Source organism: Micromonospora sp. NPDC004704, from assembly GCF_053601675.1.
Map to the genome: position 1 here is coordinate 169,014 of NZ_JBSGCD010000003.1, position 57,095 is coordinate 226,108.

The following is a 57,095-nucleotide window of genomic DNA, read 5'->3' on the forward strand; positions in this document are numbered from 1 at the left end:
GGCCACATCCAGGTCGACTCGCACGGTCCGATGTGTTCATGTGGCAACGTCGGCTGCCTGGAAGCGCTGTTCAGCGGCGCAGCCATGGCAAAGGACGCCACGGTCGCGGCTCGCAGTGGCGCATCACCGGTGCTGGCCGAGCGGCTCGCGGCGAGCGGTGCGGTCACCGCCCTGGACGTCGCCGAGGGCGCCGTCGAGGGGGACGTGACCTGCATCCGGCTCATTCGTGACGGCGGGCGCCGGGTGGGCGGAGTTCTCGCCGGCCTGGTCAGCTTCGCCAATCCATCGATGATTGTCATCGGAGGGGGGCTGGCCCAGTTGGGTCACATCCTGCTCGCGGAAATTCGCAGCGTGGTCTACCGGCGGTCGTTGCCGCTGGCCACCGGCAACCTGCCGGTGGTGCTTTCCGAACTCGGCCCACGGGCCGGGGTCACCGGCGCCGCGGTACTCGCCAGCGACGTCGCCTTCGGGGAGGCATTGTGAGCGAGCAAGTCAGCACCGAACAGACAGATTCCGCACAACCCAATATCGTCCTGCGGCTCACCGACGTGGTGAAGACCTTCCCCGGCGTACGCGCGCTCGACGGCGTACAGCTCGAGGTACGGGCCGGCGAGGTGCACTGCCTGCTGGGCCAGAACGGCGCCGGCAAGTCCACCCTGATCAAGATCCTGTCCGGCGCGCACCAGCCCGACTCCGGGCAGGTCGAGTGGCTCGGCGAAGAGGTCAACTTCGCCAACCCACAGGCCGCGATGAAGGCCGGGATCGCCACCATCTACCAGGAACTCGACCTGGTCGACGACCTGTCGGTGGCGGAGAACGCCTTCCTCGGCCACGAGCCGCGTACCCTCGGCTTCGTCCGTCGGGCCAGGATGGAACGTCAGGCCAACGAGATCCTCGGTCGGCTCGGCCACGGCGAGATCCCGTCGAGCCGGATGGTCAGGTCCCTGCCGGCCGCCGGCAAGCAGATCGTCAGCATGGCCCGCGCGCTCTCGCACGACGCCCGGCTGATCATCATGGACGAGCCGAGCGCGGTGCTGGCCCACGACGAGGTCGGCAACCTGTTCCGGATCATCCGCGAGCTGACCGCACAGGGCATCGCGGTCATCTACATCTCGCACCGGATGGACGAGCTGCGCGAGATCGGCGACCGGGTCACCGTACTCAAGGACGGCCGGACCACGGCGGCGAACCTGCCCGCCCGGACCACCCCGACCAAGGACCTGGTCAGCCGGATGACCGGCCGCAACATCGAGTACGTCTTCCCCGAGCGTCCGGCCGCGGCGACCGCCGTCACCGAGGCCACCGAACTGCTCCGGGTCGACGGGCTCTGCCGCGAGGGCGAGTTCGTCAACGTCTCGCTCAACGTCCGCGCCGGTGAGATCGTCGGCATCGCCGGGCTGGTCGGATCCGGCCGGTCGGAGCTGCTGGAGTGCATCTACGGTGCCCGCCGGGCACAGTTCGGCACCGTCACGATGAACGGGCGCAAGCTGCGTTCGGGCAGCGTGGGCGCGGCCGTCAAGGCCGGCATGGGCATGGCACCGGAGGAGCGCAAGAGCCAGGCGCTGCTGCTCGGCGAGCCGATCTACCGCAACGTCACCCTGGCCACGTTCACCCGGTACGCGAGCTTCGGCTTCACCAACGCCGGCAAGGAACGCGCCGAGGCGGAGCAGATCGCCGACTCACTGGAACTGCGCCCGCGCGACGTACGCCGGGCCGTACGCACGCTCTCCGGTGGTAACCAGCAGAAGGTGGTGGTCGGGCGCTGGCTGCTCGGCGACACCCGGCTGCTGCTGCTGGACGAGCCGACCCGGGGTGTCGACGTCGGCGCCCGCGCCGAGCTCTACCAGGTGATCCGTGCTCTCGCCGAGCGTGGGGTGGGCGTCCTGCTGGTCTCCAGCGAGGTGCCCGAGGTGCTCGGCCTGGCCGACCGTGTGCTGGTCATGCGGGAGGGGCGGGTCGTGCGCGAGGCGCCGGCCGGCGAACTTGACGAAGACACTGTGCTCGACCTCGTCATGTCGGGGTCGCTGATGGAAGGTGCGCCAGCATGAGTGACGCGACCGCGACCGCGGTGGCCGAGACCCCGCAGCACGGCGGCGCCACGCCCCCGGCCAAGGGTGGCAAGTGGCGTGGCGACCTGGGCGAGTCGATCACCCGCAACCTGGGCCTGCTGGGCGTACTGGCGCTGCTGATCATCATCGGCGCGGTCACCCAGCCCGACCTGTACGGCGACTCCTCCTGGGTGTGGAGCAACGTCCTGTCGATCCTCCAGCTCGCCTCCGTGGTCGGTGTGGTCACCGTCGGGATGACCTTCGTGATCATCGGCGGCGGCATCGACCTCTCGGCCGGTGCGATCGTGGCGCTGGCCGGGGTGTGGGCCACCACGGTCGCCACCCAGAGCTACGGCGCCGCCGGCATGATCTTCACCGCGATCATCGTCGGTACGGCCGTCGGGCTGGTGAACGGCCTGTTGATCTCGTATGGCCGGTTGGTGCCGTTCATCGCCACCCTGGCCATGCTGGTCGCCGCCCGAGGGCTCGCCGCCCAGATCTCCGGCAAGCAGACCCAGGTCTCGGCGAACACCTTCATCAACGGAATCGCCGCGAACAAGTTCCTCGGCATCCCGATCCTGGTCTACATCTTCGCCGGGGTCGTCGCCGTCGGCTGGGTGCTGCTCAACCGCACCACCTTCGGTCGCCGTACGGTCGCCGTCGGGGGTAACCCGGAGGCGGCCCGGCTCGCCGGAATCAACGTCAAGTGGCACAGCCTGCTGCTCTACGGGCTCTCCGGGCTCTGCTGCGGGATCGCCGCGATCATGCTGACCGCACAGGCCAACTCGGCCCAGGCGGCCATGGGCAACCTCTACGAACTCGACGCGATCGCCGCCGCGATCATCGGCGGCACGCTGCTGAGCGGGGGCCGGGGCACAATCATCGGCTCCGTACTCGGCGTGATCATCTTCGCCACGATCACCAACCTGTTCGCGATCAACGGCCTGCCGGTCGAGGTCCAGAACATGGTCAAGGGCGGCATCATCGTCGCCGCCGTACTGGTCCAGCAATTCCGGTTCAAGTCGGTAACCCAGCTCTTCGCGCGGAACAAGGTCACCACGACCTGAGGCACCGCAACCTCCAGGTGACGCCGCACCCAGGCGCTCGCCGGACCCAACATATCCGCACACCCCCACCATTCAAAGAAAACAGGAGGTCGTTATGACCCAGCAAGCGCGCGACCTGTCGCGCCGCCGGCTGATGTTCGGCGGGGCCGCGCTCGGCGCCGGTGCCCTGCTCACCGCCTGCACCAGTAACGAGGCTTCGGCACCCGAGGGCCAGACCAAGGTCGCCGACGCGTCGGCCGCGGCACCGGGCAAGCCGGTCACCATCGGCTTCTCCGCTCCGGCCGCCGACCACGGCTGGCTCGCCGCCATCACCACCAACGCCAAGGCGCAGGCCGGGCTCTACTCGGACGTCACCTTCAAGACGGTCGAGGCCGGTGCCGACGCACCCGCCCAGCTCGCGGCGCTCCGTACGCTGATCGCGCAGAAGCCGGACGTCATCGTCCTGCTCCCGCACGACGGCAAGGAGCTCAACGCCTTCGGCCTGGAGGCCATGAAGGCCGGCATCCCGGTGGTCAACCTCGACCGGGCGTTCCCGGACGCGCTGGCCTACCGGCTGCAGATCAAGGGCGACAACTACGGCATGGGCGTCTCCGCCGGTAAGTACATCGGCGAGGAGATGAAGAAGAAGAACATCGCCAACCCGATCATCGGTGAGATCCCGGGTATCGACTCGCTGGAGCTGACCCAGGAGCGCTCGGCCGGCTTCAAGGCCGAGCTGGCCACCTTCGGCTTCACCGTGGCCCGGCGGATCCCGGCGGAGTTCACCGCCGACACCGGCCGGGTGGCGGCGTCGCAGCTGCTCCAGGCGCTGCCGAAGATCGACGCGGTCTGGAACCACGACGACGACCAGGGCATCGGTGTGCTGGCCGCCATCACCCAGGCCAACCGCAGCGAGTTCATCATGGTCGGTGGCGCCGGCTCCAAGGCCGCCATCGACGCGATCGCCGCGGACAACAGCGTGCTGAAGGCGACCGTCACCTACAGCCCCTCGATGGCATCCTCGGCGATCACGCTGGCTCGCCTGATCGGACAGGGCAAGGGCATGTCCGACCTGGTCGAGCTGCAGGTCCCGAAGGAGATCACTCTCACTTCGGAGACCATCACCAAGGAGAACGCGAGCACTTACAGCAAGCTCGGGTTCTGATCTAAGGGGAGGCCCACCTTGTCCACTGTAGATAGCGAGCTGCGGGTCGGCATGGTCGGCTACGCGTTCATGGGCGCCGCGCACTCACAGGCGTGGCGCACCGTGAACCGCGTATTCGACCTGCCGACACGAGCCCGGATGGCCCTGATCTGCGGCCGGGACGAGTCGAAGGTGGCCACGGCCGCCGATCGGCTCGGCTGGGACGGGTACACCACCGACTGGCGTGACCTGATCAACCGGGACGATATCGACGTGGTCGACGTCTGCACCCCGGGTGACAGCCACGCCGAGATCACGATCGCGGCGTTGGCGGCGGGCAAGCACGTACTGTGCGAGAAGCCGCTGGCCAACTCCGTGGACGAGGCTCGCGCCATGGTCGCCGCCGCGGCCAAGGCACAGGCGTTGGGCGTACGGTCCATGTGCGGGTTCAACTACCGCCGGGTCCCCGCGGTCACCCTCATGCGTCAACTGGTCGAATCCGGCCGGCTGGGCGTCATCCGGCACGTACGTGCGGTCTACCTGCAGGACTGGATTGTCGACCCGCAGTTCCCGCTGGTCTGGCGGTTGCAGCGGGACAGGGCGGGTTCCGGGGCGCTGGGTGACATCGGCGCGCACATCATCGACCTGACCCAGTACGTGACCGGACAACGGATCACCGGGGTCAGTGCGATCACCGAGACGTTCGTCAAGGAGCGGCCGTTGCCGGCGGAGTCCAGCGGGTTGGCCGCCTCCACCGGTAACGGATCCGTCGCCACCGGTGAGGTGACCGTCGACGACGCCGCCGTCTTCGTGGCGCGGCTCGACGGCGGGGCCCTGGCCACGTACGAGGCGAGCCGCTTCGCGACCGGGCGCAAGAACGCGCTGCGGGTCGAGATCAACGGATCGCTCGGCTCGGTGGTGTTCGACCTCGAACGCCTCAACGAGCTGGAGTTCTACGAGGCCAGCGGCCCGACCGCCGAGCAGGGCTTCAACCGGATCCTGGTGACCGAGGGCGACCACCCGTACATGTCCGCGTGGTGGCCGCCGGGACACATCATCGGTTACGAGCACTCGTTCACGCACGAGATGCGCGACTTCCTGGAGGCGATCGCCACCGGGACCGATCCGACCCCGTCGTTCGCCGACGCCCTCCAGGTCCAGCTCGTGCTGGACGCGGTGGTGCGCTCGGCGGAGCTGGGCTCGTCGTGGACCGAGGTCGAGCCGACGCTCGTCACGGTCGCCGCCTGACCCGGCACCACCCGCATACCCAGTCACATCCACCCGTGGCGGTGCGCCAACACCCCCACCCGACGAGCTTTCCGGGCTGATCAGCGAGGGTCCGGTCGCGGTTGCGCCCCGCGGCCGGAGCAGGGTCACCCGGAGGGCGTACGCACCGCCGGAGTCCGCCAGGACCGCGGCGGCGTACGGAAGTAACGCGGTCGTCCGGTACGGCCGGACCGGGATTCCCCGGTCGTACCGGACGCCCAGTAGCCCGACCGGCCCCGACCCCCGGGGCCGCCCTACCACTACCACCACCACCTGCCCCGACCCCCGGGGCCGCACGATCCGGACGACATTCCCGATGGCTACGCCGTAGCCGCGGGTTCGGCCCGGGGCCCCCGTCCCGGACCGCATCCGATGACAACTACATCAGGGAAGGACTCCGGCTGGCGCGGCGCTTGCGAAATCGCCGCCGTACCAGCCGGCACGACGCGGGGGAGGCAAGGTCGCGACGCCGACCGACCTTGCCTGCCAGCCCCGTCCGCCCGTACCTGCCGGGTTCCGCGAACAACGCCGTTGCCGCCGACTCCGGCGCTGTTCGAGGGACGCCATCCGAGCAGGTCGGGCGGGCGGGGTGCTCTTCCACCACGCCGTTGACTTTCCAGCACGCCAGTATTGATACCGGCGCATCCGTCGAACCCCCACGGATGCCGCCGTGCAGTTCCCCGCGCGAGGAAGGAGCACAACATGCGTACGGGAATCTGGCTGGTGGGCGCACGCGGCTCGGTCGCCGTCACCAGCGTGGTCGGGGCCCTGGCCCTGCGAGCCGGGCTCGTCGAGCCGACCGGCTGCGTCACCGAACTCCCCGCACTGCGCAGCCCGGCCCTGCCGGCCTACGCCGACCTCGTCTTCGGCGGTCACGATCTCGTCCCCACCCCGGTGGTGAAAAAAGCGGAGGCCCTCGCCGCCGCCGGCGTACTGCCGGCCCGGCTGGTGACCGCGCTTCCGGACGAGCTGGCCGCGGTCGAGAACGAGATCCGTCCCGTCCCCACCGCCGAGCGACAGGCCGACGTGATCGCCGCCCTGGTCGCCGACCTGACCAACTTCAAGCACCGCAACCGGCTGGACCGGGTGGTGATGGTGAACGTCTCCGCCACCGAACCCGCCCCGGAACCGGATCCCGCGTACGCCGACCTGGCCGCGCTGGAGAACGCACTGGCCACCGGTGCCACCGTGCTGCCGAACAGCTCCGCGTACGCGTACGCGGCGTTCACCGCCGGTTGCTCCTATGTGGACTTCACCCCGTCGACCGGTGCCCGGCTGCCCGCCCTGGCGGAACTGGCCGCCCGCGAGGGGCTGCCGTACGCCGGGCACGACGGCAAGACCGGCGAGACGCTGGTCAAGTCGGTGCTCGCACCGATGTTCGCGATGCGCAACCTGCGGGTCCGTACCTGGTCCGGGGTGAACCTGCTCGGTGGCGGCGACGGCGCGAACCTGGCCGAACCGGCCGCGAACGCCGCCAAGGCAGCCAGCAAGCAGCGGGTCCTCGGCGAAACCCTCGGGTACGTGCCGCAGGGCAACACCCGGATCGAGTACGTCGACGACATCGGCGACTTCAAGACGGCCTGGGACCTGGTCACCTTCTCCGGTTTCCTCGGCACCGCGATGCGGATGGAGTTCACCTGGCACGGGTGCGACTCGGCGCTCGCCGCGCCGCTGGTGCTGGACCTGGCCCGGCTGACCGCCACCGCGCACCGGACCGGGCGCAGCGGCCCCCTCGGTGAGCTGGCGTTCTTCTTCAAGGACCCGCTCGGTGAGGGCCCGCACTCGCTGCCGGAGCAGTGGGCCACCCTCTGCGCCTTCGTCCGCCAACTCGACGCCGACGCGGCACTGTCGGACGGTCGGGACGGCGACGCTTCGCAGTCCGCCCCGGCACAGGGCTGAGGTGCGGCGACATGCCCTCACTGGGTGACTTCGCCGAACTGGTCCGGGCACCGGCCGCGCTCTCCGTACCCGGAGACGTGGTGGCCGGTGCCGCCGCCGCGGGTGCGTTGGACCGGCGGGTGCCGGGACTGGCCGGTGCCTCGGTCCTGCTCTACTGGGCCGGAATGGCGGCCAACGACTGGGCCGACCGCCATCTCGACGCGGTCGAACGCCCCGAGCGGCCGATCCCGAGCGGCCGGATCTCACCCGGCACCGCGTTCGGGGTCTCCGCCGGCCTGACCGCCGCCGGGCTCGCCCTGGCCGGTCTCACCGGTGGGCGCAGGGCGCTGGCCGTGGCGGTGCCGCTGGCCGGCGCGATCTGGGCGTACGACGTGAAGGCCAAGAACACCGCCGCCGGCCCGGCCGTGATGGCCGCCTGCCGGGGGCTGGACGTCCTGCTCGGGGCGACCGGCGGCAAGCCGCTGCGGGCCGTACCGGCGGCGGTGACGGTGGCGGCGCACACGTACACGGTGACCGAGCTGTCCCGGCGGGAGGTCAGCGGCGCCGACCGTACCCTGCCCCGGGTGACCCTGGCCGGGACCGCCGTGGTGGCCGCCGCCGCCGTGACCGGCCCCCGCCGCACGGGGTGGCGGGCGTGGATCCCGGCGGCGCTGACAGCCTGGTACGTCGGCCAGTACGGCACCGCACAGGCACGGGTCGCCGCCGACCCGGCCGCCGAACGGGTCCGTGCCGCCGTCGGGGCCGGCATCACCGGCCTGCCGGCGTTGCAGGGCGCGCTGGTCGCCCGGACCGGCGCCGGCCTGCTCGGGATGGCGGTCGCCGCCGCGGCACCGGTCGGCCGCCGACTGGCCCGGAAGCTGTCACCGACATGAGCACCGCCGCTCGGCACGGGCCGGCGGGCCCGGCGCGACGGGGGACCCGACGATGACCGGCCTGCGGTTCGGCTACGGCACCAACGGGTTCGCCAACCACCGGCTCGACGACGCCCTGCGGGTCATCGCCGACCTGGGTTACCAGGGCGTGGCGTTGACCCTGGACCACGACCACCTGGACCCGTTCGCGCCCGGCCTGGCGGCCCGGGTGGGCGCGCTCGGGAACCGGCTGGCCGAACTGGACCTGGGGTTGGTGATCGAGACCGGGGCCCGTTACCTGCTGGACCCGTGGCGCAAGCACGCCCCGACCCTGCTCGACGACGACCCGGCGCTGCGGATCGAGTTCCTGCGCCGGGCCATCTCGGTCGGTGCCGACCTCGGTGCCGAGGCGGTCTCGTTCTGGGCCGGGGTACGCCCGACCGCGCTCGACGAGACCAGCGCCTGGGACCGGCTCGTCGCCGGCTGCGCCGAGGTGGTCGACGCGGCGTTCACGGCCGGCGTCACGCTCGGGTTCGAACCGGAACCGGGCATGCTGGTGCCGGACATCGCCGCCTGGTGGCGGCTGCGGCACGCGCTCGGCGCACCGCCCGGATTCGGCATCACCCTCGACATCGGGCACTGCCGGTGCCTGGAGCCGCAACCGGTGCCGGACTGCGTCGCCGAGGTCGCCGCCCACCTGGTCAACGTCCAGATTGACGACATGCGGCGGGGCGTGCACGAACACCTGGAGTTCGGCACCGGCGAGATCGACTTCCCGCCGGTCCTGCGGGCCCTGGCCGACGCCGGCTACACCGGGCTGGTCGCGGTCGAGTTGCCCCGCGACTCGCACGCCGCACCGGCCGTGGCGGCCCGCTCGGTCGACTTCCTGCACACCGCCGCCTGGCAGGCCGAGGTGGCCGTGGAGCAGATCGGCAACACCGTCGGGCGACCGGTCGGTGTGGAAGGGGAGGCGTAATGGAACCGGACCAACTACGGGCGGCGCTCTCGGCCGTACCGGAACCGGACTGGCTGGACCAGGCGGTGCGGCGGGTCGCGACCGAACCGGAGGCGGTCGGTCGGCTCTTCGCCGCCGCCGGCCGGCGGTGCGGCCGGGCCCCGCTGCCGGACGCGCCCGGCTGGACCGCCGACGACGCGGCCCGGGTGCTGCTGCTGACCATGCTGCCGGCCGACCGGGTGGTCGGCCAGGTGGAAACCCTCTACCGGTACGGCGACGCGGCCGAGAAACGGGCCGTCCTGCGGGCCCTGCCGTGGCTGCCGATCGGGGCCGCCGCCGTCCCGCTGCTGCACGACGCGATCCGGACCAACGACACCCGGCTGGTCGCCGCCGCCCTCGGCCCGTACGCCGGGCACCTCGACGCCGCCACCTGGCGCCAGGCGGTGCTCAAGTGCGTGTTCATGGAGGTGCCGCTGGCCGTGGTGGACCGGCTAGACGAGCGCGCCGACGGGGAGCTGGAAATCATGCTCGCCGGGCTGGACGAGGAACGTCGCGCCGCCGGCCGCACCATCCCGGCCGACGCCACCGCCCTGCTCGACCGGCTCCGACCGACGACGAAAGAGGCGTGACATGCGCATCTTCGACCCGCACATCCACATGACCTCGCGGACCACGGACGACTACGAGCGGATGGCCGCCGCCGGGGTCCGCGCCCTGGTCGAGCCGGCGTTCTGGCTGGGCCAGCCGCGTACGAGCGTGGGGTCGTTCGCCGACTACTTCGACTCGCTGGTCGGCTGGGAGCCGTTCCGGGCCAGCCAGTTCGGCATCAAACACTTCGCCACCATCGCGCTGAACCCGAAGGAGGCGAACGACCCGCGCTGCCGGGAGGTCCTCGAACTGCTGCCGCGTTACCTGGACAAGGACAACGTGGTCGCGGTCGGCGAGATCGGGTACGACTCGACCACCCCGGAGGAGGACGAGGTCTTCGCCGCCCAACTCGCCCTGGCGGTCGCATACGACCTGCCGGCGCTCGTACACACCCCGCACCGGGACAAGGCGCGGGGTACGGCCCGGAGCATCGCCGTGGTGACCGAGTCCGGGATCGAACCCGGTCGGGTGGTGATCGACCACCTGAACGAGGTCACCGTCGAGCAGGTACGCGACTCCGGCTGCTGGGCCGGGTTCTCCATCTACCCGGACACCAAGATGTCCCCGCCCCGGATGGTGGAGATCCTGCGCAAGTACGGCACCGAACGGATGCTGGTCAACTCGGCCGCCGACTGGGGCCGGTCCGACCCGCTGCTGACCCGGACCACCGGCGAGGCGATGCTCGAAGCCGGGTTCAGCGACGACGACGTGGACCGGGTGCTCTGGCGCAACCCGATCGAGTTCTACGGCCAGTCCGGCCGGCTCGACCTCGCCGAACTGGAGGGTACGGCCGCCGGACCCGAACCGACCTTCGAGGGCAACTCGATCCTGCGGGGTGGTAGCTGATGCGGCTGCGACATCCGGACGGGCAGACCGTCCACCTGAGCTACTGCACCAACGTCCACCCGGCCGAGGACCTGGCCGGGGTGATCAGCCAGCTCGACACGTTCGCCGAACCGATCCGCCGCCGGCTCGACGCCGACGTACTCGGGTTGGGGCTGTGGTTGGCTGCACCGGTCGCCGCCGGGCTGGCCGCCGATCCGACACTGCGGCGCCGGCTCCGTACGGAACTCGACGCGCGGGGGCTGGAGGTGGTGACCCTCAACGGGTTCCCGTACCGGTCGTTCCAGGCCCCGGTGGTGAAACTGGGCGTCTACCACCCGGACTGGACCTCGCCGGAGCGGCTGGAGTACACCCTGGACCTGGCCCGGGTGCTGGTCGACCTGCTGCCCGACGACGCCGCCCGGGGTTCCATCTCCACCCTCCCGCTGGCCTGGCGTACGCCGTGGACCCCGGCGCAGTCCGGTGCCGCCGCCCGTACGCTCGAACAGCTCGCCGCCGGCCTGGCCTCGATCGCCTGGCAGACCGGGCGGGCGGTCCGGGTCGGTTTCGAACCCGAGCCCGGTTGCGTGGTGGAGAGCACCGCGCAGGCCGCCGCCCAGCTCGCCCGGGTGGACACCGACCGGCTCGGCATCTGCCTCGACCTGGCCCACCTCGCCTGCGCCTGGGAGGAGCCGGCCGAGGCGTTGGAGCAGCTCCGCCGGGCCGGGTTGCCGGTGGTGAAGGTGCAGGTGTCGGCCGCGTTGCAGGCGGACGACCCGGTGGCCGCTGCCGAGCAACTGGGCGGGTACGTCGAGCCCCGCTTCCTGCACCAGACCCGGGGGAGCGGCTGTGCCGGTGCGGCCGATCCGGCCGACCCCGCGTACGCCACCGACGACCTGGACCAGGCCCTGGCCGACGGGCTGCCGGGGGCGTGGCGGGTGCACTACCACGTGCCGCTGCACGCCGACCCGGAGCCGCCGCTGCGGTCGACCACCCCGGTGCTGCGCGGCGCGCTGCGGGAACTGCTCGGTGGCGACAGCGCCGGGTGTGACCACTTCGACGTGGAGACGTACACCTGGGGGGTGTTGCCGGCGGCCCGGCGGCCGAACTCGGACGCCGAACTCGTCGGCGGCATCGCGGCCGAGCTGGCGTTCGCCCGGGACGAGTTGGTCGACCTCGGCCTGACCCCCGTGCCCTCCCCGGTGACGGCATGACTCAAGGAGAGAAAATGGCACCGCTGGTCGTGATCGACGTGGTGGGGTTGACCCCGCGACTGCTCGCCCACATGCCCCGGTTGCGGGCGGTGGCCGAGACCGGGTTCGAGGCGGAACTGGGTACGGTGCTGCCGGCGGTCACCTGCTCGGCGCAGGCCACGTTCCTCACCGGTGTGCCGCCGACCGAGCACGGCATCGTCGGCAACGGGTGGTACTTCCGGGACCTGGGTGAGGTGTTCCTGTGGCGCCAGCACCACGCCCTGATGGGCGGGGAGAAGGTGTGGCAGGCGGCCCGGCAGGAGCGCCCCGACTACACGGTGGCGAACATCTGCTGGTGGTACGCGATGGGCGCGGACGTCAACTGGACCGTCACGCCCCGGCCGATCTACTACGCCGACGGGCGCAAGGAGCCGGACTGCTACACCGACCCGCCGGAGTTGCACGACGAGCTGACCTCGAAGCTCGGCGGTTTCCCGCTGTTCACGTACTGGGGGCCGGGGGCGGGGCTGCCGTCGTCGCGGTGGATCTGCCAGGCGGCGCAGCAGGTGATGGCCACCCACAACCCGGACCTGACCCTGGTCTACGTGCCGCACCTGGACTACGACCTGCAACGGTTCGGGCCGGGGTCGGCGGAGGCGGCGGCTGCCGCGGCGAAGCTGGACGGGGTGCTCGGCCCGCTGCTGGACGCGGCGAAGGCCCGTAACGCCACCATCGTGGCGCTCTCCGAGTACGGCATCACCGACGTGTCCCGGCCGGTCGACATCAACCGGCTGCTGCGCGACGAGGGGCTGCTGCACGTCTACACCCAGGACGGGATGGAGTACCTGGACCCGTGGACGTCGAAGGCGTTCGCGGTCGCCGACCACCAGATCGCCCACGTGTACGTGAAGGATCCGGCCGACGTCGGTGCGGTGGCGAAGCTCTGCGCCGCCCTGCCGGGGGTGGCCGAGGTGCTCGACGCGGAGGGCAAGGCCCGGTACGGCCTGGACCACGAGCGGGCCGGTGAGCTGGTCCTGGTGGCCGAGCCGGACGCCTGGTTCACGTACTACTACTGGCAGGACGACGCGAAGGCACCGGACTTCGCCCGGCTGGTCGAGATCCACCGCAAGCCCGGGTACGACCCGGCCGAGCTGTTCTTCGACCCGGAGGCGCCCGGTGCGGCGAAGCGGCGGGCGGGGGTGGCGCTGGCCCGCAAGAAGCTGGGCATGCGCTACATGATGAGCGTGGTCGGGCTGGACGCGGGAGCGCGTGCGGTGAAGGGTTCGCACGGCCGGCTGCCCGAGGATCCGGCCGACGCCCCGGTGCTGCTCTGCTCGGTGCCCACCGGGGCCGGCGAGAAGATCGCGGCGACCGAGGTCAAGTCGCTGTTGCTGGAGCTGGCCGGATTCGGCGAGCGGGAGCGGTCATGACCGCGACCGCGCCGCTGACCGACGCGGCGGAGTTGCGGAAGCGGTTCGACGCGCAGTTGTCGGCGTTCCTGGGGCGGCAGGACCCGGACTGGCCGGACGGGGCGCCGCGCGGTGTCTTCACCACCCTGCACCGGTTCGTGCTGGCCGGCGGCAAGCGGTTGCGGCCGATGTTCTGCTACTGGGGTTGGCGCGGTGCCGGCGGGGCGGACGACACCCCGATCGTGGTCGCGTCGGCGGCCCTGGAGCTGTTCCACGCCTTCGCCCTGATCCACGACGACATCATGGACGGCAGCGACCGGCGCCGGGGCGAGCCCTCGGTGCACCGGCTCTTCGCCGACCTGCACACCCGTTCGTCGTGGCGGGGCGACCCGGCCTCGTACGGGCGCAGCACCGCCCTGCTCTGCGGTGACCTCTGCGCCGCCTGGGCGGACCAGATGTTCCACGAGTGCGGCCTGAGCGCCGACCAGGTGCACCAGGGGTACGGCGTGTTCGCGAACATGCGTACCGAGGTGATCGCCGGGCAGTACCTGGACCTGGTCTCCGGGGTCGGGGACGGTTCGGTGGCGAGCGCCCTGACGGTGATAAGGATGAAGGGCGCCCGCTACACGGTGACCCGGCCGTTGCAGATCGGGGCGGCGCTGGCCGGTGCCGGTCCGGAGCTGCTGTCGGCGTTCGCCGCTTTCGGTGACCCGCTCGGGGACGCGTTCCAGCTCCGTGACGACGTGCTCGGGGTCTTCGGCGATCCGGCGGTCACCGGCAAGTCGGTCCTCGACGATTTGCGGGAGGGCAAGCCTACGGTGATGATGGCTTTGGCCCGGGGGAGCGCGGACCGGGAGCAGGCGCTGCGGTTGAAGGATCTGTTCGGCAACCCGGACCTGGACCCGGAGGGTGCCGCCGAGCTGCGCGGGATCATCCTCGACACCGGGACCCTGGACCGGATCGAGCAGATGATCCGGGTCCGTACGGACGCCGCGCTGGCGGCGTTGGTCGACGCTCCGGTGTCGGCGCAGGCAAAGGCGCAGCTCGCGGCGCTGGCCGCGGAGGCGACCGATCGGCGCCACTGACAGTAACTTTTTTCTAACTGAGCAAAAGTTTAGTTCCGGAACCCAGAAGCTATGGACACATCTATCTATAGAAATTAGTGTCACTCTGAACACGAAGTTGTTACGTCGATGTAACCGGCGGCGCGGTTAACCCATCGACCGGCGACCCCAGGTGCCCTGCACCGGCGGGGGCGCCACCCGGCGGGAGTGGCATCCCCTCGGGTCGGGTTCAACCGGCTACGGCTCCGGCGCGACGGCGCGCGCCCTGCCTGGCAGTCAACTGCTCAGGAGGGGAAACATCCTTATGTCCACATTGGACGCACCAAGAATCCGACCCGGGCGCTGGCAGACAGCGGGATCAGCCCTGCTACTCGTCGCCGCGACCCTCACCACGGTGGTCACCACCACCGCGGCCCCCGCCCAGGCCCACGCGATCAACGCGGCCGACTTCCAGCAGGTCACCCTGGCCCGTGGCGAGGCCGAGGTCGGCGAGCCGATGACCATCGCGGTCCTGCCCGACCGCTCGGTCCTGCACACCGCCCGCAACGGCACGCTGCGGCGTACCGACGCGAACGGGACCACCGCCGTCGTCGGCACCCTGCCCGTCTACACCCACGACGAGGAGGGGTTGCAGGGCGTCGGGGTCGACCCGGGCTTCGCCACCAACCGGTTCATCTACCTCTACTACGCCCCGCCGCTGTCCACCCCGGCCGGTGACGCCCCCGCGACCGGCACGAGCTGGACCGCCTGGCAGGGCGTGAACCGGTTGTCCCGGTTCACCGTCAACGCCAACTGGACGCTGAACATGGCCAGCCAGGTCAACGTCCTCGACGTCGCCGCCGACCGGGGCATGTGCTGCCACGTCGGTGGCGACATCGACTTCGACGCGGCCGGCAACCTCTACCTGTCCACCGGTGACGACTCCAACCCGTTCGACTCGGCCGGCTACTCGCCGATCGACGAGCGGACCAACCGCAACCCGGTGTACGACGCCCAGCGCTCCGCCGGCAACACCAACGACCTGCGTGGCAAGATCCTGCGGATTAAGGTGAACGCCAACGGGACGTACTCCATCCCGTCCGGCAACCTGTTCGCCCCCGGTACGGCGAACACCCGCCCGGAGATCTACGCGATGGGCTTCCGCAACCCGTTCCGGATGAGCGTGGACAAGACCACCGGTTACGTCTACGTCGGTGACTACGGCCCGGACGCCGGCTCGACCAACGCCAACCGGGGACCGAGCGGACAGGTCGAGTTCAACCGGGTCACCTCGCCCGGCAACTACGGCTGGCCGTACTGCACCGGTACGAACACCACCAGCGAGACGTACAACGAGTGGACCTTCCCGGACGGGCCCGGCAACGCCAAGTACAACTGCACCGGCGGCCCGACCAACAACTCGTTCCGCAACACCGGTCAGACCACCCTCCCGGCGGCCCGCCCGGCCTGGATCCGGTACGCCGGTGACGCCGGCACCCCGCCGGAGTTCGGCGGCGGCTCCGAGTCCCCGATGGGCGGCCCGGTCTACCGCTACAACGCGTCGAACCCCTCCACCACCAAGTTCCCGCAGTCCTTCGAGGGGCAGTTCTTCGCCGGTGAGCTGGGCCGGGGCTGGATCAAGCCGATCCACGTCAACACCGACGGCTCGGTCGGCACGATCGACACCTTCCCCTGGGTCGGCAAGCAGATCATGGACATGGCGTTCGGCCCCGACGGCGCGCTCTACGTCCTCGACTACGGCACCGGCTACTTCAACGGCGACGCGAACTCGGCCCTGTACCGGTTCGACTACATCGCCGGCGGCAACCGGGCCCCGACCGCGGTCGCCTCGGCCAACCGGACCTCCGGCGCGGCGCCGCTCGCGGTGACGTTCTCCTCGGCCGGCTCGTCCGACCCCGAGGGCAGCGCGCTGACGTACTCCTGGGCGTTCGGTGACGGGACCACGTCGACGGCGGCGAACCCGACCAAGACGTACACCGCCAACGGCACCTACAACGCGACCCTGACCGTACGGGACAGCGCCGGTGCCACCGGCAGTGCCAGCGTGATCATCAGCGTTGGCAACACCGCCCCGACGGTGACCATCACCGCCCCGGCCAACGGGCAACTGGTCGCCTTCGGTGACGCGGTTCCGTTCCAGATCACGGTCACCGACCCGGAGGACGGCACGGTCGCCTGCTCCCGGGTCAAGATGACGTACGTGCTGGGCCACGACACCCACGGCCACCAGATCACCTCGGCCAACGGGTGCACCGGGACCATCACCATCCCGACCGACGGTGAGCACGACGACGCGGCGAACATCTTCCCGATCTTCGACGCCGAGTACACCGACAACGGCGGGCTGACCACCCACACCCAGCACATCCTCCAGCCCAAGCACCGGCAGGCCGAGCACTTCAAGACCTCGTCCGGCGTCAACACGTTCACCAAGACCCCGGCCGAGGGTGGCCGGACCGTCGGTGACATCAACAACGGCGACTGGATCGCGTTCGAGCCGTACCGGCTCGCCAACGCCACCTCGTTCAGCGCCCGCGTCTCCTCGGCCGGCGCAGGCGGCACTCTCCAGGTGCGGGCCGGTTCCGCTACCGGCACCGTGCTCGGCTCGGCGACCGTACCGGTCACCGGCGGGTGGGAGACCTTCGTCAACGTCACCGGCACCATCAGCAACCCGCCGTCCGGCACCACCACGCTCTACCTGACCTTCGCCGGCAGCGGCACCGGGGCGCTCTACGACCTGGACGCCTTCACCTTCACCACCGGCACCGGCGGTGGTGGCGGCGGCACCGGCCCGATCAAGGGCCTGGCCGGCAAGTGCCTGGAGGTCGACGGCGGCGCCACCGCCGACGGCACCCAGGTCCAGATCAACACCTGCGCCGGTACGCCGCGCCAGACCTGGACCGTGCAGGGCCAGACCCTGCGGGCGCTGGGCAAGTGCCTGGACATCTCCGGCGCCGGCACCGCCAACGGCACCAAGATCCAGCTCTGGACCTGCAACGCCACCGGCGCGCAGAACTGGGTCCCCCAGGCCGACGGCACCCTGCGCAACCCGACCACGGCCAAGTGCCTGGACATCTTGAACGGCAGTTCGGCAGACGGTCAGAACGCCCACCTCTGGGACTGCATCACCACCGCCGCCAGCCAGAAGTGGACCCTCCCGTAACCCCACCGCCCTGATGGAGGAAAGGGCCCTTCCGATCGTTGTCCGACGGAAGGGCCCTTCCCGACTCGCCCTAGGGAGAGCACCGATGCGCAGACTCCTGCGACCCGTCCTCGGTACGGCCATGGCGGCGCTCGCCGTCCTGGCCTGTACCACGCCCGCCACCCCGGCCAGTGCCGCCGACGCCCCGTACGACGTGCTGGTCTTCTCCAAGACCGCCGGCTTCCGGCACGACTCGATCGCGGTCGGCACCCAGGCCATCCGCGAACTTGGCGCGGCGAACAACTTCACCGTCGCCGCCACCGAGGACGCCAACGCGTTCACCACCGCCAACCTTGCCCAGTACGAGGCGGTGATCTTCCTCAACACCACCGGTGACGCCCTCAACGCCGCCCAGCAGACCGCGTTCGAGTCCTACATCCGCAGCGGCAAGGGCTACGTCGGGGTGCACGCCGCCGCCGACACCGAGTACGACTGGTCGTTCTACGGCAACCTGGTCGGCGGCTACTTCGCCTCGCACCCGGCCATCCAGCAGGCCAACATCAGGGTCGAGAACCGGGCCACGGCGGCGACCGCCACCCTGCCGCAGACCTGGACCCGTACCGACGAGTGGTACAACTACCGCACCAACCCCCGGTCCACCGCGCGGGTGCTGGCCAACCTCGACGAGTCGTCGTACTCCGGCGGCGGCATGGGAGCCGACCACCCGATCTCCTGGTGCAAGACGTACGAGGGTGGCCGGTCGTTCTACACCGGCCTCGGCCACACCCAGTCGACGTACGCGGAGTCGGCGTTCCGGGCGCACCTGCTCGGCGGCATCCGGTACGCGGCCGGCACCTCCAAGGCCGACTGCCGGCCCGAGACCGGCTACACCGCCCTCTACAACGGCTCCACCACCGGCTGGTCGCAGGCCGGTCCGGGCAACTTCACCAACACCGACGCCACCCTCACCTCGGTCGGCGGGATGGGGCTGTACTGGTACAGCGCCAAGCAGTTCTCGTCGTACTCGTTGAAGCTGGACTGGCGGCTCGCCGGTGACGACAACTCCGGTGTCTTCATCGGCTTCCCGGCCTCGACCGACCCGTGGTCGGCCGTGGACAACGGGTACGAGATCCAGATCGACGCCACCGACGCGGCCGACCGGACCACCGGTGCCGTCTACACCTTCAAGTCGGCCGACATCGCCGCCCGTGACGCGGCGCTGAACCCGGCGGGGGAGTGGAACAACTACGAGCTGCTGGTCGAGGGTGAGCGGCTGCGGATCTACCTCAACGGCGTACTGATCAACGACTTCACCAACACCAACCCGGTCCGCTCGCTGGCCGGCTACATCGGCCTGCAGAACCACGGTACGGGCGACGACGCGTCGTTCCGCAACGTACGGATCAAGGAGCTGGGCGGCACCGAGCCGCCGCCCACCGGCAACACCACGGTCCAGGCGGAGGCGTTCACCTCGACCGGTGGCGTGCAGGTGGTCGGCAAGGCCGGGGCCAACGGTGGCTCGACCATCGGCTACATCGACAACGGCGACTGGGCCGCGTACAACGGGCAGAGCCTGACCGGGGTCACCTCGTTCCGGTCCCGGGTCGTCTCCGGCGGCGCGGGCGGCACCATCCAGGTCCGCACCGGCTCGACCACCGGCCCGATCCTCGGCTCGGTCGCGGTGCCGAACACGGGCGGCTGGGAGACGTACGCCGACGTCACCACCACCCTGTCGAACGTTCCCACCGGTACGCAGAACCTGTACCTGACCTTCACCGGGGGCGGTACCGGGCTGTTCGACGTGGACGACTTCACCCTGGTCCGCAGCAGTGGCGGCGGCACGGGCACCGGCCCGATCGTCGGCCTGGCGAACAAGTGCCTGGAGATCGACGGCGGCGGCACCGCCGACGGCACCCAGGCCCAGATCAACACCTGCACCGGTACGGCACGCCAGACCTGGACCGTGACCGGGCAAACGCTGCGGACGCTGGGCAAGTGCCTGGACATCTCCGGTAGCGGCACCGCGAACGGGACCAAGATCCAGCTCTGGACCTGCAACGGCACCGGGGCGCAGAACTGGGTCCGCAACGCCGCCGACAGCTCGCTGCGCAACCCGGCGTCGGGCAAGTGCCTGGACGTGTTGAACAGCAGCTCCGCCGACGGCCAGAACGTGCACCTCTGGGACTGCCTCGGCGTCGCCAGCCAGCGCTGGACCCTGCCGGCCTGAGTGACGCCGGACCGTTCCGGCCTGAATGAGTCGGGAAGGGCTCCTCGTTGTCGAGGGGCCCTTCCTTGCATCCGGGGGCGGGGCCTAGAGTGGCTCCTGGCGACCTTTGGAGACCACCGGTGAGCAGCGGGAGGCGCAACCCGCTCGCCCAGGGTGCGTACGCACGCACCGGTCCCGCCTCCACCGGTATGCCGTACGGCCGGACCGGCCCCCCTCGCGCCCGTCCACGGACACCGCCGCCGCGGTGCCCGTCGGGAATCCCAGGTATCCAACAGGGGAGAAGGACAATGGCGCGACCCATCACGCTCTTCACCGGCCAGTGGGCCGACCTTCCGTTCGAGGAGGTCTGCCGGCTCGCCTCCGAGTGGGGCTACGACGGCCTGGAGATCGCCTGCTGGGGCGATCACTTCGAGGTCGACAAGGCGCTCGCCGACGAGTCGTACATCGAGCGCAAGAAGGAGACCCTGGCCAAGCACAACCTCCAGGTCTTCACGATCTCCAACCACCTGCTCAGCCAGGCGGTCTGCGACCACCCGATCGACGAGCGGCACCAGGGCATCCTGCCGGCCAGGATCTGGGGCGACGGCGAACCCGAGGGCGTACGCCAGCGGGCCGCCGAGGAGCTCAAGGACACCGCACGGGCAGCCGCGAAGCTCGGGGTGAAGACGGTCGTCGGCTTCACCGGCTCGTCGATCTGGCACACCCTGGCCATGTTCCCGCCGGTCCCGCCGTCGATGATCGAGAAGGGGTACGAGGACTTCGCCAACCGGTTCAACCCGATCCTCGACGTCTTCGACGAGGTCGGCGTACGGTTCGCGCACGAGGTCCACCCCAGCGAGATCGCGTACGACTACTACACGACCAAGCGGACCCTGGAAGCGATCGGGCACCGGGAGGCGTTCGGGCTCAACTGGGACCCGTCGCACTTCGTCTGGCAGGAACTCGACCCGGTGAACTTCATCTTCGACTTCGCCGACCGGATCTACCACGTCGACTGCAAGGACGCCAAGGTACGCACCGGCGACGGTCGGCGGGGCCGGCTCGCGTCCCACCTGCCCTGGGCCGACATGCGCCGGGGCTGGGACTTCGTCTCCACCGGTCACGGCGACGTGCCCTGGGAGGACTGCTTCCGCGCGCTGAACGCGATCGGCTACGACGGCCCGATCTCGATCGAGTGGGAGGACGCCGGCATGGACCGGCTCGTCGGCGCCCCGGAGGCGCTCCAGTTCGTCCGCCGGCTCGCCTTCGACGCACCCGAGGCGGCCTTCGACGCCGCCTTCGCCAGCAAGGACTGACCGTACGGCCACGGACACGGCGGTGGGCCGGTCGCCTGACGGCGGCCGGCCCGTGCCGTACCCGGGGTGGTTCGGAAGAGACCCTGTCGTACGGGCCCTCCCGCTATTGGGTCAGAACGAGGCGCTGCCCGTTCCGGTCCCGGACGGCTTGATCCCGGTGGTCGGGGTCGCCCCGACACCGGTTGACGTCAACTCGGTGGTGGTGCCGTTGGTCGTCGTACCCGGGCTCAGCTTCTCGCCCAGCCGGGTGTGGCTGAGGCGGTCCTTGCCCTCGGCGTAGAGCCGATTGGCCTGGGCCTGGGCAACTCCCGCAGCTTCCTGCACCGTCGGGTGGTCGAGAACCTTACGGCCCTTGATGACCAGCTCTTCGTACTTCTCCCGGCCGGCGCGGGCGCCTAGGACGAAACCCGCTGCCAGCCCGCCGATGAACCACAGCTTTCCGCGCATGGCGGCTCCTTTCGTGCCTGACGCGCCGTTGCGCCCTCCGAGGTCCGGATGGGCAACTGCGTCGCGCTTGCGTCGTCTGTGCTCAAGTACCTACCCATCCTCCTCGAAGGTCATGCCTGTCCGCGGCAGGCACGACATTTTGCCTGCATGTCGGGGTGCACTGTTTCGCCGAGAACCCCGTAGCGCGGACCCCCGGGAAGTCCTGTACTCTTATGCCGTCGCGAGGCGCCGGGGAGATCAGAACCGGCAACAAACGATCCCCCGTAGCTCAATTGGCAGAGCAGCCGGCTGTTAACCGGCAGGTTTTTGGTTCGAGTCCAAACGGGGGAGCTTTCCCCACAATCCCGCCCGTCGGCCCTGCCGGCGGGCATCGTCGTATCCGGGGAGATGCGGCGGGGGTGAAGATGAGGGGAATCCGCAACCGGACCGTCGGCACACTGGTCGCCGTCGCGGTGGTGCTCGGCTGGCTGGCGATCACCGGGTTCGCCGCCCCGTTCAGCGGACGGCTCGACGACGTCGCCACCAACGACAACGCCGCCTTCCTGCCGGCCGACGCGGAGGCGACCCACGCCGACAGGTTGGCCACCGGCTTCATCGACCGGCAGACCACACCCGCGCTGGTCGTCTACGAACGGACCAGCGGGATCACCGACGCCGACCGGCAGCGGATCGCCGCCGACGCGGACCGGTTCGCCCAGGTACCCGGCGTGATCACCCCGCTGCCGCCACCGGTGCCCAGCGGGGACGGCCAGGCGGTCCAGCTCATCGTCCCGCTCGACTCCAGCGGCGACGGCGGCGACCGGATCCACCGGGCCGTCGACGCCATGCGGGGGATCACCGGGCCGGGCGCCGACGGACTGCTCGTCGAGGTCGCCGGACCGGCCGGACTCCTCGCCGACCTGGTCGCGGTCTTCTCCTCGATCGACGGGCCGCTCCTGCTGGTCACCCTCGTCGTGGTGCTGGTGATCCTGCTCATCGTCTACCGCAGCCCGGTGCTCTGGATCTTCCCGCTGCTGGCCGCCGGGGTGTCGTACATCGTCGCCACCCTGCTCGTCTACGTCCTCGCCGACAACGACGTGATCAAACTCAACGGGCAGGCGCAGGGCATCCTCACCGTGCTCGTCTTCGGCGCCGGCACCGACTACGCCCTGCTGCTCATCGCCCGCTACCGGGAGGAACTGCACCACCACCCCCGTACGATCGACGCCATGATCGCCGCCTGGCGCGGCGCCGGACCGGCCATCTTCGCCTCCGGGACCACGGTCATCGCCGGCCTGCTCTGCCTGCTCCTGTCCGACCTCAACTCCAACCGGGCACTCGGCCCGGTCACCGCCGTCGGCGTCGGCGTGACCCTGGTGGTCATGCTCACCTTCCTGCCGGCGATGCTGCTGCTAGGCGGCAGGTGGGCGTTCTGGCCCCGGGTCCCGCACGCCGGCACCACCGACCGCTCCGGCGGCCTGTGGCGGGCCATCGGCCGGTTCGTCGGCCGCCGCGCCCGATGGGTCTGGCCGATCACCGCCGCCGGGCTGGTCGCCCTCGCCGCCGGCCTGACCCAACTCGGCGGCACCACCCTCGGCCAGGCCGACCTGTTCACCGAACAGACCGACTCCGTCGACGGGCAGCGCATCATCGACCGGCACTTCCCCGGCGGCCTCGGCAGCCCCGCGACGATCTTCGTCGCCGCCGACACCGCCGACCGGGTCGCCGAGGTCGCCCGAGGCGTCCCCGGCGTGGCCCAGGTACAGCCCCTGACCGTCGCGCCCGGCGCCGGTGGCCAGGCCGACCCGTCCGCCGGTGCGTCGGCGCCACCCAGGGTCGTCGACGGCCGGATCCAACTCGAGGCGACCCTGACCGAGGAGGCCGACAGCCTGGCGGCGCGGGACACCGTACGGCGGTTGCGGGTCGCCGTGCACGCCGTGCCCGGTGCGGGGGCGGTGGTCGGCGGGTTCACCGCGATCAACATCGACACCAGCGACGCCGCCGACCGGGACCAGAACGTCATCATCCCCACCGTCCTCGGGGTGATCGCCGTGATCCTGGCCCTCCTGCTCCGCTCCCTGCTCGCCCCGCTGCTGCTCATCGTCACCGTGGTGCTGTCCTTCGCGGCCACCCTGGGACTCTGCGCGGTCCTGTTCACCCACGGCTTCGACTTCCCCGGCGTGGACGCCTCGTTCCCGCTGTTCGCCTTCGTCTTCCTGGTCGCCCTCGGCGTCGACTACAACATCTTCCTGATGAGCCGCGTACGCGAGGAGTCCGCCAAGTACGGCACCCGCCAAGGCGTACTGCGTGGACTCTGCGTCACCGGCGGGGTGATCACGTCGGCCGGGTTCGTACTGGCGGCGACCTTCTCGGCGCTCGCCGTACTCCCGTTGGTGATCCTGGTGGAACTCGGCCTGGCGGTCGCCCTCGGCGTCCTCATCGACACCATCGTGGTCCGCTCCCTGCTGGTCCCGGCGCTGGCCTACCACATCGGACCGGCGATCTGGTGGCCCAGCAAACTGCAACGGGTGGACCCGGGCGAGCCGCCCGAGGACCCTGACTACCATGCCCGCCATGCCCGCTGAAACCGACGTGGTGATCGTCGGAGGAGGACTCGCCGGACTCGCCGCCGCCCGCCGACTGCACCGGGCCGGCGTACCCTGGCTGCTCGTCGAGGCCGCCGACCGGCTCGGCGGCCGGGTCGCCACCGACCACGTCGACGGCTACCTGCTCGACCGGGGCTTCCAGGTGCTGAACACCGCCTACCCCCGGCTCGGTACCCTGCTGGACGTCGACACCCTGAAACTCGGGTACTTCAGCTCCGGGGTCCTCGTCCGCCGCAACGGACACCTGCACCGGCTCGCCAACCCGCTGCGCGACCCGATCGCCGCACCGCTGTCCGCGTCGGCGGACGTCGGCACCTTCACCGACCGGCTCCGGCTGGCCGCGCTCGCCACCACCTGCGCCGCCACCCCCGTGCACCGGCTGCTCGACGCCCCCGAGGTCACCACCGAACAGGCCCTGCACCGGGCCGGGCTCTCCGACCGGATCATCGAGGAACTCCTCCGGCCGTTCCTGTCCGGCGTACTCGCCGATCCGGCCCTGGAAACCTCCAGCCACATCAGCGCACTGATCGCCCGAACCTTCGTCCGGGGCAGAATCGGCGTACCGGCGGGCGGGATAAGTGACCTGCCGGCGGCGATCGCCGCACCGCTGCCCCGTACCCTGCTGCGCCTCGGCACCCCGGTCAGCGCTGTCGGACCCGGCCTGGTCCGCACCCCCGCAGGCGACATCCGCTGCCGGGCCGTCCTGGTCGCCGTCGATCCGGGTACGGCAACCGCCCTGCTGCCCGCCCTCGGCCCCGTACGCACCCGCGCCCTCACCACCTACTACCACGCCGTCGACCGGCCACCACTGGACGAGCCGATCCTGCTGCTCGACGGCGACCGGCGCGAACTTGTGGCGAACACCGTCGTGATCAGTCGCGCCGCACCCACGTACGCCCCACCCGGCCGGCACCTGGTGAGCAGTTCCGTGGCCGGGCCGAACCCGCCACCCGAGCCCCTGGTCCGGGCCGAACTCGGCCGGCTCTACGGCTGCCGGACCGACGACTGGGAACACCTGACCACGATCACCCTGCCGGCGGCCCTGCCGGCGGCCCCGCCGAACCAGGGCCGGCTGCGGCGGCCGGTCAACTTGGGCGAGGGTGTGTTCGTGGCCGGTGACCACCGGGACAGCCCGTCGATCCAGGGCGCCCTGGCCAGCGGCTGGCGGGCCGGCGCAGCGGTCGTACGCCACCTGACACCGGCGGTCTGAGCCGTCCGTACGGTGTCGGTCGGCGCTGTTATTCTCGCGGTGCCGGCCTGTTCGGGGGTCGCGACGGGTAGTTGCTTCGTACCCGTCAGCGGTCGGCGGACGCGCAGGCACGCGGGTTACCATTCCCGCACCACAAGGGGTGGTAGCTCAGCAGGTTAGAGCAGGGGACTCATAATCCCTCGGTCGCGGGTTCGAGTCCCGCCCGCCCCACGTACTCCCTTGACCTGTGCTTCTCCGGGACATACCGACCGTTGTGTGAACCGGGGTCGGACGACTGTGATGGACAAGGCTGCTCGTGATCGGCATCGCCTACCCGTGATCCCGGCTCGGGGTGTACTACCGTCATGGGCGTGGACGATCGCGAGGCTGTGCCGGGGTACGAGCCGCTCACCTTGCGGCGTCTTGGTGCTTTGATCACCGACTCGGACGAGACACGGCGGTGGCGACTCATCGCTGAGTTCCTCGAAGAGCACCGCTGGGAACCGGTCGAGACGCGGAGCGCCCTGCTGAACGAGGAGCCAGCGGCGACCGGTGATGAGCACTGGGATGTGTTCCTCGCGGCTCTGGCAGAACATCTCGCGGCCAAGGACGGGCGGGGTGCGCCGGCCTGGGTGGAGACGAGATCGCTACGGCGGCTGTGGTTTCCGTTCAATACTCGGGCAGCGCGGGTCGATGCATTGGTGCATGCGCCGGCGGCATTTCGGCGGCGTGGTGTGTATCTCGCGGCCCAAGAATTGAACGTTGCATGAGTGCCGACGACCCGCTGTTGGACCGGGCAGCGATCGAGGATGCATTGCGTCGGTTGGGCGATCGGCTGGCCCGGCGTGGCGTGGTCGCGGATCTCTACATCTTTGGCGGCGCGGCGATGGCCCTGGCATACGACGCACGCCGGGCGACCCGTGACATTGACGCAGTGTTCCAGCCACACGGCGTTGTGCTGGACGAGGCCCACGCGGTCGCCGACGAACTCGGGTTGCCGCGCTGGTGGCTCAACGAGCAAGCGAGCGCGTACGTCGCGCCCGGCGGTGATGCGACTGCACCTCGCGTTTTCGATCATCCAGGGCTGCGGGTGTCGGCCGCGTCTCCCGAGCACTTGCTGGCAATGAAAGTGCTCGCCGCGCGGCGCCGTGATGCCGAGGACATCCGGTTCCTGGTCGAGCACCTCCGGCTGACCGGTCCCGATGAGGTGCTGGCGCTGTGTGCCGAGATCTTCCCCGAAGAGGAGGTCCCGGGTCGGGCTCGTCTGGTACTCGATGACGTGTTTGGCGATCAGTGAACTTCTTATCGACCACCCCTCGGTGCCCGTGACCTGCTCGAACGCAACGGCAAAAGATCACCGGTGATGGTTGCGGTGTGGTTCGTACGGTGGTGCCTCCGGCCCACTTGTTGATCTTCGATGCGAACCCGGCCAGGCCACCCGCTTGAGGTACAATTTTCTGTACTTGCCCTGGAGGTGGTCATGCGGACCGTGAACTTTACACAGCTACGGCAGAACCTGGCCGCCGAACTCGACAGCGTGATCAACGACGCGGAGGAGGTGGTGGTGACCCGGTCGGGCCACGATCCCGTGGTGATCGTGCCGCTTGCGGAGTACGAGTCGATGAAGGAGACCGAGTACCTCCTGCGCAGCCCAAGCAACGCTGCCGCTCTGCGCCGATCGATGGCGGAGCTCGAAAAGGGCGACGCGGCGGAAAGGGATTTGATCGACCCGGCCACCGTACGGGACGTCGCATGAAGCTGGTCTTCACCGCGACGGCGTGGAGCCAGTATCTCAGCCACACAGACCGTAAGTTGGTCAAGCGCATCAATGACCTCATCGCGGACGTGATGCGCAACGGATACGAGGGCATCGGCAAGCCGGAGCCCCTTCGGGGGGAGCTGTCCGGCTTCTGGTCCCGGCGGATCGATCGCGAACACCGGCTGGTGTATCGGATCACCAAGGACGACGTCGAGATCGTCGCCTGCCGTTACCACTACGTTGACCGGTAGCGGACTGGACTGGAACCAGGAGCATCGGTCGTCTGGCCACCGAACCTTGGGACGCGAGAACTGAGGCTTCGTAGCGGCAGCGACTCACCGGCGATGGTCGTCATTTGGTTCGCATGGTGGTGCCTCCGGCCCACCGACCAGAAGCTGTTGTGACCTGCTGCTACGCGGAATGTTCGATGTCCACGACGCGCCCGGTCGGCAGTTCTCCTCGGATCCCGCCCGGTGGTTCGGCTTCGGGAGCGGATGTGACCAATCCGCTGTCCCAACCAGTCATCACAGATTGGAGCCCACCAGACCACGGGAGCGAATCTTGGACCAGAATCTGCGACTGCTGTTCGACCGCGCCTTGGCTGACGAGCCCGAACCGCCGGGTGACCTCGCGGGCCAGGCCATGGCCACCGGTACCGGCCTGCGTCGCCGCCGACGGCGGGTGATGGCAGCGGGTATGGCGGGTGTGGCGACCATCGCCGCGTTGGCGGTGGTGAACGTGACCGCATCGCCGGAACGTTCGGCACCACCGACGCCGGTGCAAGCGGGGTTCGGGATGCTGCTGAACCCGGCGTGCGAATCACCGGTTCGGGACACGGCAACCGATGTTTCGATCTTCCTGACCGCGGGCGTCACCGATCAACAGCGCACCGCGGTGCACCGGATACTGGACGCGGATCCGGCGGTCCGGACCCTGACCTTCGAGAGCCGCGACGAGGCGCTCGCCAGGTACCGGAAGATATTCGAGGACGCGCCGGAGCTTGTCGCCGCCGTCAAAGCCAGCCAGCTTCCGGAGTCGTTCCGGATCAAGCTGACCGAACGGTCGCGGTACGGGAGTCTGGTGGCCCGTGTCGGGCGCGAGCCCGGGGTCGACGAGATCGTCGGCAGCGAGTGCCCCGTCGGCACGAGCGTCTCGACGGCCAACTGATGGCAGAAACGTGGAACCCTCCGGTCGAGGGGGCGCCCCGGGAAATTCGGCAGGGTCTGGTGACCCGGTGGGGTGCGGCTCGGCGGCGCGAGCAGACCGCCCGGCAGGCGGAGTTCACGGCGTTCGTCGTGAGTGCGTCGCCGAGGCTGCGGCGTACGGCCTATCTGATGTGCCGCGACTGGCACCTCGCACAGGACCTGACCCAGATCACCTTCGCGAAGATGTACGCGACCTGGGGCAGGATCCGGCACACCACGAATCTCGAGGCGTACAGCCGCCGTGTCCTGATGAACGCCGTCTTCGACCAGAAGAAGCGGCGCAGCGACTCCGAACTGGTACTCGCCGAGCTACCCGAGGCGCCGAACCAGTGGCATCACGACACCGCCGAACTGCATGTCACCCTGCTACGGGCGCTGGCTACCCTGCCCGTTCGCGACCAGGCCATCGTGGTGCTCCGGCACTGGGAGGATCAGAGCGTCGAAGCCGTGGCCAGCATCCTCGACGTCTCCGTGTCGGTGGTCAAGACACAGAATGCCCGTGCGCTGACCAGGCTGCGGGCGTTGCTCGGCGAGGACTTCGTACGCATCTGACAGCACGTGGCGGGCTCGCCCGCCGTGGTGGCCACGGTTCAGCCCTGCTCGCCGTCGGGGCGCAACTGTCGTTGGGCGATCAGACCCGCCACGGCGGCGAGTACGCCACCGCCGAGGATCACCGGCCGGGTGCCGTCGACAAGGAAGTCGGCGCTGCCGATGCTCACCTGTCGCTGGCCGATGACCGTCACCAGCAGCGGCGTCAGGACCACCGAACACCCCAGGACCACCTTCAGCATCGACTGGTAGAGCGCGTTGACCCGACCACGCATCGAGTCCTCCACCCGGATGCCGATGATGGTGACACCGGTCAGAAACGCGGCCCCGGCGCAGGCACCCGTCAGCACCACGGCCGGTAACGCGACCGCGAGGTGTGGGGAGAGCGCCACCAGGACGAGCGCGCCACCGGCGGCGACGATCGCGAGGCCGAACAGCCTTTCGTGCGACAGGCGGCGGGCCAGCCCGGGCGCCCCGAGGATGCCGACCACCAGTCCGAGAAACGCGGCGAGCAGCAGCAGCCCGAAGGCGGCCTGGCCACCGAGCAGGCTCAGTGCGTACGGCTGGGCCGAACCGACCACGGCGCCGGCGGCGGCGAGCGCGCCCATCATGCCGATCAGCAGGCCCCGGACGACCGGGGTGCCGCGCAGGTAGCCGACGCTGTCGCGCAGCATGGCGCCCAGACCTGGACCGGGTGCGGGGGCGGGGTCGGTACCGGTCACGATCCGGAGCGGATCGCCGTTGTGCCGGCCGTGATCCGTCGGCGGGACGGATCCCGACAACTCGGGCAGGAGAGTGGTGATCGAGGTGGCGCTGGCCAGGTAGAACAGGGCCGCGACGACGATGGCGAGCCGGGTCAGCCCATTCATGCCGATCACGTCGGAGGGCAGGCCGAAGACGGTGCCGGCCCCGGTGATCAGGGTGAACAGACCACCGCCGACCAGAATCGTGATGCCGTACGTCATGACCAGGCCGAGCTGGGCCGCCGGGGCGAGCTGCTCCGGACGCCGCAAAAGGCGGGGCAGCGAGGCATCCTTCGACGGGATCCACATGGTCGTCGCCACCTGGACGAGGAAGCCGCCGACCAGGATCCACCAGTAGGTGTTCACCACGGCGATCGACAGGAGGAGCGCGCAACGGGCCAGATCGGCGACGGCCATGACCGTACGCCGATCGAACCTGTCCGCGACCAGCCCGGCGATCGGCGCGAACAGCAGACCGGGCAGCAGGTTCGCGAACAGCACACCGCTGAATGCGAAGTTCACCCCGGCGGCGCTGGTGGCCAGGGTGCTGGCCAGCGCGGCGAGCCCGGACAGAGCCAGCCAGTCCCCCGAACTGCACAGACCGGTGACGATCAACAGCCGGCGGAACGCCCGCAGCGCCAGGACCTCCCGGACGGAGGCCAGCGCGGGCGCGTCAACTTGCCCCGAGGTGTCCGTATCCCCAGCTACAGGGCCCTGCTCAGCGCTAATCGGCACCTGCGCACGTTAGACCGGCGCGGTTCGTAGGGCAAAGATCCCCGCCCGTGTGCGCCCCCGCCGTCTCATCGACAGGTGGGGGCGCACACTGCAGGTCAGCCTTCGGTGATGGTGAAGACCAGCGGTCCGCCGGGCACCGGCTCGCTGGCGGGGTCGCCGAGCACGCCGTAGCTGGTGGTGTGCTCGGCCACGTCGGTCAGGGTGAAGCCGATCCTGTACTCGCCGACACCGAGGCCGTACCAGCCCAGGTAGAGGTAGTCGGTGAGGGTGCCGTCCTCGGCCTGATCTCCACTGCCCCACGACTGGTAGACGACGTTGCCGTCAGCGTCGTAGACATAGGTGGTGGCGATACGGGCCGGTGCGATCTTCAGCGCGGCGGAGACCGTGAGCTCGACCGGCGGCATGTTGCTCAGCTCACTGGCCGGCGCCGTCGTCGGGCTGAGGGTCGCGCCCAGGGCCGTGGGGGGTTCGGTGCTCGCCACGCGGGTGATGCTGAACTGCGGGTCGGGGGCGCCGAACATCGAACCGTACAGCGCCGCATTGCCGGCCCCGTCGACGATCGTGACACCGGTCAGTGAGCATTGCGCGGTGCCGGTGCTGACCCGTACGGCGACGGCGACGCGACCGTCCGGCTTGGTGACCGCCTCGGCCAACTGCCCGCAGCCGGCCTCGAACCAGAAGCGGAGGGACGCCACACCACGATGTGCGCCGGTGACTGCCATGGAGAGCTCGACGACCGCGTCAGCGCGCCAGTTGTCGACCTCGCTGGGGGAGACGACGAAGTCGCTCGCCTGCACCGTCGAGTTGGACGTCACGGTGATCGACGGCACCGTGGGGTTCTGGTAGGTCGTACGAGCGCCGGCGTTGTTGAACAACACGAGCTGCGTGAGCCGCCAGTTGCCGGGGTTGGCACCGGACGGGAGCGTCACCGGGACGGTGCACGCCACGCGGTTGGCTTCCTCGCCGCCGCCGGCGTACGCACCGCCGCAGGTGATGGCCCCCGAGTTGTCGGGCTCCCGCTCCCAGGTGAACGGCGTCGTCACGCTCTGGCCGCCCGGGCCGGCGACCTTGAGTGTGCCCTTCCAGAAACCGGCGCCGTAGTCCTGGACAGTGAGGTCGTAGGGGTAGGCGACCGGCTCGTCGCTGACGTAGAGGAAAGGCTCGCGGTTGGCCAACCGGATCTCCTCGATCGTGGGGCCGGACGCGTCGACCAGGGTCTGGGCCGCGAACCGGGAGCCGGGGAGCGCCTGCAGCTTGGCGCCGGATACGGTCGCCTCCCGCTCGCCGGCCACGATGGTGACCTTGGTGACCTCCCAGGTCGTGGTCGCCGCGTCGGAGTAACGCGGCACCCGGAAGTCGTAGGCGTAGGTCGACTCCTGAGGCGTGCCGGAGACGAAGGCGGCGTCCTCCCAGATCGAGTCGAAGACGTAGTTCGCGATGCGCTCGTGGCCAACCAACTCGCCGGTCACCGTGCTGCGCGTGCGGAGGGTGACCACACCCCGGACCGTCTCGGCGTCGGGTTCGGTGTTGGTGACGGTGAACGTAAGCCGGTTGGACACGGAACCCTGGGTCGCGTCGATGGTGGACTGCGCGAAGGAGAGCGCGGACAGCGTCAGTCGTGGGGTGGCGGCGTGTGCCGCCGCGCTGCCGAGGACCGTGGTGGAGGCGGCCAAGGCGAGCGTCAACGTCCCGCGGAGGAATCCGCGAGCGAGAGATCGGGACATGGATGGATTGATATCACCTGCGTGCGCTTTTGGATGGCCCAGGTGAGCAAGCTCGGACAGAGCGGAACAGGCGGGGCGAGCCGAGTGGAAACCACCGACCCGCCCCACCTCTGGATCAGCCCTCGGCGATCGTGAGGACCACCGGACCGCCCGGCAGCGTCTGGCTGGTCGGGACGTCCAACATGTTCCAGTAGCTGCGGAGGCCGGAGGCGTCGTGCAGCCTGAAGCCGACCGTGTACTCGCCAGGTTCCAGACCCCAGTAGCCGAGCGACAGGTCGTACGTGAGTGAGCCGTCGGGCGCCTGGCCCCCGGATCCGGTCGTCTGGAAGACGATGACGCCGTCGGCGTCGTACACGTAGACGGGCATGCTGGTGACGGGTGCGACCTTCACCTCGGCCTGCACCGTGAGCCTGATGGACCGGTTGGAGAGCTGGCTCAACGGGATCGATGCGGGGTCGAGTGCCGCACTGAGTGCCGTCGGAGGGTCGACGCTCGGCACCTGGTCGATCGAGATCTGCGGGTCCGGTGCCGATACGTCGGAACCGTAGAGCGCGAGATTGCCGGAGCCGTCCCGGACGGCGAGCGCGGTCACATCGCAGCCGCGTGCACGGCTGGGCACCCGTACCCGGACGGCGAGCCGGCCGTCGGCCTTGGTGTACGGCTGCCCCTCCGGCGAGCACCCGCCACGGAAGGTGACGTCGAGCTGGGATATGCCGCGGGTGGCGCCGGTGACCGCCATCGAGAGTTCGGCGGTCACGTCGGCGCGCCAGTTGTCGACCGGGTTCGGTGACACGACGAAGTCGGTGGCCCGCAGGGTCGAGTTGGACGTCACGACCATCGACGGCCCGGCCGGGTTCTTGTAGGTGGCGCGACCGCCCGTGTTGTTGATCAGGATGATCTGGGCGACCCGCCAGCTCCCCGGAGCCGTGCCCGGCGGGAAGTTCATCTCCATCGCGCACGGCACGTAGTTGCCGTCGGCGTCGCCGCTGCCCGCCAGGCCACACCGGAAACCGGTGCTGTACTCGTCGCGCCCCCAGGTGATCTGGGTGCTGATGCTCTGACCGCCGGGGCCCACCAGCTTGATCGAGCCCTTCCAGAATCCGGACTGGTAGTCGTTGATCGTCAGGTCGAGCGCGAAGTAGGACGGCTCGTCCCCGACATAGAAGTGCGGGGCACGCCCGTTGTGGAGCGCGAGAAAGTCGAACGTCGGCGCGGACGAGTCGGTGAGCGTGTTCACGGTGAAGCGGTAGCCCGGGAAGGTGCTCAGCCTGGCGGCGCCGACCGTCGCCGAAATATCGTCGCCCTGGAGGGTGACCTTGGTGACCTCCCAGGTCGCCGTGGCCGCGTCGGAGTATGGCCGCACCGGCATCTCGTAGGCGAACGTCGCCTCCCGGGGCGTGCCCGAGACCAGTTCCATCTCGCCCCAGTGGTAGTTGTAGTCGAAGCGCGCCACACGGTCGTGACCCAGCAACTCGCCCGTCACCGAACTGCGCATCCGCAGCGTCAGCGTGCCCGCGAGGTTCTGCGCGTCGGGTTCGGTGTTGGTGACGGTGAACGTGAGCCGGTTGGACACGGAACCCTGGGTCGCGTCGATGGTGGACTGCGCGAAGGAGAGCGCGGACAGCGTCAGTCGTGGGGTGGCGGCGTGTGCCGCCGCGCTGCCGAGGACCGTGGTGGAGGCGGCCAGGGCGAGCGTCAACGTCCCGCGGAGGAATCCGCGAGCGAGAGATCGGGACATGGATGGATTGATATCACCTGCGTGCGCTTTTGGATGGCCCGGGTGAGCAAGCTCGGACAGAGCGGAACAGGCGGGGCGAGATCGCGGTAACCGCAGGCGGTCGAGATCCCGTGAAAATTCCCTCCGGCACAGCGTCGGATCCGGGACGGGTCATTCGTGCAACAGGCGAAGGCGGTCGGAGAGGCCGTCGGGACAAGGAGTCATGGGATGACGAAGTATCTGATCTCGTTCAATGACGGCGCGATGGACCACATCCCCGCCGAGGAGATGCCCGACGTGGGCAAGACCTCGCACGCGGTGATCCAGCAGGCCGTGAGCGCCGGCGTGTTCGTGTTCGGCGCCGGACTCGAACGCCAGCAGGCGAGCATCGTGGCCACGGACGGAATGGTCACCGACGGCCCCTACCCGGAGACCAAGGAGGTCATTGGCGGGTTCGTGGTGCTCGACGTGGCCTCACGTGCGGAGGCGCTGGCGTGGGCTGCCAAGATCGCCGCCAGTTGCCGTTGCGCGCAGGAGGTCCGGGAGCTCATGCCCGACCCCGAAACGGACGCGATGCTCCGCGAGGCCGCCGGTCGGGGGTGACATCCCGACGATTGCGGTAATCCCGGGGATCGGGCTGAGGCGAGGCCCGGTCCCCGGGCCATGGAGCGGTCACGCGCCCAGTGGCGGTGAGGATCTACTCGTGGTCCGTACCCGGTTGGGTGGTGTTGTTCGAGGGTGTTTCGGGTTTGGTGTGGAGGACTTCGCGGGCCTGTTCCGCGGCGCGGGTGATGCTCTCGCTGATGAAGTCGAGGAAACGGGCGATGTTCTCCAGGCGGGCGGCGGCGGGGGTGTGGGGGCCGAGGATGGTGACGCCCTGGCGCGCGGTCTCGACGAGCTGGTCGTTGGATCGGGCGCCGGCGATCGTCGCCTGGTAGAAGAGCTCGTCGTCGACCACGTAGCGGTCGCGGCGGCGTTCGTCACGCTCTCGGCGGACGAGGCTCTGGCTCTCCAGGAAAGTGATCGCCTTCGAGATGGACGCCGGGCTGACCTGGATGCGCTGGGCGAGTTGGGACGCGGTGAGGCTGCCCGCGTCCGTGGTGAACAGGCAGGTCAGCACCCGGGCTGACATCTTGGTCAGGCCCGAGGCCATCAGGACGGTGGTAAGTCTCTCCTCGTAGTCGGCCACGGCGTCGGCGTCACGTCCGTGTGGCTGCGGGACCGACTCCGCCCCCGGGGAGGAGGCGGGCCTGCGTCGGTGGGCGCGGCGTTCGGTGGCGCGGTGGGCCAGGTCGGCGCGGTAGGCGTTGGGGCCGCCGTTGCGCATCACCTCGCGCGTGATCGTCGAGGTCGGACGATCGAGGCGTCGGGCGATCTCGGCGTACGGGAGGCTGTCGGCCAGCCCCAGCGCGATCTGCTGGCGTTCCTGCTGGGTGAGTCTGCCTCCCGGCATCGCGATCTCCTTGTTGGTCCTTCTCCGATGGCCTCCGAACCATAGCGTTCACTTCTTGCCCATTGCAATGATCGGCGTGGCGCTCGTTGCATTGATTTCACGGTCGTTGCAACACTTTCTCCTTGTCTACCTGCAGAAACACGACTCCAGTGCAACAGACACGTTGCCGGGTTTTGGAAAGCAACGTAGCGTTTCCGGTGTCAGAAACAACGAACGAGCACGGGAGAGCACGATGCAGAAGTTCGACACCCCCGCCCCGATCGCCACCGTCCTGAACATCCCCGCCGGACGCGTCCAGTTCATCGCCGCGGACCGCGCCGACACCACCGTCGAGGTACGGCCCGCCGACCCCGCCAAGAGCCGCGACATCAAGGCCGCCGAACAGACCACCGTCACCTACACCGACGGCGTCCTGCGGATCACCACCTCGACCCCCGACAACCGGCTCCTCGGCCCCTCCGGGTCCCTGGAGGTCACCGTCCAGTTGCCCACCGACTCCCGGATCGAGGCCAAGGCCGCCAGCGCCGAGCTGCGCGGCGTCGGGCGCCTCGGCGACGTGACCTTCGAGGGCGCGTACCGCCAGATCAAGATTGACGAGGCCGGGAGCCTCCGCCTCACCGCGATCGACGGTGACGTCGAGGTCGGCCGGCTCAACGGGCCCGCGGAGATCAGCACCGACAGGGGCGACATCCGGATCGCCGAGGCCGTACGCGGGTCGGTTGTGCTCCGTACCCAGTCCGGCAACATCTCGGTCGGCGCGGCCGCCGGCGTCTCAGCGGCCCTGGATGCCGGCACCGGCCACGGCCGGGTCAGCAGCGCGCTCAAGAACAACGGCGCCACCGAACTCGACATCCACGCCACCACCTCCCACGGCGACATCACCGCCCGCAGCCTCTGAACCAGCGGTCACCAGGACCATCCGGCCGGGCCCACCGCGAGCGAGGTCCGGCCGGTCGCCGCCGACAACGCGGCAGACCGCCCGAGGCTCCCGCAGGCCCACCCGCAAGGCCCGAAAAAGTCGTACGAGACAGCCAACCCGACAAGGCGGAGAAGATGACGAAGAACAGCACCTCCTCGACCGGTTCGACGTGGACCGGCATGCTCCCGGTGGAGGACACGGCCCTGGCCGTCACCGACACCGGCGGTCCCGGTATCCCGGTCGTCTACCTCAACGGCCAGTTCGCCACCCGGGGGTACTGGCGGCGGGTCGTCGCCGAACTCGGATCGGGGTGGCGGCACATCACCTACGACGAGCGGGCCCGCGGCAAATCCAGGCGTTCGGCGGACTACTCCTTCGAGGCGGCCGTCCGGGACGTCGACGCCGTTCTCGCGGCCAGGAAAGTGGACCGGGCGCTGGTGGTCGGCTGGTCCTACGGGGCCGTCGTCGGGGCGCACTGGGCCAGCCGGAACCCGGAGCGTGCCCTGGGCGCGGTCCTGGTCGACGGTGCGTTCCCGCACGACTGGCTCGACGACGCCATGGAGCAGCGGATCCGGAAGCTGTTCCTGCGGATGAGCTGGTTCCTCCCGCTGCTGCGCCCGACCGGCCTGGCGCCGAGGATGACCGCCGAACAGCAGGCGAACAGCAACATCGAGCTCGGCAAGCTGTCCCGCGAACGCGAACTCGGCCCGGTGCTGGACAGCATCAGCGTCCCGGTCCGGTACGTGGTCGCCTCCGGGACCTCCTTCGGGAGCCGCGGTGGCGAGCAGGAACGGATACGTACCAGCCTCGACGCGGTGACCGTACGCAACCCGAACATCCGGATCGGCGCGAAGGTGGACAGCAACCACGGTGCGATCCTCAAGAAGGACTCCCCGGCCATCGCCGAGGCCGTACGCGAGGTCGCCGCCCTCGACCAAGGAACGCGGTGACCACTCGCGCCGACTGGCGAGAGGCGTCACAGTGGAGTATTCGACTCGTGACGGAAGGGCATGTGGTGACCGATCAAACGGCGAGTGTGTCGGAGATCTACGCCGATCTCGCATCCGGGGAGCAGCCCGGCGGGGCAGCGGGCAGGATCGTGGCGGCGAACGAGCGAACCCGCGACCTTGCGCGGGCGAACCGCGCCTGGTTGGAGCGGGTGGTTCGTCACCTGATCGCGCAGGGCGTACGGCAGTTCGTGGACGTCGGGTCCGCGGCGATCGCGGGCGAGGGCAGTGTCCACGCGATCGCCGCGTCGATCGTCGCGGACACCCGGGTGGTGTACGTGGACATCGACCCCGAGGCCGTGGCGCAGTTGACGGACGCGTTGCGCGGTGACGAGCGGGCGATGGCTCTGGAGGGCGACCTGACGCAGACGGCGGAGCTGCTGCGCCGGGTGGAGGGGACCGGTCTGATCGACCCGAACGAGCCGGTCGGCCTGCTGCTCGCCGCGGTGCTGCACTTCGTGCTCGACGACGAGGCTGCCGATCGGGCGCTCGCGGCGGCGCGGGAATGGCTGCCGTCGGGCAGTTACCTGGCGATCTCCCACGGGGCGACGGAGTCGTTCACCCCCGAGGAGGTGGAGAAGCTACGGGCGGCGTACGCGAAGACGGCCGCGATCCGGTCCACCGCACGGACCCGCGAGCAGGTCGCCGCGTACCTCGGTGACTTCGAGTTGGTGCCGCCGGGCGTGGTGTTCGTCAGCCAGTGGAGGCCCGGCCTGGTTCCGGCGGGGCCGTCGTTCGAGCGCCCGGAGCGGTCCGGGCTGCATGCCGCGGTCGGGCGCAAGGCATAACAACAAAGGCTTCACGTCTTACCGTGGCAGGGTGACCCCACCCCGAGTGGCACCGCCGCCGGAGATCAGCCGCCGGTTGACGTTCCTGCTCGCGGTGGCGGCGGGAGTAGCCGTCGGCAACCTGTACTGGGCGCAACCCCTGCTCGGCTTCATCGCGGGCGACCTGCGGGTGGCGACAACGGCGGCCGGATGGCTGGTCACCGTGACCCAGATCGGGTACGCCGTCGGCATCCTGCTGCTCGTGCCGCTCGGTGACGTACTGGACCGCCGCCGGTTCGTCCCGGTGATGCTGCTGGCCTCGGCCGTCGCGTTGCTGCTGTGCGCGCTGGCGCCGTCGATCGGACTGCTCCTGGTCGCGTTCGGTCTGCTCGGTGTGTCGACGATTTCCGGGCAGGTCCTCACCCCGCTCGCCGGGGACCTGGCCGGTGACGCCCAGCGCGGTCGGGTCGTCGCCGCCATCGGGTCCGGGACCCTCACCGGAATCCTGGTCTCCCGTACGGTCAGCGGATTCGTCGCCGGTGCCGCGGGTTGGCGTACGATTTTCGCCCTCGCCGCGGTTGTCGCCGTCGTGCTCGCGGTGGTCCTGTACCGCGCGATCCCGCCGCTGGCGCCCCGAACGCGGGTGTCGTACCCGGCGCTCATCGCCTCGGTCGGCGCGGTGGTCGGACGCGAGCGGGCGGTCCGGTGGACGCTGGTCCTCGCCGCCACCGGGTTCGCCGCGTTCACGTTGCTCTGGACGGCGCTGACGTTCCTGCTCACCGGCCCACCGTTCCGGTACCCGGTGTCGGTGATCGGGCTGTTCGGGTTGGCCGGCTTCGCCGCCGTCCTCGCAGTCCGGTACGCCGGTCGGCTGCACGACCGTGGTTGGTCGCTTCCGGCCACCGGTGCGGCGTGGATGCTGGCCCTCGGCGCCTTTGTCGTCGCGGTGTTCGCCGGCCGGTCGGTTGTACTGGTCGTCATCGTTGTTGTCGTGATCGATGTGGCCCTCCAGGGGCAGGCCCTGCTCAACCGGGCGCGGCTGCTGGCCATGTCCGACGAGGCCCGCAGCCGGCTCAACACGGCACTGAGCACCGGCAACTTCATCGGCGGTGCCATCGGCTCCGCCGCCGCGACCGCGCTGTGGTCCGTGGGTGGCTGGACGGCGGTCTCGATCGCGGGAGCGGTGCTCTGCTGCTTCGCGCTCGTCGTGTGGGCGCTGGGACGTCGGGGTCCACTCGTGGTCCGGCCCGCCGTCTCTGCAGGTTCGCAATGATCCGTGGCGTCTACACCGGATATCGGTGCTCCTCGTCTAGGGTGGTGCGGGCTCACCGGCCCGGTCCGCTTCCGTACCCGCCCACGCAGAGGAATGGCCACGATGGCGAACCCTGTCGAGCAGCGGCCCGACGGCCCTGACGGTAGGCCCCCGTACGGCGACGTTCCCGACCTGGTCAGCGCGGCGGAGGCTGCGGAATCCGCTCCCCGCCTGCCGACCAGGGTTCCCTTTTCCGGGCCGCACCCCGGCACCGCGAACCCGGACTGGCCGCAGACCGACGTCCCACCCCGCAGGCAGGTCGCGCCGCGCCGGAAGACCCCGGCCGCCTGGCACCTCCGGGGCGCGTTCGTTCCCCGCGAACCGGGCGCCGGGGGCGACGTACCCGTTGCCGACGCCGCCCTCGGCGGCGCCGGCACGGCACGGACCGAGCCCGACCCTGCGGCGGCGCCGCACCCGGACGCACCGGTGACCACGGGACGGAACCGAAAATTCCGGGTACGGATGCTCTCCGGCACCGCCGTGGCCGCACTTCTCGTCGCCGGATCCCTGTGGTGGTGGGACACTCGCGTCACGATCGATCCGGCGTCGGCGACGTCACCGGAGGGCGGGACCGCGACGATGCCGGTCACCGCACCGGTGACCGGGGCAGCCTCCGTCGACCCCGGTGACGGGGCCTCCGCCGGCCCGGTGGAACCCGTCGCGCCGTCACCGACCTCGACCTCGCCGCGACCGGCCAACGAAACGCCACCGCCGTCGTCCCCGTCCGCGTCGCCGGCCCCGCCGAAGGCGTCCGTGAACACCTCCGGCCGCAATCTCGCGCTGAACGGTGCGGTCACCGCCTCCAGCGTCGAACGCTCGGGGTGGGCCGCGCCGAACGCGGTCGACGGAGACCCGACAACCCGTTGGAGCAGCGGTTTCAGCGACCCGCAGTGGCTGCGGGTGGATCTCGGTGCCCGGTGGCAGATCAGCGAGATCCGGCTGACCTGGGAGAACGCGCACGCCACGGCGTACCGGGTGGAGCTGTCCACCGACGGGACGACGTGGGAGTCGGTCTACGGCACCACCAGCGGCCGGGGCGGTGACGTTGTCGTCGAGGTCGCCCAGCTCCCCGCCCGGTTCGTGCGCGTGTACGGCACCAAGCGGTCGACCGACTACGGCTACTCCCTGCTCGAACTCGACGTCCGCTGACCCACCTTTGCGGACGGCTACTCCCCGAGTCCCTGCACGGTGGTGCGGGCGCGGACCAACACCTCCTCGGCGGTGAGTGGACTGCGGGGGTGGTGGCTCAGCGAAAGCGGGGTCCTGATCTTCCTGGGGGCGGCGCCCTCGGCGGCGAGGTAGAACTCGCCGACGGTCAGTCGGGAGATGTCCGGTACGTCGCCGCCCTTGGCCTTCGCCATCTCGCGTGCCGCCTCGATCTGGATCGGGCTGTTCATCAGGCCGTACAGCTGTGTGGCGGCGTTGCCGGGGATCCGGTTGTGGAGGCCCTTCGGCGCCTGAGTGGCGAAGATCAGCCCTAGGCCGTACTTGCGGGCCTGGGCGGCCAGCGCCAGGGTGCTCTGGGTGCAGGCCGTCATCGCGCCCGAGGGGGCGAACGTCTGCGCCTCGTCCATGATCATCAGGCCGAGCAGGGGCCGGTCACCGGCCGGGTTCTTCTTGATCCAGGCGAAGAGCGCCATCTGGAGCTGGTTGACGAAGCTCTGGCGGGCATCGTCGGACTGCAGCCCGACCATGCTGATCACGGAGATCCGGGCCCGCTTGCCCGGTGCGGGAGTGAGCAGGAGACCGGGATCCATCGGGGTGCCCTCGCCGCCGAACAGCGGGTCGTTGACCATGGCCGCGGTCAGGGTCTGGGCGAGCCCGAGGCCGATCTTCTCGGCGTCGTCGAGATCGATCGTGCCGTCCGGCAGGTCGGTCAGGGTGTCGATGAGGCCCTTCAGTCGGGTGCCGCCGCGCTGACCGTAGTGCTCGATCGCCTTGCGCAGCACGGCGAGCCCGAGATGGGCCCTGGTCGCCCGGCCGGTGACCATCGCCCGTGGCGCGAGCGCGGCGACGGCCGCCTCGACGGCCTCGTTGAACTCGTCCGGATCGTCGCGCACGCTGCGGAAGTCCGGCAGCGGCTGGAAGCTGAGCGGTCGGCCCGAGGCCCGCCGCGGCGTCCAGACGACAACATCCGTGTACGCGAGATAGTCTGCTGCCTGCTCGGCGTCCCCCGGTCGCCAGTGTGCCGGCGGCTCGGGCCATCCCTCGCCCAGTCTGGCCAGGTCGTTGTTCGGGTCCAGGACGATCGCGGATACGCCCTGCAGGGCGCACTCCTCCACGATCCGGCGGATGAGGACGGTCTTGCCCGAACCGGAGCCGGCGAAGATCGTGGCGTGTTTCCGCAACGCCTCGAGGGACAGTCGGACCGGCGAGGTGTTGTCGTCGAAGTCGTATCCGATGGTGAATCGCGGCTCCGCTGGTTCCACGGCCGGCATCCCGCCCGGTTCCACGGCGGCGGGGCGGTCGTCCGGGGTGGTGGTTGCGGCGGCCGGCTCACCGGGCACCGCCGCCCAGGTGTCGACATCCGCCAGCGCCTGCTGGAGGAACTTCAGGTCCCGGGTCGGCCGGCGATCGGCGAGCCAGCCCTGGATGTCCATCGTCGACCCTTGGAGCATGCTCCGGAGTGCGGACAGGATGCGCAGATCCTCGTTGTCCAGGGCGAGTGTCTGACCCCCGGCCTTCTCGAACTCGCTGACGGCGGCGCGGGTCTTCGCACCCACCGACCATTTCGTGTTGCGCAGCAGGAAGAGCCGGCGTTTCGGCGTACCCGTGTCGAGGGCCGCCGCCATGGACGCCTTGCGGATCCGCGCGAGCGCCGCGATGTGATGGTGTTCGTCGCTGACCGCCCGGAAGCACCAGTGGACCTGGTCCTCGGTGCGTTCGTTCAGGGTGAGACGCAGCCGGGCGTGCAGCGGAGGATCGGTGCTCGGCGGAGGGTCGACGCTGAACGCCTCGCCGGCGTCGCCGCGTTCGAGGATCCACGCCGTGAGCCCGGCGGCGAGCAGCGGCGGGATCGTCTCGTTCTCCGACTTGCGATCGAGCGGTGTGGTGACGTCCGCCGACGTTCTCAACTCGGCGAATCGGTCGTCGAACTGTGTGAGTTCGTCGGCGGTGGCCACGACGGCTGCCGGGCGGGGCGCACGGGGTTCGGTGGAGGGCGGTTCGCCCAGGGTGTGGAGCTGCCGGACCTGGCCGGAGGCGATGCAGTCGCGGATGTGCCGGTCGATCTCGATCAGCAACTGGCGTGGGGTGAAATGCCCCGCGTGGGCGAAGGCCCGGGGTGACACCGGCCAGGAGGGAAAGGGCGGCTCGAAACCGATTTCCCGGAACCGCGTGGCGAAGCGCTTCTCGACGATCGCCCTGGCCAGGTTGTCGTCGTTGATCCTCTTGAGCTGCGACGACAGCCGGAACCTGTCGGCCACCGTGTCGGCGGCGGCGGTCCTGATGATGGTCCAGGAGTTCGGTATGCAGGCGACGACGGTGAGCGTCCGCCGGGTCTGCTGCCGCAACGACATCAGCCCGTCCGCCATCCGGGCCAGCATCAGGGCCTGCTCGGGTTCCATCGCCGCCGCAGCCGGAAGGGCCGGATCGCTCTGGATCGCGAACTGGGCGATCAACGTGTCGATCTGGTCGATGGCGATCACCGACGGCCCGGTGAGAGCCAGTAACCAGGAGAGATCCTGGACGATCTGTTGCGCGGGCCGGGGCGCCTTGCGCATGCCCCACGTGTTCCGCTCTCCCGGAACACTTTCCTCGCCGGAGATGAAGTAGTTCTCCGCGAGATCGCGGTGCGCCACCTCCTCCGAGGCGGTCAACGCGAGCGCCCGAGCCGTTTCCTGACTCACCCGGGCCACGTGACGGTCGAACCCGCCCAGGCCCTCGATGAAGGCGTCCAGGGCCGTACGGGTCAGCTCCGTTTCGCCCATGACCGCGCGCCGAGCCGTCCTGGGCGCACCGACCTTCTCCGACAGCCGCCGGAGAAGGAGCTTCAGCTGGGTCTCCGGGCTGCCGGGCACGGGTCGGGAGAGACCGTCGAGGATCGCGGACAGTACGTTGTCCCAGAAGCTGCCGGCGTCGAGCAGACCGACCAGGAAGAAGTAGCCTCCCCGCTCCTGCACCTGCTGCCGGGTCCAGCCGAGCAGGTGCGTCTTGCCGGAGCCGCGCTGCCCCTGCACCACGAGGCCGATCGGGCTGCTGTCCGTACTCGCTCTTGCCTCTTCGACTCCGTCGAGTACGTCGCGGACAACCGGTGCGTGCAGACCGTCGACGTGGAACGGCAACGGTCGCCAGACGTCGTCCGGCACCGGCGCCCAGTTGAACCTCAGTGCCGCGAGGGCGGCGCGCTCCGCATCGTCCATTACACGCCGACCGCTAGCAGGTGGTTCGCCTGGCCACCGAGGTGCAGGGCGGCCTCGACGTCGGCTTCGGTCAGGGTCTTCTGGTTCGACTCGGGCACGATGTTCACCCCGTCCTCCAGGCTGAGCCGGCGCAGGGCCTCGTCGAGGACGTCCCTCGGCAGGTCCGCGAAGAACGGGCGCAGCCGGCGCAGGCTCACCCAAGCCCCCGGTTCCCGGGCGAGCGCCCGGTAGGTGGTGATGATCCGGAGCCGGAGCGCCGGCCCCGCGTCCGGGACCGGATCCGGTGCCGAACCGCGTACGTCGGTCAGTGCGAACAGTTCGGTGAACCCGGCACACCCACTGCGCGCCAGTACGCGGTCACGCAGACTCGTCTGCAGGGCGGTCAGGGCGGCACCGTGTGCCGGCGCGCCCCGCTGACGGAAGTCCAGATCGTTCTGGACCCGTACCCAGCCCTTGTCGTCGAGTTGCAGTGCGTACGTGCGACCGCTCTTGCGGCTCGCCACGTAGTGCAGCGCGGTGAGCTTGTCGCGCTGCGGCTTCCGTACGTCGAGCCCGTACCGCTCGACCAGCTCGGTGTTGAGGACTTCGCGCGCCTCGGCCATCAGCACTATGAGAACGGCACTCTCGGATGCGTTCAGGTCATCGTTGGCCATGGTCTCGTCCTTCCGCTGTGTCACGCCGACGGGCCCGCAGATACGTACCGATCTGGTGGACGACCGCGCCGACGTCGTGGGTCACTCGGGTGTTGGTGAAGCGCAGGACGGCGTAGCCGTCCAGTTGCAGCAGGACGTCGCGCTGCCGATCGGCCTCGAAACGCGCCGGATGGCAGTGCTCCGGGCCGTCGAGCTCGACGACACAGCGTTCCTCCGGCCAGAGCAGGTCGAGCCGCACCGGTGAGCTGAGCGCGTTCGACTGGTAGCTCTGGTTCCACCTCCGGCCGGCGGCCCAGCTCTCCGCCGCGAGGGCGACCTCCAGGGCCTTCTCGACCGCGCTCGCCGGGTGTGGTCGGCCGACGATCGTCGCGTCATCGGCCGGACGGGCGGTCGGTGGTGGCGGGCTCAGTGACACCGCCGGGATCCGGTCCAGCTCGGACGTGCCCGCGCCGACCAGCCAGACCGCCGGACCACCGTTCTGTACGAGCCAGTCGGCGCCGGCGGCGACGACCTCCCGTCCACCGGGTGTGGCGCCGGCCAGTTCCACCAGCAGCACCACCCGTCGGCGGCCGAACGCCTCCGCCACGAGCCGGGCCAGCGCGGCCGTACGGGTCCGCAGCGGAAGCACGGTTCTCGCCGGCCGGCGCCCGGTCAGGGCGAGGATCGCGAGTTCGGTCAGGAACGGGACGGGGTAGTGCGCCCGACGCGCGTGGGCGGTCGCGACCATTCGGGTTGCCGCCAGGCCGATGGTGTCCGGTCGGTCGACCTCCGCCGCGTCCGGTAGCCACGCCGGCAGCAGCTCGACCGCGACCCGTTCGAGGTCGTCCACGACGGCGTGGACAAAGTCGGCGGGCATGACGGGCGCGGCCGTGGGACGGGTCACCACGGCGGCGAGTTCGGTGTGCTCCCGGGCAATCATGAGGGCGAGCGCGTTCACCTCGGTGTCGGGAAACGAGACGACCCGATCTGTCGCCACGTCGTCGAGTTGCCGGGTCACGTACACGTCAATTCACCCGGTGGTGTTCGGGGGAGGGAAAGCGTCGGACGGTCCGCGGTGGTCAGTGTTATCAACCCTCCCACGGCCGTGCCGACGTCCCGGGACAGCGTACGAATCGGCTTCGGTGAGCGCTACGGCGTCACCGTCGACGTCGGTCCCCATTCGGCGGAGTCGCATTTCCGTCGGGATCCGTTCCGGTTGCTCGACCGCCGCTGTTTGCGCTGCTCACCGCCGGTTCCGGCGACCCGGCTCCCGATCGGCCCCGACATCGGCGCAATTCGCCAGTGGTTAGTCGTATTTCAGACGCGGATATTCGGCAGCTCGACCAATGGTGCGGGCTACCGCGACCGTTCGCCGTGGCGGCCCGGAGCCGGTTGCGGGCGGTCGGGTGCGGCCGGGCGGTAGGTGGCCGGCGAGTTCGTGCAGGTCGCGGAGGTCTCGGCACTGATGCTCGAACGGCATCCGGAGTGGGCCGGACGGGAGTGGATCGAAAAGGGCGTCGGCTGCCTCTGCGCAGAACACCCGGCCTGACCGGCGGGTGGGGAAGAGCGGACGACGGGACTCGAACCCGCGACCCTCACCTTGGCAAGGTGATGCGCTACCAACTGCGCTACGTCCGCATTTCACGCCGTCGGTACGTCTCGACGGCCGCGTCCGAACATTACCAGGACAGCCCCGGCCCGGGTCGGACAGGTGCGCGGGGCGGAACCCGGACGCAGGTCGCGGTACGGGGCGGCAGCCGCGCTGCTGCCGCCCCGCGATCGCGTACCGGGTCAGTAGATCGGGTTCCAGCCGTCCGGCCCGGCCAGGTACCTCGGGGCGGTGTAGTTCGGCGCCTGGGCGTCGGTGAGCTGCGGGCGGTCCGCGGTGACCGTCGCACCCGGCCCGCTGTTGCGGTACTCGAAGAACCGGGCGTCCCGCCAGGAGAAGCCGGACATGTCGGTCCACGGGGAGTTCTTGATGTGCGCCCCCAGCACGCTGTCGCGGAACACCACCTGGCCGATCGCGTTGACGTCACCGCTCGGGTGCCACGGCCGGCCGAGGTGCACGCTCTGCGCCGCGGCCGAGTCGGTGGTCAGCGTGCACTGGACAAAGAGGAATCCGTACGTGTTGCTGATCATGGTCGACGGCGCGGTGACGTACCCGTTGTTGCTCGACGACCCCCGGCTCAGCGCCTTGATCTCGCAGCGGTCGAAGACCGCCGTGCCCCGGCCGAAGATGAAGTCGACGTCGCCCTCGACATAGCAGTTGCGGAAGTACGACCGGCCGATCGTGGCGGCGTTCGCGCTGTTGGGGTAGAGCGTGTCCTGGTTGCCGAGGAACCGGACGTTGTCGAAGACCAGCCGGTCGGCCCGGGTGAGCACCGCCACCGCCTGCTCGGCGCTGTAGTTGTACGCCGACTCGTCGAAGCTGTTGGAGAAGGTGAGGTTCCGGGCGGTGAAGTCGTTGCCGTCGATGGTGACCGAGGCGCTGCCCGAGGTGCCGTAGGTGCCGCCGCCCGGTGCGGGTGTGCCGGAGGCGTTGTCGTAGGTGATCACCACGTCGGTGGCGTTCCCGGTCGACCCCACGAACGAGATGTACGGCTTGCCGGCCGGGATGGAGACCAGTTCCCGGTAGGTGCCGGGCTTGATGGTGATGGTGTACCGGCTGGAGTTCCCGGTCGGCACCGCGTTCACGGCCGCCTGCACGCTGGTGAAGTTCCCGCTGCCGTCCTTGGCGACCACCGAGGACTGCCCGGTCGGCGGGGGACCGGTGGTGGGGGGCGGGGTCGGCGTGATGGTCGGGGTGGGGGTGGCGGTCGGGGGTGTGGTGGGTGGCGTGGTGGGTGTGGTGCCGCCGCTGGTCACCGCGACGTCGTCGTACCGGGCGGTGGCGTAGAGGGTCTGCACACCGATCCGGCCGGTCCCGGCGATCGTGCTGGTGCCGGAGGCGACCAGGGTGCCGTCGACGTAACCGCGTACCGCCGAGCCGGCGATCTCGATCCGCAGGGTGTACCAGGTGCCGGTCGCGACCGACCGGGAGGCCGAGCCCAGTACGGTCGCCGTGCCGCTGCGTACCGCCTCCAGTCGGACCTGGTTGCCGGGGAGCAGGGCGAGCCGGAGGTAGGTCGTCGCGCCGGAGGCACGGGCGAGCAGGGCCACCGCGCCGTTTGCCGGCAGGGTCAGCGGCTTGACCCGCGCCTGGACGGTGTAGTCGGTCCAGGACGTGGTTCCGGCGAACAGCCGGGCGTTGTCCGTGTCGCCCTTGGCCTGCTGGAGTGCCTGGCCGTCGTCGGCGACCACGGACCAGGTGCCACCGGACTTCGACCAGCCGGAGGTGTTCCCGTCGGAGAAGTCGTCGGTGAACAGGGTGGCGGCGAACGTGTACGGTGCGCCGCCGAGCTGGGTCAGGGCGAGCAGTACGCCGGTGGCGGCGGTGGCGACGGTGAGCAGGGTTCGGCGGTGTGATCCGGGCATGGTGGATGAACCTCCGGGGACGGGCGGAGTGAGGAGGCCGGGAGCACGAAGAAAGCGCTTTCCTGCCGGACGGTAACCTTCCCATGGAAGCCTGTCAATGTGTCATGCCGATGTCGCCGGCCGGGGTCACATCTCCGTTTGGCGAGGGACCTGGGTGGGGTATGAGTTGATCAGCCGCAAGTCACGGCACACGTGGCCGAATCGGAGGATCAGCGCATATGCCTAGTAACACGCTTTCCCGTACTCCTGGCTCTGTGTTGTCTGAGAGCGGGGTGCGGCGATGAGCACCCAGGCAAGCCCGGCGACCGTCGACGACTGCCTGCGCGTCGGAACCGGCTTCTCCCAGGGGGACAGGAACTGGATCGTCGAACAGTTCGCCACCCTGGACGCGCGGCTGGCCTCGTTCGCCGTCGACCGGACCGAACTCGAGGTGTCGGTGAAGGACCGGGCCGCCCGGGGGCAGAAGGTCACCCTGGAGTGCTGGGTCGCCGGTCGGCAGAAGATCGTCACCACCTCCTCGGAGGAGGACCTGCACGCCGCGCTCAACGACGTACGGGACGACCTCCGCCGGCGGCTCAACGACGCGAAGACGCGCCAGGAGCCCCGCCACAACCGGCACCTGCGGGAAACCCCCGAGCCGGATCCGGCCATCCTCGACGAGGAACCGCTCACCGGGAACGAGCCGGCCGACCAGCCGGACCCGGCAAACCGCGACGCCTAGCAGGACCTTCCCGCGTCCCGTCCGCCGGCACCTCGGCGGGCGGGACGTCGTCGTACCCGGCAACAGCTCCGGCCCCGCCACATTCGCGAACACTTCTGCCGCCATCGGCGGAGTAGAGACAAGCCCCCGCGTCGTTACCGGGGTACGCGCGAATGGAGAACATATGGGTGTGGTGACACGAGACGCGCACACCGCCGCGCAGGTCACCGATGCCGAGATCATCAGCCGGATGCACGGGGATCCGGGTGCGTTCGAGGCGATCTTCGACCGTTACTACCCGACGATCCACGGGTACGCGAGCCGGCGGCTGGGGCGTGACCTCGCCGACGACGTCGCCGCGGAGACCTTCCTGGTCGCGTTCGACAAGTGGCGGCGGTACGACACGACCCAGGACAGCGCCCGGCCCTGGCTGTACGGCATCGCGTCCAATCTCATCGCCGGGCACGAACGGGCAGAGGCCCGGCGGTACCAGGCTTTCGCCCGCGCGGAACGTCTCGCGACGGCCGGCGCCAACCCCGACGGCGAGACCGACCAACTCGCCCTGCGGCTGGACGCGGAGGCCGTCCGCGGTCGCCTCGCGGCGGCGCTGCACGAGATCGCACCCTCCGATCGGGAGGTGCTGCTCCTGGTCGCCTGGGCGGACCTGACCGGCGAGGAAATTGCCCGGGCGCTGGAGATTCCCGCCGGCACCGTCCGTTCACGGCTGCATCGGGCACGCAAGAAATTGCAGGTGGCGCTGGGTGGCGCCGACCCCAGGGCAATGGGAAGGGACTTCGAGTGACCGACGACATCACCACCCTGCGAGAGCGCTGGCACGGGGCCGAGCCGCCGTCGCCGGACGCGCAGAACCGGGCGCGGACGGCGCTGATGGCCAGGATCGCCCGGACCGACGTCGCGGAGGTGCCCGTACCTACGCACGTAAAGGCTCGCGGTTGGCGCCTTCGGGGCTGGGCGTGGCGATCCGGCATCGCCATGGTGGCAGCGGCCGCCGTGGCGTTCGGCCTCGTCACCATCGGAGGCCCCGCCGAGGAGCCGGACGAACCGTACCGAGCGTCCGGGTCCGCAGCCGTGACCTTCGAGCTGGCGGCGGCGTACGCCGAGGCGCAGCCGTTCACGCCACCGCGACCCGACCAGTGGACCTATGTCGAGCTGAGGATCGTCAACTCGGACGCGGGCGTCACGAGCAAGGGGCTGAAGGCCGAGGTGACAACGCGGCAGTGGAGCCGGGCCGACGGCAAGCAGACCGGCGAGATCGTCGACGGGGCGCTCCAGATCGTCGACGAGGCCCCGGGGATGACCCGCTTCCCCCCGACCGACTATCCGACGCTGGCCGCACTGCCCACCGATCCGCACGCGTTGCTCGACTGGTTGCGGGCCAGGATGGGCCCGTTCAACGTGGACACCGAGGAGCAACGGAACACCGGACTGTTCAGCGCGATCTCCACGATCCTGCGCAGCAACCTGCTCCCGCCCGCGGTGATGGCGGCGCTGCTGCGAGCAGCCGCCCTGATCCCCGGTGTTGCCCAGGCACCGGATTCGGTCAGCGTCAACGGCCGTACGGCGACGGCGGTCGGCCGCCTGCAGGACGGGTGGCGGCAGGAGGATCTGCTCCTTGACCCGGGCAGTCATGAGTTCATCGGTTACCGATCCGTGGCAGCCAAGGACTTCGACCTCAACACCGACGAGGTGACCCCCGCCGGCCCCATTCACAACGAACCGGTCCAGGTGAAGAAGGGCGATCTCCTGGTCATGCTGACCCGCCTGGCCGGCCGGATCGTGGACGCACCGGGCCAGATCAGCTAACCGGCGTACGTTCCCGAAACAAAACTCGGGGTGGGCTCGCGGAGCCCACCCCGAGTGCGTGATGCCCTTGACGGATCACCGACATTGGCGGGACAAGTCGCGCCGACTAAACCCACTCAAAGGTGTTGTGACGGAGTATTGAATACAGGAAGAAGCTCATTCATCCCCCATTCATTCACAGTGGGTCGGAACGATGGCTGCTGTACTTGCGTCTGGCTGGCTGATGCCGGTCGTGATCCGCGTCAACGCGACCCAGATCATCCGGATGGCGACGTGACTGGGCCGCAACGGCGACCGCCGATTGTTTTCGAAGGGATTCGGAAAAATGCGCGACGCATTCCCGGTTACGACCGACCAGGTCTTCCTGGAAAACATGGTAACCAGCGTCAACCACTACCGCGCCAAGCACGGCGTACCGCCCGTGACGCTCGACGACACGCTCGTGGATTACGCCAAATCGCGGGCCAGCCTCATCTCGACCGAGGAGGGACTGAGCCGCGGGCACGCCGACCTCGACCACACGTACGGCGAGAACCTCTCCTGGCACGCGTCGACCGACGAAACTCCCGCCGGAGCCGAGGACGCCACCTCCGGCTGGTACGGGGAGATCACCGACTACAACTTCGGCGACCCGTCATCGAGCGGCCCCGGAGCCACCGGACACTTCACCCAGCTCGTCTGGCGGGAGACCACCAAGGTCGGCTTCGGCCGGGCCTCCGGCAAGGGCGGAGAGTGGTGGGAGACATACATCGTGGCGACCTTCTACCCCGCCGGGAACATGCAGGGCGAATACGAGGCCAACGTGCCTCCCGCGTCGGCCTGAGTCCGCTCGACCGGTCGGGTACGGACACTCGTACCCGACCGGTCGACCGGGTGGTGCGGGCGGAGGGATTCGAACCCCCTCAGCAAAGCAGCCGGTCTACAGCCCGCCCCGACTCTCCAACGTCGGCGCGCCCGCTCGGGGTGACAGGCGGGAATCGAACCCGGCGACCTCTTTTGTAAGAGCGATGCTCTCCCGCTGAGCTACACGGACTTGGTGGCGGGCGTCCGACTCGAACGGCGTCTCCGGATTATGAGCCCGGTATGGTTCCAACTCCACTACGCCCGCAGTACGCCGCCAGGGGCTCGAACCCTGAACCCGTGCATTAAAAGTGCACTGCTCTCCCATTGAGCTAGCGGCGCTCGTACATGCTGGAACGCGCCCCTGCGGCGATTCGAACGCCGGACCTCCTGGTTCGTAGCCAGGCACTCTTTCCGCTGAGCTACAGGGGCAATGTGGACCCGACAGGTTTCGAACCTGCCACCTCCTGCTTGCAAGGCAGGCGCTCTACCAACTGAGCTACGAGCCCGAGATGTTGCTGCGTACCCGGCGAGGGATTCGAACCCCCACTGACTGGTACCTAAGACCAGTGCCTCTACCGTTGGGCTACCCGGGCGTGCTCCGAGTGCGATTCGAACGCACACTGTGCGCGGTTTGAAGGCGCTGCCTCCTGCCGTTGGGCTACCGGAGCCGGTGGGGAACCAGCACTGTTCCCCGCCCGGCCAGCGGCGGAAATCTGCCGGCCGGGCATGTGTAACCATCCGCTGTGGAGTTCTCAACTATCGTTCCCGCGACCGGAGTCGGGGGCGAGCAGGGGCAGCAGGAATCGAACCCGCGACATTCGGATTTGGAGGCCGACGCTCTCGCCAACTGAGCTATACCCCTAGGGAACTGTGGCCGTACAACGAGAACGCCGCCCGTTCCCGATGGTGGGAGGGGCGGCGTAGACGCTTGGTGATAGCGCTACGTTCGCCGCCTGCCCAGGTATCGCCGACATCCGCTCGCGGGCCAGTAATGGGCTCGTTCCCCGCCGAGCAGCACGACGCCGCCGCGCGACATCAGTCGCGTGGTTCCGGTGTCGGTGTTGTGCTGCAACACGGCCGCTCCTCGGTCAGGTGTTTGCTTCTTATCAGTGGGTGTTCGGCTTGCTTCTCTAAGGTAAACGCGACCGTTGACGATGGCAATCGCATTTCCGTAGGAATTCGCGTCGACATCGGACGGGCGGTCGATCTGCTAATCGAGGCGGTTGGTCGGCCGGGCCGTCTCCGGGCGGGTCGGGGCGGCCGGCTCGCTGGTCCAGCTCGCCAGCAGGCGCAGGGCCTCCTCGGACGCCGACCCGGCCTCGGCGGTGTAGACGCCGAGTATCTGCTCGTCGTCGCCGCTCGGGGTGAGGGCCTCGTACGCCAGGGTCAGCTCGCCGACCAGGGGGTGGCGGTAGCGCTTGCTGCCGTGGCTGTGGCGCAGCACGTCATGGGCGGCCCACCAGCGCCGGAAGTCCCGGTCGCGTACGGAGAGTTCGCCGACCAGTTCGGCGAGCCGAGGGTCGTGCGGGTGGCGTCCGGCGTACAGGTGCAGGGCGGCGACGGTGCCTCGGGCAGCCTCGTCCCAGTCGACGTACAGGTCGCGGGCGCTCTCGTCGAGGAAGAGGTAGCGGGCCATGTTCCGCTCGCGCGGGGGCAGCGCCTCGAAGTCGGTGTAGAGGACCCGGGCCAGGTGGTTGCTGGCCAGGACGTCCATCCGGTGGCCGGTGATCATCGCGGGGGTGTCGGCGAGGGTTTCCAGCACCCGGTGCAGCCCCGGCCGTACCCGCTGGGGTGGCATCGGGTGGCGCTGGGCGCGGCTCGGTCGGGCCAGCGTGAACAGGTGACTCCGTTCGGTCTCGTCGAGTCGCAGGGCACGGGCGAGGGCGTCGAGGACCGACTCGGAGACGTTCAGGTTGCGACCGCGCTCCAGGCGTACGTAGTAGTCCACGCTCATGCCGGCGAGCTGGGCGACCTCCTCGCGGCGCAGGCCCGGCACCCGGCGGCTGCCCGGATGAGGGGTGAGCCCGGCCTCCGCCGGGGTGATCCGGGCCCGCCGGGAACGCAGGAAGTCGCGGAGTTCCGGGTTGCCCCCACCGGCGGACGAAAGGTCACTCATGGTGTCCAGGGTAGGTCGGGTGGTGTGCCCCGGCACCGCCCTTGAGGGGGTCTGCTGGACCCCCGGTACGCCGGATCCCTGGTGAAACCGAGCCTCCCGCTACCGCTGCCGGGACCCGTACCGGCGTGATTGGCTGGATGGGCGATCACTGAGGGTCACGGCAACAGGAAGAGGAACGACAGGATGAGGCGCAGGATTCTTGGCGGTACCGGCATGTCGGTGAGCGAGTTGGCGCTCGGGACGATGATGTTCGGCGCGCTGGGCGACACCGGGCAGGACGAGTCCGTACGGATGATCCACACCGCCCTCGACGCCGGGGTCAACTTCGTGGACACGGCCGACGTCTACTCCCAGGGGGAGTCGGAGGAGATCGTCGGCAAGGCGCTCAGGGGGCGGCGCGACGACATCGTGCTGGCCACGAAGTTCTCCCTGCCGATGGGGGAGGACGAGAACCACCGGGGCGGATCGCGGCGGTGGATCATGAAGGCGGTGGAGGAGAGCCTGCGGCGCCTCGACACCGACTACATCGATCTTTACCAGATGCACCGTACGGATCCGGACACGGACGTCGACGAGACCCTGTCGGCGCTGTCGGACCTGGTCCGGTCGGGCAAGGTACGGGCGATCGGCTCCTCGATCTTTCCGCCGGAGCGGATCGTCGAGGCGCAGTGGGTGGCGGAGCGGCGCGGCCACCAGCGGTTCCGTACGGAGCAGCCGCCGTACTCGATCCTGCTGCGGGGGATCGAGGCCGGGATGCTGCCGACCGCCCAGCAGTACGGCATGGGCGTGCTCACCTTCGGCCCGCTCAGCTCGGGGTGGTTGTCCGGGCGGGCGGACCCGACCGGCGGCCGGCGCAAGACCCTGGGGCCGGGGGAGTTCGACCTGGCCGCCAGGGGCAACCAGGCGAAGCTGGACGCGGTCGAGCAGTTGACGACGCTCGCCAGCGAGGCCGGGCTGCCGCTGACCCATCTAGCCACGGCATTCGTCCGGGCTCACCCGGCGATCACCTCGGTCATCATCGGTCCCCGCCGGCCCGAGCAGTTGCAGGACCTGCTGGCCGGCGCCGAGGTGGAGCTGAGTCAGGACGTCCTGGACCGGATCGACGAGATCGTCCCGCCGGGCACCAACCTCAACCCGGACGACATCTACTACACGAACCCGGCACTGACCGACAAGCGCCTGCGCCGCCGCTGACCGGCCCGGACACGCACCTCGGGTGGGACCGCTGGTCGCGGTCCCACCCGAAAACCGGCGTACGTCGGTCAGGCGAGCACGGCGCAGGAGGCCGACCGTACGCGGATCAGGCGGACACTCAGCGCAGGCCGAAGGCGCGGGTGAGGGTCTGCGTGACGTTGTTGCCGGCGCTGTCCCCGGCGGCGGTCCGGAGCGTGACGAACTGCGCCGCCTCCGGTGCCTTCAGCCTGGTCGTCCAGCCACCCTGCCCCTGGGTCAGCTTGGCCCGCTGCCAGGTCGCCCCGTCGTCGTACGAGATGTCGAGGGTGAGTTGCCGGATGCCGGCCGTCACGCCGGGCAGGTGTGACGGTGCCACGGTCAGCTCCGCGCGCGGGGCCGCCCGGCCGGTGGTGTCGGTGTCCACGGCGTAGTCGAGCTGGATCAGCGGCAGGGTCGCCTCCAACTCCGGCCCGGTCGCCGCCGAGGTGAAGTTCCACTCGGTCAACGTGTGGGTCGAGTACGGGTTCGCCCACCCGCCCCGGTCGTTGTCGACCACCAGCCGGTACGGCAACCGCTCCGGTACGAGCCCGGTGACCGGCAGGAACTCCGCGTTGCCCCACTTGAGCTGCTGGTCACCCTGGTAGAGCGCGGCCCAGTTCTTGACGTCGTAGTTGCCGCCGGCCTCGCCGACGTGGCCGGAGCCGGAGTCGCCCCAACCGGGGACCGGGATGTAGACCCCGTCGAGGTACCTGACCGGCAGGTAGCCGATCGGACCCATCCGGGGCCGCTGGATCGGACCGAACCAGCTCACCCTGCTGATCGGACCCACCGGGTAGCGGGCCACGTCGATCAGGTGCTGGCCGGTCTCGCCGAGGATGTGCGCGTCGTCCAGCCAGCGTGCGTCGGCGGTGACCCAGTCGGTCCGCTCACCCTGGGCGGGGGCGGTGAGCTGGTTGCCGACCGCCCAGCCGCGCCAGATGTCGGGGCGGAACTCCATCGCCTTGCCCGGCCGGAAGTTGCGGAACGACACGTCCACCCGGGCCAGGTCCTTGGGCGTGGAGCGCCAGGTCGGGTTGGCCGGGGCGGAGCCGGTCCAGTGGTGCACCACGTCGTACAGGTAGTCGGTGGTGGGGTTCGAGGTGACGGTCAGCGGGACGCTGCCCCGGCGGAGTTGACCGATCAGCTCCGTACCCTCGTCGGTGGTGAGGGTCGCCACCGTCACCGGGGCGGGGCTCTCCGGGGTCCACGGGTTCTCGTCCCAGGCGTTGAGCCGGCCGACGCCGTCGTTGACGACCAGGAGCAGTTTCGCCCCTGCGGTTGCCGCGCCGGTGGCCTGCTCGGCGATGGTGATGCTGTCGCTGCGGCGTACCACCACGGCCTTGCCGCGCACGTCGCGCTTGGCGAGGTCGGCCGCCGTACCGTCGGCCGCGAAGACCGCCGGGAGGTCGGTGGTGCCGGCCGGCAGCGGCGTCGCCGCCCGCTTGACCAGCAGGTCGTCATAGGTACGCGACTTCGTGCCGACGGTCAGCGCCGGCTGCTCGAGGCGGAACCGGGCGCCGATCTCGAACTCGCCGTCGGTCACCTTCTTACCGGTCGGGAGCGCCCAGATGCTGTCGTACGACTCGTTCGGCAGCACCGAGCTCTCCACCAGGCTGTCGGCGTAGGAGCGGTGGATGTCGAGCCGGACGGCGGCGGGGGTGGCCGCCTTCGGCACGTACGCCATCACCCGGCTGAGCTTGGAGCCGTCGAGGGTGACGGTCCGGTCCCGGTCGAGGCTGACGTCGTTGAACGGGAGTACGGCCATGCCGAGCGAGTGCGGGCCGTTCGCACCCTGCACGTCACCACTGAGCCAGCCGCTGTAGTTGCCGACCGGCAGCCGGAGCACCCCGACGCCGGACTCGTCCAGGTCCAGCGCGGTGAAGAGGTTCTTCGCGGTGACGATGACCTTGCCGGCGAGCGGCTTGCCCGAACGGTCCTTCGCGATGATCTTCAGGTTCTGCCGCTGTCCCTCGCGTACGGCGCCGATCAGGGTGTGCGCGCGGACCGTACCGGTGCCGTCCGTGGCGTTGATCATGCCGCTGATCTGCTGGTCGATCGGGAGCAGGTCCAGGTCCGCGGTGAGCGTGACCACGCCGGTCCCGTGCGCGGGCACGGTGACCCGGCTGGTCGAGAGGGCGAACAGCCCGGCCGGGGCGGTGGCAGCGTCGACGGCCAGGTCCAGGGTGACCGCCTCGTCCCCGACGTTGGTGTACGTCACCTGCTTGACGTCGGTGTCACCCGGCTTCGGCGGCCACGGGTGGAAGCCGGAGGAGGCGCTGGCGGTGGCGAACACGGTCGCGTGCACCGCCGCGGCGACGTCCACCCGCCCCGCACCCGCCTGGTACGGCGTGTACGCCGGAGTCGGCTTGACGCTGCTGACCAGAGCCTGCTTGATCTGCTGCCCGGTCCATTCCGGGTGGGCGGCGACCAGGAGCGCGGCGGCACCGGCGACGTGTGGTGTGGCCATCGAGGTGCCGCTCATCGTGGTGTAGTAACCCGACCCGCCCCGTACGTAGTGGGAGCGGGCGGCGAGGATGTCCACACCGGGCGCGGTGAGTTCCGGCTTCAACCCACCGTCGGCGCGGGGCCCCTGGCTGGAGAAGTCGGCGAGCTGGTCGGCGGAGTCGACCGCGCCGACGGTCAGCGCGGCGTCCGCCGTACCCGGGGAGCCGATGCTCTGCGGGCCGCTGTTGCCGGCGGCGACCACGAACAGGGCGCCGGTCTCGGCGCTGAGCTCGTTCACCGCCACGCTCATCGGGTCGGTGCCGTCGGTTCCGCCCCCGCCCAGGCTCATGCTGACGATCCTGGCCTTC

The 57,095-nt window shown here is 70.0% G+C and carries 47 protein-coding genes and 11 tRNA genes (2 of these 58 cut by a window edge); 38 read left to right on the forward strand and 20 right to left on the reverse strand.

Annotated elements, in window-relative coordinates:
- From ACWEFB_RS05080 to ACWEFB_RS05155, 16 genes are all read left to right on the forward strand, one after another.
- A protein-coding gene (locus ACWEFB_RS05080; protein ID WP_326556361.1) for an ROK family protein crosses the window boundary here: on the forward strand, positions 1-483 show its 3' end. 696 nt of this gene lie to the left of the window's left edge; only the last 483 of its 1,179 coding nucleotides appear in the window; its start codon lies off the left edge, out of view; the stop codon is at positions 481-483.
- Complete coding sequence (locus ACWEFB_RS05085) at positions 480-2,048, forward strand: sugar ABC transporter ATP-binding protein (protein ID WP_452282365.1); 1,569 nt, start codon at positions 480-482, stop codon at positions 2,046-2,048. The genes ACWEFB_RS05080 and ACWEFB_RS05085 overlap by 4 nt, the downstream gene beginning before the upstream one ends.
- The gene (locus ACWEFB_RS05090; protein ID WP_326556363.1) at positions 2,045-3,115 is read left to right on the forward strand and encodes an ABC transporter permease; all 1,071 of its coding nucleotides are present in this window, start codon (positions 2,045-2,047) and stop codon (positions 3,113-3,115) included. Before ACWEFB_RS05085 ends, ACWEFB_RS05090 begins: the two co-directional genes overlap by 4 nt.
- Positions 3,116-3,209: 94 nt before the next feature.
- A complete protein-coding gene (locus ACWEFB_RS05095) occupies positions 3,210-4,259 on the forward strand; it encodes a substrate-binding domain-containing protein (RefSeq protein ID WP_452282367.1) in 1,050 nt (349 codons plus the stop codon).
- 18 nt (positions 4,260-4,277) lie between these two features.
- Complete coding sequence (locus tag ACWEFB_RS05100; protein ID WP_452282369.1) at positions 4,278-5,486, forward strand: Gfo/Idh/MocA family protein; 1,209 nt, start codon at positions 4,278-4,280, stop codon at positions 5,484-5,486.
- A 720-nt stretch (positions 5,487-6,206) separates the two neighbouring features.
- Positions 6,207-7,403 (forward strand): inositol-3-phosphate synthase, encoded by a 1,197-nt coding sequence (locus tag ACWEFB_RS05105; RefSeq protein ID WP_452282371.1) that lies wholly within the window; start codon positions 6,207-6,209, stop codon positions 7,401-7,403.
- An 11-nt stretch (positions 7,404-7,414) separates the two neighbouring features.
- Positions 7,415-8,275: an SCO3242 family prenyltransferase gene (locus ACWEFB_RS05110; RefSeq protein WP_452282373.1), complete on the forward strand. Its 861-nt coding sequence runs from the start codon at positions 7,415-7,417 to the stop codon at positions 8,273-8,275.
- Positions 8,276-8,327: 52 nt separating this feature from the next.
- On the forward strand, positions 8,328-9,230 hold the full coding sequence (locus ACWEFB_RS05115; RefSeq protein ID WP_452282375.1) for a sugar phosphate isomerase/epimerase family protein: 903 nt from the start codon (positions 8,328-8,330) through the stop codon (positions 9,228-9,230).
- Positions 9,230-9,838 carry an EboA domain-containing protein gene (locus ACWEFB_RS05120; protein ID WP_452282377.1) on the forward strand — a complete coding sequence of 203 codons (609 nt, stop codon included), beginning with the start codon at positions 9,230-9,232 and terminating at the stop codon, positions 9,836-9,838. Before ACWEFB_RS05115 ends, ACWEFB_RS05120 begins: the two co-directional genes overlap by 1 nt.
- 1 nt (position 9,839) lies before the next feature.
- Complete coding sequence (locus ACWEFB_RS05125) at positions 9,840-10,703, forward strand: TatD family hydrolase (RefSeq protein WP_452282379.1); 864 nt, start codon at positions 9,840-9,842, stop codon at positions 10,701-10,703.
- Positions 10,703-11,893 (forward strand): metabolite traffic protein EboE, encoded by a 1,191-nt coding sequence (gene eboE / locus ACWEFB_RS05130; RefSeq protein WP_452282381.1) that lies wholly within the window; start codon positions 10,703-10,705, stop codon positions 11,891-11,893. Before ACWEFB_RS05125 ends, eboE begins: the two co-directional genes overlap by 1 nt.
- Before the next feature lie 14 nt (positions 11,894-11,907).
- A complete protein-coding gene (locus ACWEFB_RS05135) occupies positions 11,908-13,302 on the forward strand; it encodes an alkaline phosphatase family protein (RefSeq protein ID WP_326556372.1) in 1,395 nt (464 codons plus the stop codon).
- Positions 13,299-14,366: a polyprenyl synthetase family protein gene (locus ACWEFB_RS05140; protein WP_452282383.1), complete on the forward strand. Its 1,068-nt coding sequence runs from the start codon at positions 13,299-13,301 to the stop codon at positions 14,364-14,366. The genes ACWEFB_RS05135 and ACWEFB_RS05140 overlap by 4 nt, the downstream gene beginning before the upstream one ends.
- A gap of 283 nt (positions 14,367-14,649) precedes the next feature.
- Entirely contained in the window at positions 14,650-17,508 is a 2,859-nt protein-coding gene (locus ACWEFB_RS05145) for a PQQ-dependent sugar dehydrogenase (protein ID WP_452282385.1), read from the forward strand.
- A gap of 85 nt (positions 17,509-17,593) precedes the next feature.
- Positions 17,594-19,714, forward strand: a complete 2,121-nt coding sequence (locus ACWEFB_RS05150; RefSeq protein WP_452282387.1) for a ThuA domain-containing protein — start codon at positions 17,594-17,596, stop codon at positions 19,712-19,714.
- Between the two features lie 287 nt (positions 19,715-20,001).
- On the forward strand, positions 20,002-21,009 hold the full coding sequence (locus tag ACWEFB_RS05155) for a sugar phosphate isomerase/epimerase family protein (protein WP_363591701.1): 1,008 nt from the start codon (positions 20,002-20,004) through the stop codon (positions 21,007-21,009).
- A 111-nt stretch (positions 21,010-21,120) separates the two neighbouring features.
- Here ACWEFB_RS05155 and ACWEFB_RS05160 read toward each other — a convergent pair whose 3' ends face one another.
- Positions 21,121-21,456, reverse strand: coding sequence for a hypothetical protein (locus ACWEFB_RS05160; protein WP_452282389.1), 336 nt, complete (start codon positions 21,454-21,456; stop codon positions 21,121-21,123).
- 257 nt (positions 21,457-21,713) lie between these two features.
- On the opposite strand from ACWEFB_RS05160, the gene ACWEFB_RS05165 reads away from it, so the two are divergent.
- The 10 genes from ACWEFB_RS05165 (at position 21,714) to ACWEFB_RS05210 (ending at position 28,746) form a co-directional block, all read left to right on the forward strand.
- Positions 21,714-21,786, forward strand: a tRNA-Asn gene (locus tag ACWEFB_RS05165).
- Between the two features lie 74 nt (positions 21,787-21,860).
- A complete protein-coding gene (locus tag ACWEFB_RS05170; RefSeq protein ID WP_452282784.1) occupies positions 21,861-24,020 on the forward strand; it encodes an MMPL family transporter in 2,160 nt (719 codons plus the stop codon).
- A complete protein-coding gene (locus tag ACWEFB_RS05175) occupies positions 24,010-25,251 on the forward strand; it encodes an NAD(P)/FAD-dependent oxidoreductase (protein WP_452282391.1) in 1,242 nt (413 codons plus the stop codon). The genes ACWEFB_RS05170 and ACWEFB_RS05175 overlap by 11 nt, the downstream gene beginning before the upstream one ends.
- A 136-nt stretch (positions 25,252-25,387) precedes the next feature.
- A tRNA-Ile gene (locus tag ACWEFB_RS05180) sits at positions 25,388-25,461 on the forward strand.
- A gap of 140 nt (positions 25,462-25,601) precedes the next feature.
- Entirely contained in the window at positions 25,602-26,000 is a 399-nt protein-coding gene (locus ACWEFB_RS05185) for a hypothetical protein (RefSeq protein WP_452282393.1), read from the forward strand.
- A complete protein-coding gene (locus ACWEFB_RS05190) occupies positions 25,997-26,527 on the forward strand; it encodes a DUF6036 family nucleotidyltransferase (protein ID WP_452282395.1) in 531 nt (176 codons plus the stop codon). The genes ACWEFB_RS05185 and ACWEFB_RS05190 overlap by 4 nt, the downstream gene beginning before the upstream one ends.
- Positions 26,528-26,710: 183 nt before the next feature.
- Positions 26,711-26,986 carry a type II toxin-antitoxin system Phd/YefM family antitoxin gene (locus ACWEFB_RS05195; RefSeq protein WP_199757668.1) on the forward strand — a complete coding sequence of 92 codons (276 nt, stop codon included), beginning with the start codon at positions 26,711-26,713 and terminating at the stop codon, positions 26,984-26,986.
- Entirely contained in the window at positions 26,983-27,240 is a 258-nt protein-coding gene (locus ACWEFB_RS05200; RefSeq protein WP_452282397.1) for a Txe/YoeB family addiction module toxin, read from the forward strand. The genes ACWEFB_RS05195 and ACWEFB_RS05200 overlap by 4 nt, the downstream gene beginning before the upstream one ends.
- A gap of 310 nt (positions 27,241-27,550) precedes the next feature.
- Complete coding sequence (locus tag ACWEFB_RS05205) at positions 27,551-28,156, forward strand: permease-like cell division protein FtsX (RefSeq protein WP_452282399.1); 606 nt, start codon at positions 27,551-27,553, stop codon at positions 28,154-28,156.
- Positions 28,156-28,746 carry a SigE family RNA polymerase sigma factor gene (locus ACWEFB_RS05210; RefSeq protein ID WP_452282401.1) on the forward strand — a complete coding sequence of 197 codons (591 nt, stop codon included), beginning with the start codon at positions 28,156-28,158 and terminating at the stop codon, positions 28,744-28,746. The genes ACWEFB_RS05205 and ACWEFB_RS05210 overlap by 1 nt, the downstream gene beginning before the upstream one ends.
- A 38-nt stretch (positions 28,747-28,784) precedes the next feature.
- Here the strand turns inward: ACWEFB_RS05210 and ACWEFB_RS05215 are convergent, their stop codons facing one another.
- The 3 genes from ACWEFB_RS05215 to ACWEFB_RS05225 form a co-directional block, all read right to left on the reverse strand.
- Positions 28,785-30,221 carry an MFS transporter gene (locus ACWEFB_RS05215; RefSeq protein WP_452282403.1) on the reverse strand — a complete coding sequence of 479 codons (1,437 nt, stop codon included), beginning with the start codon at positions 30,219-30,221 and terminating at the stop codon, positions 28,785-28,787.
- Between the two features lie 95 nt (positions 30,222-30,316).
- The gene (locus ACWEFB_RS05220) at positions 30,317-31,945 is read right to left on the reverse strand and encodes a hypothetical protein (protein WP_452282405.1); all 1,629 of its coding nucleotides are present in this window, start codon (positions 31,943-31,945) and stop codon (positions 30,317-30,319) included.
- A 115-nt stretch (positions 31,946-32,060) separates the two neighbouring features.
- Positions 32,061-33,683 carry a hypothetical protein gene (locus tag ACWEFB_RS05225; protein ID WP_452282407.1) on the reverse strand — a complete coding sequence of 541 codons (1,623 nt, stop codon included), beginning with the start codon at positions 33,681-33,683 and terminating at the stop codon, positions 32,061-32,063.
- 207 nt (positions 33,684-33,890) lie between these two features.
- On the opposite strand from ACWEFB_RS05225, the gene ACWEFB_RS05230 reads away from it, so the two are divergent.
- On the forward strand, positions 33,891-34,265 hold the full coding sequence (locus tag ACWEFB_RS05230; RefSeq protein ID WP_452282409.1) for a YciI family protein: 375 nt from the start codon (positions 33,891-33,893) through the stop codon (positions 34,263-34,265).
- Between the two features lie 94 nt (positions 34,266-34,359).
- Here the strand turns inward: ACWEFB_RS05230 and ACWEFB_RS05235 are convergent, their stop codons facing one another.
- Positions 34,360-35,115, reverse strand: coding sequence for a helix-turn-helix domain-containing protein (locus ACWEFB_RS05235; protein ID WP_452282411.1), 756 nt, complete (start codon positions 35,113-35,115; stop codon positions 34,360-34,362).
- Between the two features lie 232 nt (positions 35,116-35,347).
- Between ACWEFB_RS05235 and ACWEFB_RS05240 the strand changes: the two genes are divergently transcribed.
- The 5 genes from ACWEFB_RS05240 (at position 35,348) to ACWEFB_RS05260 (ending at position 40,269) form a co-directional block, all read left to right on the forward strand.
- Complete coding sequence (locus ACWEFB_RS05240; RefSeq protein ID WP_452282413.1) at positions 35,348-36,013, forward strand: DUF4097 family beta strand repeat-containing protein; 666 nt, start codon at positions 35,348-35,350, stop codon at positions 36,011-36,013.
- 155 nt (positions 36,014-36,168) lie between these two features.
- Positions 36,169-36,984: an alpha/beta fold hydrolase gene (locus tag ACWEFB_RS05245; RefSeq protein ID WP_452282415.1), complete on the forward strand. Its 816-nt coding sequence runs from the start codon at positions 36,169-36,171 to the stop codon at positions 36,982-36,984.
- A 47-nt stretch (positions 36,985-37,031) separates the two neighbouring features.
- Positions 37,032-37,829 carry an SAM-dependent methyltransferase gene (locus ACWEFB_RS05250; RefSeq protein WP_452282417.1) on the forward strand — a complete coding sequence of 266 codons (798 nt, stop codon included), beginning with the start codon at positions 37,032-37,034 and terminating at the stop codon, positions 37,827-37,829.
- Positions 37,830-37,860: 31 nt separating this feature from the next.
- Positions 37,861-39,081 carry an MFS transporter gene (locus tag ACWEFB_RS05255; protein WP_452282419.1) on the forward strand — a complete coding sequence of 407 codons (1,221 nt, stop codon included), beginning with the start codon at positions 37,861-37,863 and terminating at the stop codon, positions 39,079-39,081.
- Between the two features lie 102 nt (positions 39,082-39,183).
- The gene (locus ACWEFB_RS05260; RefSeq protein WP_452282421.1) at positions 39,184-40,269 is read left to right on the forward strand and encodes a discoidin domain-containing protein; all 1,086 of its coding nucleotides are present in this window, start codon (positions 39,184-39,186) and stop codon (positions 40,267-40,269) included.
- A 17-nt stretch (positions 40,270-40,286) separates the two neighbouring features.
- Here the strand turns inward: ACWEFB_RS05260 and ACWEFB_RS05265 are convergent, their stop codons facing one another.
- Genes ACWEFB_RS05265 through ACWEFB_RS05275 form a run of 3 tightly spaced genes read right to left on the reverse strand, consistent with a single transcriptional unit; the run spans position 40,287 to position 45,137 of the window.
- A complete protein-coding gene (locus ACWEFB_RS05265; protein ID WP_452282423.1) occupies positions 40,287-43,481 on the reverse strand; it encodes an ATP-binding protein in 3,195 nt (1,064 codons plus the stop codon).
- Positions 43,481-44,134, reverse strand: a complete 654-nt coding sequence (locus tag ACWEFB_RS05270) for a hypothetical protein (protein WP_452282425.1) — start codon at positions 44,132-44,134, stop codon at positions 43,481-43,483. The genes ACWEFB_RS05265 and ACWEFB_RS05270 overlap by 1 nt, the downstream gene beginning before the upstream one ends.
- A complete protein-coding gene (locus ACWEFB_RS05275) occupies positions 44,121-45,137 on the reverse strand; it encodes an endonuclease domain-containing protein (protein ID WP_452282427.1) in 1,017 nt (338 codons plus the stop codon). The genes ACWEFB_RS05270 and ACWEFB_RS05275 overlap by 14 nt, the downstream gene beginning before the upstream one ends.
- Before the next feature lie 399 nt (positions 45,138-45,536).
- On the opposite strand from ACWEFB_RS05275, the gene ACWEFB_RS05280 reads away from it, so the two are divergent.
- Positions 45,537-45,662 (forward strand): hypothetical protein, encoded by a 126-nt coding sequence (locus ACWEFB_RS05280; protein ID WP_452282429.1) that lies wholly within the window; start codon positions 45,537-45,539, stop codon positions 45,660-45,662.
- Between the two features lie 16 nt (positions 45,663-45,678).
- Here the strand turns inward: ACWEFB_RS05280 and ACWEFB_RS05285 are convergent.
- Together ACWEFB_RS05285 and ACWEFB_RS05290 are read right to left on the reverse strand one after the other, a co-directional pair.
- A tRNA-Gly gene (locus tag ACWEFB_RS05285) sits at positions 45,679-45,751 on the reverse strand.
- A gap of 153 nt (positions 45,752-45,904) precedes the next feature.
- Complete coding sequence (locus ACWEFB_RS05290; RefSeq protein ID WP_452282431.1) at positions 45,905-47,587, reverse strand: pectinesterase family protein; 1,683 nt, start codon at positions 47,585-47,587, stop codon at positions 45,905-45,907.
- A gap of 280 nt (positions 47,588-47,867) precedes the next feature.
- On the opposite strand from ACWEFB_RS05290, the gene ACWEFB_RS05295 reads away from it, so the two are divergent.
- From ACWEFB_RS05295 to ACWEFB_RS05310, 4 genes are all read left to right on the forward strand, one after another.
- Positions 47,868-48,308: an HPF/RaiA family ribosome-associated protein gene (locus tag ACWEFB_RS05295; protein ID WP_452282433.1), complete on the forward strand. Its 441-nt coding sequence runs from the start codon at positions 47,868-47,870 to the stop codon at positions 48,306-48,308.
- 169 nt (positions 48,309-48,477) lie between these two features.
- The gene (locus ACWEFB_RS05300) at positions 48,478-49,089 is read left to right on the forward strand and encodes an RNA polymerase sigma factor (RefSeq protein WP_452282435.1); all 612 of its coding nucleotides are present in this window, start codon (positions 48,478-48,480) and stop codon (positions 49,087-49,089) included.
- Positions 49,086-50,111, forward strand: a complete 1,026-nt coding sequence (locus tag ACWEFB_RS05305; RefSeq protein ID WP_452282437.1) for a CU044_5270 family protein — start codon at positions 49,086-49,088, stop codon at positions 50,109-50,111. Before ACWEFB_RS05300 ends, ACWEFB_RS05305 begins: the two co-directional genes overlap by 4 nt.
- A gap of 325 nt (positions 50,112-50,436) precedes the next feature.
- Complete coding sequence (locus ACWEFB_RS05310) at positions 50,437-50,934, forward strand: CAP family protein (RefSeq protein ID WP_452282439.1); 498 nt, start codon at positions 50,437-50,439, stop codon at positions 50,932-50,934.
- 51 nt (positions 50,935-50,985) lie between these two features.
- Here ACWEFB_RS05310 and ACWEFB_RS05315 read toward each other — a convergent pair.
- The 9 genes from ACWEFB_RS05315 to ACWEFB_RS05355 all read right to left on the reverse strand — a co-directional run bounded on the left by ACWEFB_RS05315 (position 50,986) and on the right by ACWEFB_RS05355 (position 53,070).
- Positions 50,986-51,069: transfer RNA gene (locus ACWEFB_RS05315), tRNA-Tyr, on the reverse strand.
- Between the two features lie 80 nt (positions 51,070-51,149).
- A tRNA-Ile gene (locus tag ACWEFB_RS05320) sits at positions 51,150-51,219 on the reverse strand.
- A gap of 2 nt (positions 51,220-51,221) precedes the next feature.
- Positions 51,222-51,293, reverse strand: a tRNA-Lys gene (locus tag ACWEFB_RS05325).
- 17 nt (positions 51,294-51,310) lie between these two features.
- Positions 51,311-51,383, reverse strand: a tRNA-Arg gene (locus ACWEFB_RS05330).
- 4 nt (positions 51,384-51,387) lie between these two features.
- Positions 51,388-51,460 (reverse strand) — tRNA-Ala (locus ACWEFB_RS05335).
- Between the two features lie 14 nt (positions 51,461-51,474).
- Positions 51,475-51,547 (reverse strand) — tRNA-Leu (locus tag ACWEFB_RS05340).
- 1 nt (position 51,548) lies between these two features.
- A tRNA-Leu gene (locus ACWEFB_RS05345) sits at positions 51,549-51,622 on the reverse strand.
- 120 nt (positions 51,623-51,742) lie between these two features.
- Positions 51,743-51,816 (reverse strand) — tRNA-Trp (locus tag ACWEFB_RS05350).
- A gap of 348 nt (positions 51,817-52,164) precedes the next feature.
- Positions 52,165-53,070, reverse strand: coding sequence for a helix-turn-helix transcriptional regulator (locus ACWEFB_RS05355; protein ID WP_452282441.1), 906 nt, complete (start codon positions 53,068-53,070; stop codon positions 52,165-52,167).
- Positions 53,071-53,253: 183 nt separating this feature from the next.
- Between ACWEFB_RS05355 and ACWEFB_RS05360 the strand changes: the two genes are divergently transcribed.
- Positions 53,254-54,264 (forward strand): aldo/keto reductase, encoded by a 1,011-nt coding sequence (locus tag ACWEFB_RS05360; protein WP_452282443.1) that lies wholly within the window; start codon positions 53,254-53,256, stop codon positions 54,262-54,264.
- Between the two features lie 118 nt (positions 54,265-54,382).
- Here ACWEFB_RS05360 and ACWEFB_RS05365 read toward each other — a convergent pair whose 3' ends face one another.
- Positions 54,383-57,095, reverse strand: the 3' portion of a protein-coding gene (locus ACWEFB_RS05365) for a S8 family serine peptidase (RefSeq protein ID WP_452282445.1). 1,019 nt of this gene lie beyond the right edge of the window; only the last 2,713 of its 3,732 coding nucleotides appear in the window; the start codon falls outside the window, past its right edge; its stop codon occupies positions 54,383-54,385.

What these genes read in the sequence shown, in the direction of transcription:
- ACWEFB_RS05090 (WP_326556363.1), top strand. Translation starts at nt 2,045, where the DNA reads ATGAGTGACGCGACCGCGACCGCGGTGGCCGAGACCCCGCAGCACGGC.
- ACWEFB_RS05095 (WP_452282367.1), top strand. Translation starts at nt 3,210, where the DNA reads ATGACCCAGCAAGCGCGCGACCTGTCGCGCCGCCGGCTGATGTTCGGC.
- ACWEFB_RS05105 (WP_452282371.1), top strand. Translation starts at nt 6,207, where the DNA reads ATGCGTACGGGAATCTGGCTGGTGGGCGCACGCGGCTCGGTCGCCGTC.
- ACWEFB_RS05110 (WP_452282373.1), top strand. Translation starts at nt 7,415, where the DNA reads ATGCCCTCACTGGGTGACTTCGCCGAACTGGTCCGGGCACCGGCCGCG.
- ACWEFB_RS05115 (WP_452282375.1), top strand. Translation starts at nt 8,328, where the DNA reads ATGACCGGCCTGCGGTTCGGCTACGGCACCAACGGGTTCGCCAACCAC.
- ACWEFB_RS05120 (WP_452282377.1), top strand. Translation starts at nt 9,230, where the DNA reads ATGGAACCGGACCAACTACGGGCGGCGCTCTCGGCCGTACCGGAACCG.
- ACWEFB_RS05125 (WP_452282379.1), top strand. Translation starts at nt 9,840, where the DNA reads ATGCGCATCTTCGACCCGCACATCCACATGACCTCGCGGACCACGGAC.
- eboE (WP_452282381.1), top strand. Translation starts at nt 10,703, where the DNA reads ATGCGGCTGCGACATCCGGACGGGCAGACCGTCCACCTGAGCTACTGC.
- ACWEFB_RS05135 (WP_326556372.1), top strand. Translation starts at nt 11,908, where the DNA reads ATGGCACCGCTGGTCGTGATCGACGTGGTGGGGTTGACCCCGCGACTG.
- ACWEFB_RS05140 (WP_452282383.1), top strand. Translation starts at nt 13,299, where the DNA reads ATGACCGCGACCGCGCCGCTGACCGACGCGGCGGAGTTGCGGAAGCGG.
- ACWEFB_RS05145 (WP_452282385.1), top strand. Translation starts at nt 14,650, where the DNA reads ATGTCCACATTGGACGCACCAAGAATCCGACCCGGGCGCTGGCAGACA.
- ACWEFB_RS05150 (WP_452282387.1), top strand. Translation starts at nt 17,594, where the DNA reads ATGCGCAGACTCCTGCGACCCGTCCTCGGTACGGCCATGGCGGCGCTC.
- ACWEFB_RS05155 (WP_363591701.1), top strand. Translation starts at nt 20,002, where the DNA reads ATGGCGCGACCCATCACGCTCTTCACCGGCCAGTGGGCCGACCTTCCG.
- ACWEFB_RS05160 (WP_452282389.1), bottom strand. Translation starts at nt 21,456, where the DNA reads ATGCGCGGAAAGCTGTGGTTCATCGGCGGGCTGGCAGCGGGTTTCGTC.
- ACWEFB_RS05170 (WP_452282784.1), top strand. Translation starts at nt 21,861, where the DNA reads ATGAGGGGAATCCGCAACCGGACCGTCGGCACACTGGTCGCCGTCGCG.
- ACWEFB_RS05175 (WP_452282391.1), top strand. Translation starts at nt 24,010, where the DNA reads ATGCCCGCTGAAACCGACGTGGTGATCGTCGGAGGAGGACTCGCCGGA.
- ACWEFB_RS05190 (WP_452282395.1), top strand. Translation starts at nt 25,997, where the DNA reads ATGAGTGCCGACGACCCGCTGTTGGACCGGGCAGCGATCGAGGATGCA.
- ACWEFB_RS05195 (WP_199757668.1), top strand. Translation starts at nt 26,711, where the DNA reads ATGCGGACCGTGAACTTTACACAGCTACGGCAGAACCTGGCCGCCGAA.
- ACWEFB_RS05200 (WP_452282397.1), top strand. Translation starts at nt 26,983, where the DNA reads ATGAAGCTGGTCTTCACCGCGACGGCGTGGAGCCAGTATCTCAGCCAC.
- ACWEFB_RS05210 (WP_452282401.1), top strand. Translation starts at nt 28,156, where the DNA reads ATGGCAGAAACGTGGAACCCTCCGGTCGAGGGGGCGCCCCGGGAAATT.
- ACWEFB_RS05220 (WP_452282405.1), bottom strand. Translation starts at nt 31,945, where the DNA reads ATGTCCCGATCTCTCGCTCGCGGATTCCTCCGCGGGACGTTGACGCTC.
- ACWEFB_RS05225 (WP_452282407.1), bottom strand. Translation starts at nt 33,683, where the DNA reads ATGTCCCGATCTCTCGCTCGCGGATTCCTCCGCGGGACGTTGACGCTC.
- ACWEFB_RS05230 (WP_452282409.1), top strand. Translation starts at nt 33,891, where the DNA reads ATGACGAAGTATCTGATCTCGTTCAATGACGGCGCGATGGACCACATC.
- ACWEFB_RS05235 (WP_452282411.1), bottom strand. Translation starts at nt 35,115, where the DNA reads ATGCCGGGAGGCAGACTCACCCAGCAGGAACGCCAGCAGATCGCGCTG.
- ACWEFB_RS05240 (WP_452282413.1), top strand. Translation starts at nt 35,348, where the DNA reads ATGCAGAAGTTCGACACCCCCGCCCCGATCGCCACCGTCCTGAACATC.
- ACWEFB_RS05245 (WP_452282415.1), top strand. Translation starts at nt 36,169, where the DNA reads ATGACGAAGAACAGCACCTCCTCGACCGGTTCGACGTGGACCGGCATG.
- ACWEFB_RS05260 (WP_452282421.1), top strand. Translation starts at nt 39,184, where the DNA reads ATGGCGAACCCTGTCGAGCAGCGGCCCGACGGCCCTGACGGTAGGCCC.
- ACWEFB_RS05265 (WP_452282423.1), bottom strand. Translation starts at nt 43,481, where the DNA reads ATGGACGATGCGGAGCGCGCCGCCCTCGCGGCACTGAGGTTCAACTGG.
- ACWEFB_RS05270 (WP_452282425.1), bottom strand. Translation starts at nt 44,134, where the DNA reads ATGGCCAACGATGACCTGAACGCATCCGAGAGTGCCGTTCTCATAGTG.
- ACWEFB_RS05290 (WP_452282431.1), bottom strand. Translation starts at nt 47,587, where the DNA reads ATGCCCGGATCACACCGCCGAACCCTGCTCACCGTCGCCACCGCCGCC.
- ACWEFB_RS05295 (WP_452282433.1), top strand. Translation starts at nt 47,868, where the DNA reads ATGAGCACCCAGGCAAGCCCGGCGACCGTCGACGACTGCCTGCGCGTC.
- ACWEFB_RS05310 (WP_452282439.1), top strand. Translation starts at nt 50,437, where the DNA reads ATGCGCGACGCATTCCCGGTTACGACCGACCAGGTCTTCCTGGAAAAC.
- ACWEFB_RS05355 (WP_452282441.1), bottom strand. Translation starts at nt 53,070, where the DNA reads ATGAGTGACCTTTCGTCCGCCGGTGGGGGCAACCCGGAACTCCGCGAC.
- ACWEFB_RS05360 (WP_452282443.1), top strand. Translation starts at nt 53,254, where the DNA reads ATGAGGCGCAGGATTCTTGGCGGTACCGGCATGTCGGTGAGCGAGTTG.